This is a genomic window from Pseudomonas sp. GD03875 (assembly GCF_029840585.1).
Classification (GTDB): Bacteria; Pseudomonadota; Gammaproteobacteria; order Pseudomonadales; family Pseudomonadaceae; genus Aquipseudomonas; species Aquipseudomonas paralcaligenes.
The window spans coordinates 111074-168744 of the sequence record NZ_JAOCCV010000001.1 but is presented as its reverse complement, the minus strand read 5'-3'; the positions used below and the strand labels follow the sequence as shown (position 1 = coordinate 168744).

The following is a 57671-nucleotide window of genomic DNA, read 5'->3' as shown; positions in this document are numbered from 1 at the left end:
GCGTATCCGCATCTGTTCATCTCCGCGCTTTTCGTGCATGACCTGTGGTCGGGCGCCGACAGCTTCGAGCGCTGGGCCATCCTGTGGCGGGCCGCCAGCCCGGATGACCGGCAGCGGATGGCCGGGCTGCTGCTGGGCAGCCTGCACTACGCGCAGCGCGGCTTCGACGAGCCGGTGCGCTTCGCGGAGTCCCGGTACGCCGAGGCTCCCGAAGCGTTCCAGCAGTACATCGCGAAGGAGCACCCCTACAACCTGTCCGACATCGCGGCCTTGCTGGGGGCCATCGACTCGCCCCTGCAGGCGCTGACGGCCGCTGTCGCCGTACGCTTCATCAAGCCCAGCCAGCGGCCCGGCAAGGCCATCTTCAAGGCCGTGCGCCGCGGCTTGAGCGCCTACCCGGGCTCGTTCTCCGCGCTCGAGCAGAAGGAGCAACTGCGCCTGCTGCCGCTGATGGATGAGGCCTGTGTCGAAGCCTGCCGGGATGCCCTGGTCCAGTTGCTGGGCAGCAGCTCCAAACCGGTCCGTGTCCCAGCCGCCGCGCTGATCGCCCGCTGCAGCCCTGAACTCATCGAGCGCTGCGCGCTGCTGGATACACCGCCCAAGCCGCGCAAGACCATCCTCACCGGCATGGCGCTGTCGCGCGCCTCCGGGATGGCCGGACTGATCGCCCGCCACCTGGACGACAAGGCCCACGACGACTACAGCCGCAGCCTGAGCCTGGACGCGCTGGAGCGGACCCGGTATCCGCTCCAGGGTCTGGACCCCTGGCTCGACCTGGACCTGGCGGCCCTGCAGGCGATAGCGCGCGACGCCACCATCGCACCCGCCGTCGACCTGTACTGGGACGACCGGGTCGCGCAACTCACCGAGGCGCTCGGCGAGGCGCTGGGGCGTTACGCGCTATCGCTGCTGGCCGAGTCCGGCGAAGGCGGGCTGCCGCGCAGGGTGCGGCAGATCACGCGCCTGATGCCCGCCGGCCGGTGCAGCGACCTGGCACTGCACGCCGTCGAGTTCTGGATACTGCGCGAAGACTCGACCGAGTTCGACTGGCTGCTGCCTCTGCTGGATCTGTATGGGGACGAGCGGGCGGTCAACGCCCTGGTCAAGGCCATCAAGGGCTGGAAGAAACAGCGCAAGGCCAAGGCCGCCCTGGGGCTGCGCACGCTCTGCCGGATTCCGGGTGTCTACGGCGCTTCCCAGGTGCGCGAGCTGTGGGAGAACGGCAAGTTCGCCGAGGCGCTCAAGGACACCACCCGGCAGATTCTGGTCGAGGCCGCCCAGCAGCAGGACATGGACCTGGACGAGTTCCTCGAACTGCTGGTGCCCGATTTCGGCATGCAGCGCGACGGCCTCAGGCTGGACGTCGGCAGTACCGTCTACACCGTGCGCATCGCGGCGGACCTGAGCCTGGCGGTGGTGGCCGAGAACGGCAAGGCCGGCAAGAGCCTGCCCAAGGCCAAGGCCGGCGAGGACCCGGCCAAGCGCGACCTGGCGGAGGCGCAGTTCAAGGCCTTGTCGAAGAACCTCAAGCCCGTGCTCAAGCAGCAGGGCAAGCGGCTGGTCGGTCACTTCCAGTTGGGCACCAGCTGGACGGCGCAGACCTGGCGCCGGTTGTTCGTCGAGCAGCCGCTGATGAGCTGTATCGGCCAGGCCGTGGTGTGGGCCGCGGAAGACGCGGACGGCCAGCCCCTGGTCCGTTTCCGCCCGGACGCCACCGGTGTCCTGATCGGCCTCGACGACGCGCCGGTGGAGCTGCCCGCCGATGCGCAGGTGCATATCGCCCATCCGCTGGAACTGGATGTCGCCGAGCGCGAAGCCTGGGCGCAGCACATGGCCGACTACGAGCTGACCTCGCCGATCGGCCAATGGGAGGCGGCCGTCTGCCCGCCGACCGAACAGGAACTGGGCGCCGAGCAGATCGACCGGGCCAAGGGCGTCAACGTGACCCGCGCCCAGATCGGCGGCCTGCTGGATCGCTGGGGCTACACCAAGGGGCATACCGGCGACGGCGCCATGATCGATGACCACTACGCCTATCTCGACAACCAGCGCTGGATGATCTGCCTCGATCACGATGGCTTCAGCGTCATCTTCGAGGCCGAGGAGTCGGTGGAGGTGGGCTCGTTCACGGTCAGCCGCAAGGACGACGACGGCCCCTACGTGCCGCAGCGGCTCAAGGACCTGCCGCCGACCCTGCTCAATACGCTGCTGGCCCAGGCCGAGACCCTGCTGCGGCTGGAGTCGGCCTGATGCCTTCGCGCCGCGAACCGATGAGGCGCGGGCCGAATGACCGGCCGCGACCGGTGCGAGCCCCTGAGAAACAGCACTTCGAAATCTACCCGGGACGGTGATTCATGACGGACGACATCGACTTTATCCATCATCTGGCGCAGGCCAAGGACGAGACGGACTTTCTGCAGCGGCTGGCCAGCGCCTACCAGCTGCACTCCATCGGCGCGGGTCTCGACTTCGCCGGCGTGGAGCGCTACTGGCGGGCGCAGGCGGACCTGCCTGACGAGTGGCGCCGGGCTCTGGCGCAGAACGCCTATCTGCACAACCAGGGCGCCTCCAACTTCTACATCGGCGACCGCGTCAAGGCGTTCTATGGCTGGGCGCTGGCCGACCGGCCTGCCGAGACGTGGCTGGACCGCTGGGAGCGCGTCATCCAGCTGTTCAGCCCCTTCGCCAGCAGCGGGAGCCTGGGCCGGACCTGGCTGCCCAGCGCGAGCGGAGCCGGGCAGCGCGCCTGGGAGCGCGTGGCGGGCACGTTGATGAAGACATGGGCCCGGGATATCGCCACTGGCGAGGGCGGCTGGTTGGCGGTTCAGCAGTGGCTGCTGGCGGCGCAAGCCGATCCCGCGTGCCTGAGCGATGCGCTGGTCGAGTGGCAGGAGCTTCCTCTGTTTGTCGTGGAAAGACTGATCGGGCTTCGGATGTTCATGACGATCATCCGGGAACAGCTCCAACTCGACGAGGTGACTCCGGAGCGCTGGATCGATCTGCTGCTGGTCAATGCAGGAAGCATTTCACGCAGTCCCGATGACTCCGATTTCCCTTATGGCGTGGCCCGAAACGTCAGGCACCAGTTCCACCTGCCGCTGCTGAAACTCCTGGTCGAGAGCCCACGCCTGAGGGAGATTCTGGGAGCGGACTCGGCGAGGGACTTCCCCGCCAGTGAAATCTTCGGTGATCTCAACCTGGCGGTTCTGGTCGCCGAGCCTCTGGATGGGTTCAGGCAGCTCCTGGAGGGCACCTCGAAAGAGGTACTGGCCGGTATGTGGGGCAATGGCGAATTCCACGCCCGTTGCCCGGAGGCGGCATTGATGTTCCACCAGCGCAAGTTCGAGCTGGGGGCGGGATTCAGCACGGACCTGGACTCGCCGAAGGCCCTGGAATGGTATGGCGAGGTCATTGCCCAGATCCCGTCGGATAGCCGGGATTTTGCCGAGATACTGGAGAAGCTGGCGGATCACCTCGACGAGGCCGCTCTGCACGACCTCATCGTGCGGGTGCTCGCCAACGATCCGCAGGCCCGGCCGTGCTTCAGGCTGCTCGATAAGGTTGCGGATGCGGACCGGCTCCGCTCCTACCTGAAGTCACCCAATGCCTCGTTGCCGGGCATGGCTGCGGTGCGTTTGCTCGAGCTGGCCACTGTCCTCAGAAATGCTGACGACGAGGACGGCTGGGGCCGGGATGCCTGGGTGCCGGAGCCAGGCAACTGGGAGGTGCTGACCCAGGTCAGCCGGGATTATCCCGCGCTCTTTATCGACTGCCTGGACGCAGGCGACCTCTGGCGGGGTCGCGATCGCATCGAGCGCTGGGCGTTGCTCTGGAGTGCCGCAGGCGATGCCGACGACCGCCTGAAAATAATAGAGAAATGCTTTGCCTATGATGGCTTGGGCAGTGACACCGAGCACCAAGGGCTGGTGGCTTTTGTCGAGACGCTGTTCGACGAGGCCCCGCAGCTTTTCCATCGATACGTCGAAGAGGCATATGACGATTCCCTGAAGCGCGTGGTCGTGGCACTCGGGGGCCACCAGACGCCGCTGTTGCAACTGCTTCCCTCGATGGCCGGCCGCTTCCTGACGCTCGGCTCGCGCCCCCGTCCGGCGGTCGTGCAAGCCGTGCGGCGCGCCCTGCTGGCCCATCCCTCGGCATTCGCCGATCTCGACGAGAAGGCGCAGATCACCTTGCTGCCCCTGTTCGACGATGCGTGCCTCGAAGCCTGTGCCGATGCCTTGAGCCGGGTCTTTGCCAGCAACTCGAAGACGCTGCGGGCGCCCGCGGTATCCCTGGTCGCCCGCTGCGCTCCCCAGGTGTTGCTGCGCAGCGGTCTGCTCGACGCCGCGCCGAAGGCCCGCAAGCCGGTGCTGATCGGCATGGCCCTGTCTCCGGACCCGGGCATGGCGGAGTCGATCGTGCGGCACATCGCCGACAAGGCCCACGACGAGTACAGCCGCAGCGTCAGCCTCGATGCGCTGGAGCGCGCCGGGTATCCGCTGCAGGGGCTCGACCCCTGGGCCGGCATCGACCTGGCGGGCCTGCAGGCCCAGGCGCGGGGCGCCAAGGTCCCCTCGGTGGTCGGCAAATGCTGGAACGACGCCTTTGCCAGCCTGCTGACGCCCCTCGGCGAGCCGCTCGGGCAGTTCCTGCTGGCCATCCTCGCCGAAGGCGGCGAAGTGCTGCCGCGGCGTGCCCGGCAGATCCTGGCATTCCTGCCGGCGGGGTGGCGCAGCGACCTGGCGCTGCTCGGCGTCGAGCAGTGGATCGCCGCCGATGGCGCGACCGCCCAGGACTGGCTGCTGCTGCCGCTGGAGCCCTACGGCGACGAGCGCGCGGCCAATGCCCTGGTCAAGGCCGTCAAGGACTGGAAGAAGGTACGCAAGCAGAAGGCCAGTGCCGCCATCCGCCTGCTGTGCCGGCTGCCCGGCAACTATGGGGTGTCCCAGGTGCGCGAGTTGTGGGAGAGCGGCAAGTTCTCCGATTCGATCATGCAGAATGCCCGCCTGGCGCTCACCGAGGTGGCGCAGAAGCAGGACATGACCCTGGAGGAGTTCCTCGAACAGCTGGTGCCCGATTTCGGACTGCAGCGCGACGGCCTGAGGCTGGATGTGGGGCCGACCGTCTACACCGTGCGCATCCGCCCCGACCTGAGCCTGGCGGTGCTGGACGAGAAGGGCAAGGCCGGCAAGAGCCTGCCCAAGGCCAAGGCCGGCGAGGACCCGGACAAGCGCAGCCTGGCGGAGAACCAGTACAAGGCGCTGACCAAGAACCTCAAGTCGGTGCTCAAGCAGCAGGCCAGGCGCCTGACCCGTGCCTTGCAGCTCGGCACCTCCTGGCCGGCCGAGACCTGGCGCCGCCTGTTCGCCGAGCATCCGTTGATGGCCTGCATCGCCCAGGGCGTGGTGTGGGCCGCCGAGTCGGCGGATGGCCAGCCATGGGCGCGTTTCCGGCCGGACGATACCGGCGCATTGATCGACCTGGAGGACCGGGACTTCGCCCTGGCGGACGGCGCGCGGGTGCATATCGCCCATCCCCTGGAACTGGAGGAGGCCGAGCGCGCGGCCTGGGTGCAGCACTTCGCCGACTACGCTCTGGTGTCGCCGATCGGCCAATGGGAGGTCGTGGTGGTTCGACCTTCCGCCGAGGAGCTGCAGGCCAGTGAACTCGCCCGCGCCAAGGGCGCGTGCCTGTCGCGCGGCAAGCTGGGCAGCCTGCTGGAGCGCTGGGGCTACCTCAAGGGAGAGGCCGGCGATGGCGCGATGGTCAACGAGCACTACTGGTCCCTGGACGGCGAGCGCTGGCTGATGAGCCTCGACCATAGCGGAATCAGTGTGTTCTTCGATCCGGACGAGGAAGTGGAAGTCGGGACCTTCACGGTGAGCAAGCGGGAAGAGGAGGGCTATGTCCGCCAGCGCATGGAGGACCTGCCGCCCGCCTTGCTCAACACCTTGCTGGCCCAGGCCGAAACGCTGTTGCAACTGGAATCGGCCTGATGGTCGCGCCGCATGCCACCACGAGGAGAGGCGAATGAGCGGGAACGATCCGAAAAGTGACGCGGCCCAGCGCCTGCCCGCCGAGCAGGCGCACGCCGCCGAGCTGCAGCGCCTGGCCGAGGCTGATGGCGGCCCGCGCCCGCCCGGCTGGCGCCTGTCGCCGGCCATGGTGCGCACCTTCATCCTCGGCAGCGGTGGCGACGAGATCGGCGGTACCCCGGTGCTGCGCAAGGTGTTCGGCAACGACGACGTGGTCGAACGCGCCATCGTCACCCTGATCGGCCAGCGCGGGCTGATGCTGGTGGGCGAGCCCGGCACGGCCAAGTCGCTGCTGTCGGAGCTGCTGGCGGCGGCCATCTGCGGCGACAGTACCCTCGCCGTGCAGGGCAGCGCCGGGGTGGTCGAGGAGAACATCCGCTACGGCTGGAACTACGCCCTCCTGCTGCGCTCCGGGCCGGGTCCCGAGGCGCTGGTGCCCGGGCCGCTGCACCGGGCCATGAACCGTGGCGCCCTGCTGCGTTTCGAGGAAATCACCCGCTGCCCGACCGAGGTGCAGGACAACCTCATCCCCATCCTTTCCGAGCGCCTGCTGCAGGTGCCGGAGATGAAGGAGAGCGACGGTGCCTACCTGCTGGCGCAGCCCGGCTTCAACGTGATCGCCACCGCCAACCTCAAGGACCGGGGCGTCAACGACATGTCCTCGGCGCTCAAGCGCCGCTTCAATTTCGAAACCATGCGCCCGCTGGCGCGCCTGCAGGAGCAGAAGGAGCTGCTGCAGCGCGAGGTCAACCGCCAGTTGCGCGAGCAGGGCATCGCCACCGGGTTGAGCGGCGATGTGGCGCAGTTGCTGGCGACCGCCTTCCAGGAGCTGCGCGCCGGCAGCGTGCAGGGCACGGCGGTCGAGTCGCCGACGACGGTGCTGTCGACGGCCGAGGCCATCGCGGTAGCCTTCAGCGCGGCGGTGCAGTGCCACTACTTCGGCCTGCCCGAGGTGCGGCCGCGCGACCTGTCGCGCTTCATGCTGGGCACGGTGATCAAGGACGACGAACAGGATGCCCGGCGCTTCCGCGACTACCTGCGCGTGGTGCGGCGGCTGCGCAGCGCCAGCCCGGAGTGGCAGGACTTTGCCGACGCCCGGGATGACTGAGGACTGGGACTGCGCGCGGCTGCCCTCGGCCTATGCCGCCCATCCCGAGCTGATCTGGGCGCCGATCCGCCATCACAGCCCGCATTGCGCCTGGCAGGTGCGCCGGCTGATCGAGGCCGTGCGCCCGGACGTGGTGCTCATCGAGGGGCCCAGCGAGGCCAACGACCTGCTGTCCCATCTGCTGGACGAACAGACCCGGCCGCCGGTGGCGCTGTTCATCCATGCCCGGTCGCCCGGCAGGCAGGCCGCCCAGGCGCGCTGCTTCGTGCCGATGGCCGCCATGTCGCCGGAGTGGGTCGCGCTGCGCGAGGCCAACCGCCTGGGCATCGAGACCCGTTTCATCGATCTGCCGTACATGGCCCGCCAGGCGCTGCTGGACCCGGACGCCGAGGCGGACGACGAGCTGGAGCCGCCGCTCAACGACGATCGCCGGATGGCCCGGGGCGATGCCATGGCCACCCTGCTGGCGGTCAGCGGCTGCGTGGATTTCGACACCTGGTGGGAGCGCCATTTCGAGAGCGGCGTCGCCTACCCGACGGCGGAGGACTTCTTTGTCCGCCTGCTGCACCTGGGCCACTACCTGCGCGAGGGCGACGGGGTCGATGCCCTGACCCTGGCGCGCGAAGCGCACATGGCGGTGGCGATCAACCGGGCGCGGGCGGAGGGCAAGCGCTGCCTGGTCGTGTGCGGCGCGTTCCATTGCCTGGGCATCCTGGCGCAGCTGGAGGCGCCCGGCGCGTTTCCCGAAGTGGCGGCGGATGCGGCCGGTGTGCACCTGGTGAACTACTCGCTGCAACGGCTCAACGCGACCCGCCACTATGCCGCCGGCATCCCGGATTGCGCGTACCAGGCGCGGGTCTGGTCGGTGCTGTCGCGGCGGCGGGAGAATGCCGGCGAGGTGCATCAGGAGGTGCACGCCGGCCTGGCCCTGGAGCTGGTCGAGCACCTGCGCCAGCAGCGTCTGGGCGCGGCCTTTCCGGACGCGGTGGAGGCGGTGGTGATGGCCAAGCGGCTGGCGGCTCTGCGCGGGCACGGGGTAGGACGGCTGGAACTGCGCGAGGCGCTGCTCAGCAGCGTGCTCAAGCAGGCCCGGGACGGCAGCGAACAGACGCTGCTGGCCGGGATCGAGCGCTTTCTCGCCGGCAACGAGAGTGGCCGCCTGCCGGCGGGCTTGCCGGTGCCGCCGCTGATGGCCGACTTCCGCCAGCACTGTCGTCGCCTGCGCCTGCCATCTTCCGCCGGCGCGCCGCTCGAGCGGGCGCTGGATATCTACCGCAGCGCCAGGCATCGCGAGCAGTCGCATATGCTGCATCGCCTGGAGTTCCTCGGGGTGCCCTACGCGACCCTGCTCGCCGGCCCGCGCTTCGCCCAGGGGCAGGACCTGCAGCGGGTGCGCGAGGTGTGGTCGATTCGCTGGCAGCCGGAAACGGAGGCCGTGCTGACCGAGCGCAGCCACTATGGCGGCCGCCTGCTGGACGCGGCGACCGCCTGCTGCCGCGAACGCATGGAGCAGGCTCGGCGCCAGCGCAGGGAGCCGGCGAGCCTGCTGATCGAAGCCCTGGCGATGGGGCTGCACGACCTGCTCGGCGCCCTGTTGCATCAGGTCGAGCACTGGCTGGAAAGGGAGGGCGATCTGCTCGAACTGTGCCGTGGCCTGCTGCGCCTGGATGCCGCCCGCCACGCGCGCTCGGCGCTGGGTGGGCAGGGGCTGGAAGCGCTCGACGGGCTGCTCGCCCTGTGTTTCCAGCGCATCTGCCTGTGCCTGCCCTGGCAGGGCGGGTTGTCCCAGGAAAACCATGACGAGCTGGCCGATGCCCTGGTGGACATGCTCAACCTGGTTACCCTGGACACCCCGGGCTGCGAACCGGAGTCCTTCTTCGAGGCTTTGCAACTGATGCTGACGATGCACCCTTCGGCACTGCTCAGAGGGCTGATCCATGGCGTGCTGCTGGAAGGGCGGCGGATGGATGTGGAGGCCGTGACCGATGCCCTGGGCGCGACGGCAGGTGAGGCCTTCGTCGACGTCGAGGCCCCGGGGCGGTTCGTCGCCGGACTCCTGCGCGTCGCCCGCCACCGCCTGCTGCAGGAGGAGCGGTTGCAGGCATGTATGGGCGATATGTTGTTGTCCTGGGACGAGGAGACCTTTCTCCAGGCCCTGCCGGGTCTGCGCCTGGCCTTCACCCAGCTGTCGCCGCGCCAGTTGAGCGAGCTGGCGGGCGACGTCATGCCGGGCGTCGCTGCGCGCCTGCCGGCAGCGTCGCGGCACTGGTCGAGCGACGACCTGCAGCGCGCGGCGCAGCTGCGGTCGGACCTGGGCGCGGCGCGCCTGCTCTGGGATGGAGGGCGCGATGACTGATGCCGAACTGCGCCGGCGCTGGCGTCTGGTGCTGGGGAGGGACAGCGAGCCCGCCGGCGGCGAGCTGAGCGAGGTCGATGGCGCCCGCGATGCGGCGCTGGACTACCTGTACCAGCGCGAATACGCCCAGCGCACCCACGGGCCGCGGGACCAAGAGCGCGGTGCCGGCAGCGAAGGCTCCCGGCTGACCGCGGTACGCTGGCTGGAGGGTGTGCGCCGCCTGTTCCCGCAGGGCACGGTGGAGGCCCTGCAGCGCCAGGCGATCGAGCGCTACGGCCTGACCGCGTTGCTGACCGACCCCGAGGTGCTGCGCCGGGCCACGCCGAACATCGAGCTGGTGCAGACACTGCTGACCTTCCGCCACTGGCTGCCGGAAGCCCTGATGGGCGAGGTCAGGCAGATCATCCGCCAGGTCTGCGACGACCTGGCCGAGCGGCTGGCGCGCAACGTGCGCAACCGGATCGAAGGGCGGCGGATACGCCATGCCCAGGGCGGCCGGCCCAGCCACGCGGTGCTGGACTGGTCGATGACGCTGCGCCGCAACCTGCGCCACTACGACCTGGAAAACCAGGTGCTGCTGTTGCAGCGCCTCTACTACAACCCGCAGCGCCAGCGCCGACTGCCCTGGGAGATCATCCTGGTGGTCGACCAGAGCGGATCGATGAGCAGCTCGGTGATCCATGCCGCGGTGGTCGCCGGCATCTTCAGCCGCCTGCGCAGCCTGCAGACGCGGATGCTGCTGTTCGATACCCAGGTGGTGGATGTCGGCGACCGTCTCGACGACCCGGTGGAAACGCTGCTGGCGGTGCAGCTGGGCGGCGGCACCGACATCGGCCTGGCCCTCGCCCACGCGGAAACCCTGGTGACCCGGCCGAGCCGCTGCATGCTGGTGCTGATCAGCGACTTCTGCGAGGGGGCCGACCCGGCCCGGATGCTCGGCTGCGTGACGCGCCTGGCCGAGTCCGGGGTCAGCCTGCTCGGCCTGGCCGCGCTGGACGAGCAGGCGCAGCCGGCCTACGACCAGGCGATGGCGGGCGAGCTGGTCGCGCGCGGCATGGCGGTGGCGGCGATGACGCCCGAGCACCTGGCCGACTGGGTGGCCAGCTGCATGGCGGAGAAGGGGGCATGAGCCTGCACGCCTGGCTGCGCGGCCTCACCGAGGAGACCCTGGTGGGCTGGGCCAATCGCGGCCTGGTCCGGCGGGCGCGCAAGCTGCTGGAGGATCAGGCCCCCATCGGCTGGTTGCTGGAGGAGGCGCGCGCCGAGGCCGAACTGGAGGGCTACCGGCAACAGCTGGACGGTGTCGGTTTCGAACACCTGCGATGCAGCTGCCCCGCCTTCGGTGTCTGTCACCATCAACTGGGCCTGCTGCTCGGGCTGAGCGAGCGCCTGGCCGCCTGCGCTGAAACGGCTCCGCTTGCGCCGGAGCCGGAGGCGGGCGAGCCCTGGCTGATCGACGACGCCGGCGAGCGCGAGAGGCTGCTGGGGCGGGCTTCCATCACCAAGGCCCGGCGCTGGCGGGCCCAGGGTGCTGAGGCGCAATGGGTGATCGATGAGCGCCAGCTGTCGGCGACGTTGGCCGATCCCGAGGTGGCCACGGTGATGATCCCGCGCGCCGGTGGCCTGCCGGCCTCGCTGTGCTCCTGCCGGGAAAGCCGCTGCGCCCACCGTGCGCTGGTCGTGTTGCAGCTGGTCGAGCCGGACGAGCCGGAGGCCGAGGCGCTGAGCGACGCCCAGCGGCAGGCACTGGCGGCGCTCGATGGCTGGCTGGAGGAGCTGGCCGTGATCGGCATGAGCGGCGGTTCGAGCCTGTTCGTCGCGCGTGGGCAGGCCCTGGCCACCGAGTTGCTGCAGGCCGACCTGCCGCTGCCGGGGCGCCTGCTGGCGCGCCTGGCGGGCCTGCTCGACGACGAGCGCCAGGGCATGGCCGCCAGCCAGGTGCGGCAGGTGCGCCGCCAGCTGGCGGAGCTGCTTGCCCACCGCCATGCGCTGGCCCGGGTGCCGTTGCCGCAGCCGCTATCACGGCTGGCCGGCCTGCACCGGCAGAAGTTCGCCGCCTGCGAGAACCTGCGCCTGCTGTGCCTGACCGCCGAATGCTGGGAGACCGCCGGCGGCTACCGCGGATACCGCCTGCACTTCGTCTCCCCCACGGATCGCCGTTGCTACAGCCTGTCCGAGTCCCGCTCGCTGGCCTTGCATCCCGGCTGGAGCGCCGAGGGCGCGCTGGCCCAGGCGATGCTCGCCGACCAGCCGGCGGTGAAGCTGCTGGGCATGGAGTGCCTGCTGGAACGGGGCTGGGTCAGCGAGGACGGACGGCTCTCCGCCCGTGCCGGAACGCGCCTGCGGGTGATCGAACCCTGGCCGAAGGAGGCGCTACCGGCACTGGTCGATGCGCCTGCTGCCCGCCTGCTGCGCATCGCCGAGCATCGCCAGGCCTGGCTCTACCGCAGCGATCCGCAGCCCTGGGGGCTGGTGTCCGCGCGCCTGCTCAAGGCACCGGTGTTCGAGCGCCTGGGGCAGCGCTGGCTGGGCGAGGCGGTCAGCGAGGACGGTTATCGCTTTCCCCTGGTGATGGCCGCCGGCGCCGGGTGCCCGCGCGCCGCCCGTATCCTGGCCGCGGCGGAGGGCGACGACGTTCTGCTGTTCGGCCGCTGGGTCGTCGAGGGCGATGCGCCCCTTTTCTCACCGGTCGCGCTGTTCGACGCCCGTGGCCGGCATCATCTGTTCAGTGAGGTCCGATGAACGATCCGTTGAGGGACTGGCTGGAAGACTGGGGGCAGTGGCTCGACGCCCTGCTGGCCACCGGCCTGGCCTGCCCGACCCGCGAGGCGAGGCAGCGCATCGCCCGCTGGAGCGAGGAGGCCGAGCTGCTCGGTTTCCTCGACCAGCGCCTGGCCGCGTTGCGCCTGCTCGAAGAAGGCGTCGCGATGGCGGAGCGGGCCCGCATCTTCTTCGCGCTGCTGCAGGAGCAGGACATGCTGGTGCGGCTGCATGAGGCCCGGCAGCTCAGGGACCGGGCCGAGGCGCTGGTCGGTCCTTCGGCGTAGATCGCTTAGAACCTGTTCAAAGTCTCGCGAGCTAGAGCCAAACGGTGGCGGAAATGACTGAGGAAGCGGAGTTTACGAGTGGTAAATGAGCATTCCGAGGCCGTTTCCAACGCCGTTTGGCCGACGCGCAGCAGACTTTGAACAGGTTCTTAGAACCGATCAGAGAGCGCACAGCGTATCCAGCGGCTCGCGTTTGCTTATCTCGCATGTATCCGCCGTCGCGCCGTTGCACCGGCTGCCGAGTACCAGCTGGTTGCCTTCCACCGCCATGCGCTGGCCGGAGATGTCCCGGCTCAGCAGCCGCTGGCAGGTGCGGGTGTCGTAGACCATCAGGTCGCCGCTGGAGCCGCTGGTCTCGTAGGTCAGCAGGCGCGTTTCGTCGAGGCTGAGGTACATCGGTTCGCGGGCCCAGATGCCGCCGTCCTCGATCAGGCAGCGGCGGCCGCTGGTCTTGTCCAGGAGAATGGCGGGCGGCTCGGGGAACGCGTCGGGTTCGGCGATGTTGGGATTTTCGTTTGTAAAGCGCACCTCGATGCGTTCGCCTGCGGCGGCAAATGTGCCCGGGGCGCTGGCATCGGCGGCGAGGTGCAGCGGCGCGAAGCCGCAGTCGGCGGCCTGGGCGCAGGTGGCGAGGAGCGAGGCGGCGAGTGCCGTGCCGAGGGCTTTCATGGCGGATGTCCTTTCCGTGGGGGTGGTGAATGATCGCGGGGCGGCCGCTGCGCAGCATAAGCCGCGTGGATGATCGGCGGCATGACCTGCGTCTTGTCCGCGACGGCTTCCGGCGGATGAGGCTAGAATCGCCCCGTCATTCTCCAGGGAAAAGGCCATGCCGTACCGTGTCTGGTCCGCCGTCGTCATGTTCGTTGCGGGCGCCACGGCGCATGCCGGCGAAATCTCCTACCTTCGCGACGTCCAACCGATCCTCACCCAGAAATGCGTGGCCTGCCACGCCTGTTACGACTCGCCCTGCCAGCTCAATCTGGGCAGCGGCGAAGGCGTGCTGCGTGGCGCCAGCAAGCTGCCCGTGTACGACGGCGCGCGCACCAGCGCCCAGGCCACCACCCGGCTGTACTTCGATGCCCGGGGCGAGGACGCCTGGCGCAAGAAGGGCTTCCATTCGGTGCTCGACCCGCAGGCCGGTCAGGCCGCGCTGGTGGCGCGCATGCTGGAGCTGGGACGCGGCAACCCGCTCGAAGCCAATGCCAAGTTGCCGGCCGATCTGGACATCTCCCTCGACCGGGAGAACCAGTGTCCGCTGCCCGGCGAGTTCGACGCCTATGCCCGGAAGTTCGCCCACGGCGGCATGCCGTTCGCCGTCGCCGGCCTGAGCGACGCCGAGTACGCCACCCTGCAGCAATGGCTGAAGGATGGCGCGCCGGTGGAGGAACTGGCCCTGCAGCCGTCCGCCGCCGAACTGGCCCAGGTGGCCGAGTGGGAGGCGTTCCTCAATGCGCCCGGCGCGCGGGAGAGCCTGGTCAACCGCTGGCTATTCGAACACCTGTTCCTCGCCCACCTGTACTTCGAGGGTGGTGAGCCGGGGCACTTCTTCCAGCTGGTGCGCTCGCGCACGCCCAGCGGCCAGCCGATCGACCCCATCGCCACCCGCCGTCCCAACGAGGACCCGGGCACCGAGGTGTTCTACCGCCTGTGGCCGATCCAGGGTGTGATCGTGCACAAGACCCACATCACCTACCCGCTCGGCGCGGCGAAGCTGAAGCGTGTCCGCGAGCTGTTCTACAGCGGCGACTGGACGGTGGACGCGGTGCCCGGCTACGGCGCCCAGCGCCGGGCTAACCCCTTCGAGACCTTCCAGGCGATTCCGGTCCAGGCCCGCTACCAGTTCATGCTGGATAACGCGGAATACTTCGTGCGCACCTTCATCCGCGGCCCGGTGTGCCGCGGCCAGATCGCCACCGACGTGATCCGCGACAACTTCTGGGCGGTGTTCCAGGACCCGCGGCAGGACCTCTACGTCACCGATGCCGAGTACCGCGCCAAGGCCACGCCGCTGCTGGCGATGCCGGGCCAGTTCGACGAGATCGGTGATCTGCTGGGGCTGTGGACGGCCTACCGGGACAAACGCAACGACTACGAGGACCTGCGCCGGGACGCCTATGCCGACGCGCCGGTGCCGAACTGGTCGAGCCTGTGGAGCGGCAACGACAACGCGCTGCTGTCGATCTTCCGCCACCACGACAGCGCCATGGTGCGCAAGGGCCTGATCGGCGAGATTCCGCAGACGATGTGGCTGCTGGACTACCCGCTGTTCGAGCGCACCTACTACCAGCTGGTGGTCAACTTCGACGTGTTCGGCAACGTCGCCCACCAGGCCCAGACGCGCCTGTACTTCGATCTGATCCGCAACGGCGCCGAGCTGAACTTCCTCCGCCTGCTGCCGCCTGACGCGCGCCAGACCTACCTGGACGACTGGTACCAGAACGCCGGTAAGCTGAAGATGTGGCTGGACTACGCCGAGGCCGACCTGGACACCGCGACCGGCCTGAACCTGCCGGAGCAGGGCGCCAAGGGCGCGTTCGCCCGTGCCCTGCTGACGCGCTACGCCGACCTCAACGCGCGGCCCGACCCGATCAACCGCTGCGAGGGCGCCGACTGCCACCGGCCGGGGCTGCCGGCCGACCTGGCCGACGCCGAGCAGGCGCTGAGCCGCCTCACTGGCCGCCCGGCCGGCGGGCTCAAGGCGATCGACCAGCTGCCCGAGGCGACCCTGCTGCGGGTGGAGCGGGCCGATGGCGGCCGCGAGGTCTACAGCCTGCTGCGCAACCGCGCGCACAGCAACGTCGCCTTCATGACCGGCGAATCCCTGCGCTACCAGCCGGGGCTGGACACCCTGACGGTCTACCCGGGTGTGCTGACCAGTTACCCCAACTTCATGTTCAGCCTGCCGGCCCGGGAAGTGCCCGAGTTCGTCGCCGCGCTGGAGCAGGCCCGCGACCCGGCGGCGTTCGAGAAGGTGGTGGAGCGCTGGGGCATCCGCCGCAGCCACCCGGAGTTCTGGCGCTACTTCCACGACCTGTCGGCCTACATCCACGAGACCGAGCCGGTGGAGGCGGGCGTGCTGGACATGAACCGCTACCAGAACCTCTAGGGAAACTCTGTACCGTCACTCCCGCGGAGGCGGGAGCCCAGGTGCCTCGGGGGACTGGGTTCCCGCCTGCGCGGGAATGACGAGTCTTTCAGGCTTTTCCTGGGGGGCTCTGGCCGATGCGCGCGGCGCACCCTACCGGGGGATGGTCCGGTCTGACGTAGGGTGCGCCGCGCGCACCGCCCCGGGCCCGATGGGCCTCAGGGCGTGTACACGTTGGCGATGGCGCCGGCCAGGTAGTCCAGCCGTTCCTCGGCCATGCCGGCCACGTTGGCCCGGCCGCTGTTGACCAGATACACGCTGAACTCCTGGCGCAGGCGCTGCACCTGCTCGGCGCTGAGGCCGGTGTAGGAGAACATGCCGCGCTGGGCGGCGATGTGGGCGAAGCGCCCGGCCAGGCCGTGGGGCACCAGCGCCGCCACCAGGCCGTTGCGCAGGTTGGCCACACGCAGGCGCATGGCTTCCACTTCCTCGGCCCACAGGCCGCGCAGCTCGGGGTCGCCGAGGATGGTGGCGACCACCGCGGCGCCGTGGGCCGGCGGCGTCGACCACAGGTTGCGGGCGAGGGCGGCCAGCTGGCTGCGGATGTCGATCAGCTTGCCGGCATCCTGCGCCCGCACGATCAGCGCGCCGGTGCGTTCGCGGTACAGGCCGAAGTTCTTCGAGCAGGAGCTGGTCACCAGCAGTTCGGGCAGCTCGGCGGCGAACAGGCGCACGGCCCAGGCGTCTTCGTCCAGGCCGTCGCCGAAGCCCTGGTAGGCGAAGTCGATCAGCGGCAGCAGCTCGCGCGCCTTGACCACGTCCAGCACGCGCTTCCAGTCGCGCGGGGCGAGGTCGAAACCGGTCGGGTTGTGGCAGCAGGCGTGCAGCAGCACCACGTCGCCGGCCGGCACCCGTTGCAGGGCGTCGAGTAGGGCTTCCACGTCCAGGCGGTTGTCGGCGCCGACGTAGGGGTAGTGCTCCACCCGCAGGCCGCAGGTGGCGAAGATGCTCTCGTGTATCGGCCAGGTCGGCGCGCTCAGCCAGATGCCGCGGCCCGGCAGGTTGGCGGCGATGAAGTCGCCGGCCAGGCGTAGCGCGCCGGTGCCGCCCGGGGTCTGGGTGGCGCCGACGGCGCCGTCGCGCAGCAGCGGGTTGTCCGCGCCCAGCACCAGTTGCAGCAGGTGGTCGCCGAACACCGGGTCGCCGTGGCCGCCGATATAGCTCTTGGTCGGTTCGTGCTCCACCAGGTGCCGCTCGGCCAGCTTCACGGCGTAGGGGATCGGGGTGATGCCGAGGGCGTCCTTGTACACGCCCACGCCCAGGTCCAGCTTGGCCGGGTTGGGGTCGGCGCGGTAGGCGTCGAGCAGTCCGAGTATGGGGTCGCCGGGCACCCGGCCGATGGCGGCGAAATGGCTCACTTGCGGCCCTCTGCGCTGGCGGCGAGCACGTCGGTGCGGGCGGCCATGATGAAGTCGTTGCGGTGCAGGCCCTTCATTTCGTGGCTCCACCAGGTGACGGTGACCTTGCCCCATTCGGTGAGCAGGGCGGGGTGGTGGCCGACTTCCTCGGCGATGGCGCCGACCGCGTTGGTGAAGGCCAGGGCGTGGCGGAAGTTCTTGAACAGGTAGACCCGCTCCAGCTCCATGTGGCCGTCGCGGGTCTCGATGTTCCAGTCCGGGATCTCGCGGATCAGCGTGGCCAGCTCCTCGTCCGAGACGTGGGGCGCGTCGGCGCGGCAGGCTTCGCATTGGGCTTGGGCAAGGCTCATCGTGTTCTCCGGAGTAGCTGTATGGGATGTAGGTGGGAGCGGCTGGGTGGATGCCAACCGGTCGCTCCCAGGGGTTGTCAGGCGGCTTTCGGCGGAAACTTCGGCGTGTACAGGCCGAGGGTCATGGCCTGGCTGACCAGGCCCATGATGTCCTCGTGGGCCAGTTCGAACAGGCGCTTGAGTTCCGGCAGGACGAAGTACAGCGGCTGCAGGATGTCGATGCGGTAGGGCGTGCGCATCGCCTCCAGCGGATCGAAGGCCTGGTGTTCCGGCGCGTCGGATAGAGAGTAGACCGTCTCCTTCGGCGAGGAGAGGATGCCGCCGCCGTAGATGCGCCGGCCCTGCGGGGTGTCGACCAGGCCGAACTCGATGGTCATCCAGTACAGACGCGCCAGGTACACGCGCTGCTCCTTGGTCGCGGCCAGGCCGAGCTTGCCGTAGGCGTGGGTGAATTCGGCGAACCAGGGGTTGGTGAGCAGCGGACAGTGGCCGAAGATCTCGTGGAAGATGTCCGGCTCCTGCAGGTAGTCCAGCTCCTCCGGGGTGCGGATGAAGGTGGCGACCGGGAAGCGCTTGCTGGCCAGCAGTTCGAAGAAGGTCTGGAAGGGGATCAGCGCCGGCACCTGGGCCACGCTCCAGCCGGTGGTGGCGCCGAGCACGCGGTTGATCTCGCCGAGCTGGGGAATCCGCTCGTGGGGCAGGTCGAGCTGTTCGAGGCCGTCGAAGTATTCCTGGCAGGCGCGGCCGTCGAGCAGCTTTAACTGCCGGGTGATCAGGGTGTTCCACACCTGGTGCTCGGTGTCCGAATAGTGGATGAAGCCAGCTTCGTCCGGTTGCCGGGCCACGTAGTGCGTGGTTTTCATCGCATCGCCTCCTCGTCTGCGGCGTGCCGCGGAGTGTTGTTGTATGGAGCATTGATACCCCGCGGGCATGGCGATGGCAGCCGGTGGCAGGGCGTCGCGGGAGGGCGTGGGACGTTGATGTTCGTAAAGAAAAGATTACGAATCGGCCGAGGCGGCATGTCATCGCCTTGCTGGTGAGTTGATCCGTCACATATTCTTGACGGAAATCAGCGGCCGTCTTGCGAAAAATCAGGCCGTGACCCAAGCACAACTACAAACAGGGTCGACCACCGTGCGAATCAAGATCCACTGCCAGAACCGCGTCGGCATCCTGCGCGACATCCTCGAACTGCTGGTCGACTACGGCATCAACGTCGCCCGTGGCGAGGTCGGCGGCGAGCAGGGCAACGCCATCTATCTGCACTGCCCGAACCTGATCAACCTGCAGTTCCAGGCGCTGCGCCCCAAGCTGGAGTCCATCTCCGGCGTGTTCGGGGTCAAGCGCGTCGGCCTGATGCCCAGCGAGCGGCGCCACCTGGAACTCAACGCGCTGCTCGGCGCGCTGGACTTCCCGGTGCTGTCCATCGACATGGGCGGCTCCATCGTCGCCGCCAACCGCAGCGCCGCGCAGTTGCTCGGTGTGCGGGTGGACGAGGTGCCGGGCATGGCCCTGTCGCGCTACATCGAGGACTTCGACCTGCCCGAACTGGTGCGCGCCAACAAGGCGCGGATCAATGGCCTGCGGGTCAAGGTGAAGGGCGACGTGTTCCTCGCCGACATCGCGCCGCTGCAGTCGGAACACGACGAGAGCGAGGCACTGGCCGGCGCGGTGCTCACCCTGCACCGCGCCGACCGGGTCGGCGAGCGCATCTACAACGTGCGCAAGCACGAGCTGCGCGGCTTCGACTCGATCTTCCAGAGCTCCAGGGTGATGGCGGCGGTGGTGCGCGAGGCCCGGCGCATGGCGCCGCTGGACGCGCCGCTGCTGATAGAGGGCGAGACCGGCACCGGCAAGGAACTGCTGGCCCGCGCCTGCCACCTGGCCAGCCCGCGCGGCCAGGCGCCGTTCATGGCGCTGAACTGCGCCGGGCTGCCGGAATCGATGGCCGAGACCGAGCTGTTCGGCTACGGCCCCGGCGCTTTCGAGGGCGCGCGGCCGGAGGGCAAGCTGGGCCTGCTGGAACTGACCGCCGGCGGCACCCTGTTCCTCGACGGCGTTGGCGAGATGAGTCCGCGCCTGCAGGCCAAGCTGCTGCGCTTCCTGCAGGACGGCTGCTTCCGCCGGGTGGGCAGCGACGAGGAGGTGTACCTGGACGTGCGGGTGATCTGCGCCACCCAGGTCGACCTGTCCGAATTGTGCAGCAAGGGCGAATTCCGCCAGGACCTGTACCACCGCCTCAACGTGCTCAGCCTGCATATCCCGCCGCTGCGCGAGTGCCTGGACGGCCTCGGCCCGCTCGCCGAGCACTTCCTCGACTCGGCCAGCCGGCAGATCGGCTGCCCGCTGCCCAGGCTGGCGCCCCAGGCCTTCGAGCGCATGGCCCACTACCACTGGCCGGGCAACGTGCGCCAGCTGGAGAACGTGCTGTTCCAGGCCGTGTCCCTGTGCGACGGTGGCACGGTCAAGGCCGAGCACATCCGCCTGCCGGACTACGGCGCGCCGCAGCCGCTGGGCGACTTCTCCATCGAGGGCGACCTGGACGCCATCCTCGGTCGCTTCGAGAAGGCGGTGCTGGAGCGCCTGTACGCCGAGCACCCGAGCAGCCGCCAGCTGGGCAAGCGCCTCGGGGTGTCGCACACCACCATTGCCAACAAGCTGCGCCAGCATGGCCTGGGCAAGGAGTAGGCCATGTCCCCGTTACGTGTTGCTGCACCGATCCCGCTTTTGTGGGAGCGGCTGGGCGGCATTCCGACTGGCCGCGAAATTCGCGGATAAATCCGCTCCCACAAGGTGCGCAACAACTAACGGGGACATAGCCAAGGAGTAGGGCGCCGGTCTACGACCTTGGTGCAATGGTCTGCCTGGCGCAGGCGGGGTAAAAAGTCGCTCGTCCGAATCCTGCGAATCGGACTGCGTTTCTGACATTCCTCCCCGGAATGAATTGGTGGCGGCCCTCCCGATGGGTCGCCTTTTTTTTGGCTTGCCGATAGCTAAAGGGCAGTCGTAGCCCGGATGAAATCCGGGGGCGGTCTTTATTAGTGCTCCGTTGTTCAGCCAATTACCGAGTGTTCTGACACTTATTGTTTCGCCCTCCCGGGCGAGTCACTTTCTCTTGTTTGGCCAAGAGAAAGTAACCAAAGAGAAGGCCACCCCGGCATCCGGCCCCGCCTGCGGCGGGGTTCCCTCCTTCCGGTGCCGCTCCGGGGGCACGGCATACACGGACCATCCATGGTCCGTTATGCCTCTCGCCGCATCCCTGCGGCTCGTCCCCCTGCGCGACACCTCCACTCGGCCTTCTGATGGGGACTCAGGCTCCGAGTTGCCTGATGGTTTTTCCTCGCCGCTGCGCAGATTGGGTTCCTGTTACCACCGCCATATGCACGTCGCAGAGCCCCGGCTTTACAGGTTCAAGACCATGGTCGTAGAGCGGTAAGACCATGGTCGAATGGCCCCACGAAAGGGCGGGGGATACAAAAGGCGGCATACAAAAACAACCGCCCGCCGAGGTACCCCAGAATGACTGCAGCTTCCCTCTACCCCGTCCGCCCCGAGGTGGCCGCCAACACGCTGACCGACGAAGCCACCTACAAGGCGATGTACCAGCAGTCGGTGATCAACCCGGACGGCTTCTGGCGCGAGCAGGCCAAGCGCATCGACTGGATCAAGCCCTTCACCAAGGTCAAGCAGACCTCCTTCGACGACCACCACGTCGACATCAAGTGGTTTGCCGACGGCACCCTGAACCTCTCGGCCAACTGCCTGGACCGCCACTTGGAAACCCGCGGCGACCAGGTCGCGATCATCTGGGAAGGCGACGATCCGTCCGAGCACCGCGAGATCACCTACCGCGAGCTGCACGAGCAGGTCTGCAAGTTCGCTAACGCCCTGCGCGGCCAGGACGTGCACCGCGGCGACGTGGTGACCATCTACATGCCGATGATCCCGGAAGCCGCGGTGGCCATGCTCGCCTGCGCCCGCATCGGCGCCATCCACTCGGTGGTGTTCGGTGGCTTCTCGCCGGAGGCCCTGGCCGGGCGCATCATCGACTGCAAGTCCAAGGTGGTGATCACCGCCGACGAAGGCGTGCGCGGCGGCAAGAAGGTGCCACTGAAGAGCAACGTCGACGACGCGCTGACCAACCCCGAAACCCACAGCGTGCAGAAGATCATCGTGGTCAAGCGCACCGGTTCCGAGATCAAGTGGAACGGCCACCGCGACATCTGGTACGAGGACCTGATGAAGGTCGCCGGCAGCACCTGCGCGCCGAAGGAAATGGGCGCCGAGGAAGCGCTGTTCATCCTCTACACCTCCGGCTCCACCGGCAAGCCGAAGGGCGTGCTGCACACCACCGGCGGCTACCTGGTGTACGCCTCGCTGACCCACGAGCGGGTGTTCGACTACCGCCCGGGCGAAGTCTTCTGGTGCACCGCCGACATCGGCTGGGTTACCGGCCACACCTACCTGATCTACGGCCCGCTCTCCAACGGCGCCACCACCGTGATGTTCGAGGGCGTGCCCAACTACCCGGACGTGAGCCGCGTCGCCAGGATCATCGACAAGCACAAGGTCAACATCCTCTACACCGCGCCGACCGCCATCCGCGCCATGATGGCCGAGGGCAAGGCCGCGGTCGAAGGCGCCGACGGTTCCAGCCTGCGCCTGCTCGGCTCGGTCGGCGAGCCGATCAACCCGGAAGCCTGGCACTGGTACTACGAGAACGTCGGCCAGGGCCGCTGCCCGATCGTCGACACCTGGTGGCAGACCGAGACCGGCGCCTGCCTGATGACCCCGCTGCCGGGCGCCCACCCGATGAAGCCGGGCTCCGCCGCGCGGCCGTTCTTCGGCGTGCAGCCGGCCCTGGTCGACAACCTGGGCAACATCCTCGAGGGCGCCACCGAGGGCAACCTGGTGATCATCGACTCCTGGCCGGGCCAGGCGCGCAGCCTGTACGGCGACCACGACCGCTTCGTCGACACCTACTTCAACACCTTCAAGGGCATGTACTTCACCGGCGACGGCGCCCGTCGCGACGAAGACGGCTACTGGTGGATCACCGGCCGGGTGGATGACGTGCTCAACGTCTCCGGCCACCGCATGGGCACCGCCGAGGTGGAAAGCGCCATGGTCGCCCACCCGAAAGTGGCCGAGGCCGCGGTGGTCGGCGTGCCGCACGACATCAAGGGCCAGGGCATCTACGTCTACGTCACCCTGAACGCCGGCGAGGAGCCTTCCGAGCAGCTGCGCCAGGAACTGAAGAACTGGGTACGCAAGGAAATCGGCCCGATCGCCACGCCGGACGTGATCCAGTGGGCGCCGGGCCTGCCGAAGACCCGCTCGGGCAAGATCATGCGCCGTATCCTGCGCAAGATCGCAACCGCCGAATACGATTCCCTCGGCGACATCTCTACGCTGGCCGATCCCGGCGTGGTGCAGCACCTCATCGACACTCACCGCACCATGCAGGCCGCCTGACCCGGCGACCCCGCACAGGTCGGGGCCCCAGCCACAAGCCGGGGCCATGCGCCACCCCGCCAGGGCCTTGCCCTGGCGGGGTGTTGTTTTTTCGGGGGGCCAAGCAACGGCCGATGGCCCGGCGAGAAAGTGGCACTGGCGCACACAGGAGAGCCTTGGCGCCTGCTATCCAGTGATCTGAGCAAGCTTTCGAGAACAGGGCGGTGGCGCCGACGCGCTTCGAGGATGAGCATAGGCGCCAGCCGATCGCCCACATCGTTTCGCCGGGAGACCAACCCATGACCGCGAAGACTTCGAGCGTTTCACCGGCCCAATCGCTGCACCATCTGGCGTGCGGCGAGTGTGGCTGGACCATCAGCATCCTGGCCGAGACCTCGGCGCCCCTCCGTCAGTGCCCGTGGTGCGGCTGGGACGATCTGGACATCTCCTCGGTCGAGCGGCAGGGCGCCGGGCAGCACCTAAAGTGCACCGAGCATGGCGCGATCTCGGTCCAGGTCCTCGGTCCGGACATCGCGGCGGACGATTTCCCGGATGAACTGTTCTGTCCGTTCTGCAAGCGGTCCTAGCGCTTCAGGTCGGCCCCGGGTTACATCTGGCCGGAATCTGCTACGGTTTGGCTCCGCTCCCCGCGGAGCGCGGCGGCCGATGCGCGATGCATTGACATGGAACAGGGTCGCCGCCGGCTCCGCGCCGGAGAATGGCGCCAGGCACAGGAAAGGAGGCACCTCGCATGAGTGATGGTTTGGATGCGTTCGCGCGGTGGCAGGCGGGCTTCGGCCCGATCCGCCATCGCGAGGAAACCGTGGAGCGCCTGCAGGCGCAGATCGCGCGCCTGGTGGCCGAGGGTCGCGTCGCCGATGCCGGGACGGCCCATGCGCTGCTCGCGGCGGCGGACCGGCTGACCTGCATGGCGCTGAGCGTGGTGGCGCACATGACCTATGCGCGGCGCATCGACCTGTCCGGCGCCGACCTCGCCGCCGAGGACTTCAAGGCGACGCCGGAGGGCCACACCGGCGGCTCACTGAACATGGTGCCGGCCTTCGTCGGCTACCTGCTGGCCAACGCTCTGAGCGGCACCACCCGGGGCTGGCTGATGGGGCAGGGCCACTGCGTGGCGGCCATCGAGGCGATCAATGCGCTGACCGGTGACCTGTCGCCGGCCCAGCGCGGGCGCTACGACCGCAGCGAGGCGGGGCTGTCGCGCCTGATCACCGACTTCTACTCCTACGCCATCGACGGCAAGGGCCTGCCCGCCGTGCCGCTGGGCAGCCACGCCGGGCCGAACACCGCCGGCGCGGTCTCCGAAGGCGGCTACCTCGGCTTCGCCGGGCTGCAGTACGTGCACATGCCGCTGCCGGGCGAGAGCCTGGTGGCCTTCCTCAGCGACGGCGCGTTCGAGGAGCAGCGTGGCTCGGACTGGGCGCCGCGCTGGTGGCGTGCCGAGGACAGCGGCCTGGCCATTCCGGTGATGATCCTCAACGGCCGGCGCATCGAGCAGCGCACCCAGATAGTGCAGGAGGGCGGTGCGCCCTGGTTGGCCGAGGACCTGCGCCACAACGGCTTCGCCCCGGTGATCGTCGACGGCCGTGACCCGGCCGCCATCGCCTGGGCGATCCTCGATGCCGAGGAGCGCCTGCGTGCCTTCGCTAGCGACCCGCAGCGCTGCTATCCCGCGCCGCTGCCCTACGTGATCGCCGAGACCGAGAAGGGCTTCGGCTTCCCCGGCGCCGGCAGCAACGCCGCGCACAACCTGCCGCTGGCCGGCAACCCGCAGCGGGACGCCGACGTGCGCGAGGTGTTCAACGCGGGCGCTCGCGTCCTGTTCGTACCGCCCCGGGAACTCGACGAGGCGCTGGCGACCCTCGCCAACCACGGCGCTGGTGCTCGTCCGCGGGAGGGCGAGCATCCCCTGGCGCACCGTCGGCCGGCGCCGCCGCTGCTGCCCGAACCGGTCTGGGCCGCGCCGGGCGATGCCGGTAGCGCCATGAGTGCGCTGGACCGTTGGTTCGTCGCCCTGGTCGAGGCCAACCCGCAGTTGCGCGTGCGGGTGGGCAACCCGGACGAACTGGCCAGCAACAAGATGGGCGAGACCCTGGCGCTGCTGCGCCACCGGGTCAATGCGCCGGAGCCTGGCGTGCCGGAGTCGCTGCACGGCGCGGTGGTCACCGCGCTCAACGAAGAAGCGGTGGCCGCGGCGGCGCTGGGCAACAAGGGCGGCCTGAACCTGATCGTCAGCTACGAGGCGTTCGCGGTGAAGATGCTCGGCCTGCTGCGCCAGGAAATCATCTTCGCCCGCCGGCAGAAGGTACTCGGCCAGATGCCCGGCTGGCTGTCGGTGCCGCTGATCGTCACCTCGCACACCTGGGAGAACTCGAAGAACGAGCAGTCCCACCAGGACCCGACCATCGGCGAGGCGCTGCTGGGCGAGATGTCCGACACCTCGCGGGTGCTGTTCCCGGTGGACGGCAACACCGCCCAGGCGGCGCTCGGCGAACTGTGCGGCGGGCGCGGCCAGCTCGGCTGCCTGGTGGTGTCCAAGCGCGACACCGCCTGCCGCTTCGACGCGCGGGCCGCCCGCGAGCTGGTGGAGCGGGGCGCCGCGCACGTGGTCGGCGACCCGCGCCATGCCGAGGTGCAGTTCGTCGCCATCGGCGCCTACCAGCTGGAGGAGGCACTGGCGGCGCACGACCACCTGGCGCGCCGGGGCCACGCCTCCTGCGTCACCGTGGTGGTCGAGCCCGGCCGCCTGCGGATACCCCGTGACGAGATCGAGGCGGCCTTCGTGGTGGACGACGACGCTCTGCGCGCGCTGTTCCCCCGCGGCCTGCCCCGCGTGCTGCTGTGCCACACCCGGCCCGAACCGATGCTCGGCGTGCTGCGCCGGCTGGACGAAGGCCCGGACAGGACCCGCGCGCTCGGCTACATCAGCCGGGGCGGCACGCTCGACGTGGCAGGCATGCTGTTCGCCAACCGCTGCACCTGGGCGCACGCCGTCGAGGCCGCCGCGGCGGTCGCCGGCTGGCGGCGCGAGGCGCTGTTCGATACCGCGCAGCTACGCGCCCTGGATGGCGAAGGCGCCGCCGCCGACCTGCGGATGGACGCGCCCCGTTGAAGAAGCCCTTGTCCCCTGTTGTTCATCACTGTGGGAGCGGCCTCGGCCGCGAAGCTTCTGCCGGGTTGCCCCGGTTCGCGGCCAAGGCCGCTCCTACAGCGATCACATTGGCCTTGAAAGAACACCTGCGTTGCCAGGTCGTCGCTCAGGACGGCCTGGCTGGCATCGATTGAGGAAGACGACCATGCTCACTCTCACCAGCCTCGGCGGTGCCGGCACCGTCACCGGTTCCAAGCACCTGCTCACCCACGGCGACACCCGCCTGCTCGTCGACTGCGGCCTGTTCCAGGGCCTGAAGAACCTGCGCGAGCTGAACTGGCAGCGCCTGCCGGTGAACGCCGGCGACATCGATGCGGTGGTGCTGACCCATGCCCACCTGGACCATTGTGGCTACCTGCCGCGGCTGATGCTCGACGGCTTTTCCGGGCGCATCCATTCGACGCCGGCCACCCGAGACGTGGCCGAGCTGATCCTGCGCGACAGCGCCTTCCTGCAGGAGAAGGACGCCGAGCTGGCCAACCGCAAGGGCTTCTCCAAGCACAAGCCGGCGCTGCCGCTGTACGGCGTCGCCGACGCCGAGCGCACCCTCAAGCTGTTCAAGCCGGCGCCGCTGCATCAGGAGGTCGAGCTGCCCGGCGGCGCGCGCCTGCTGCTGCGCCGCGCCGGCCACATCCTCGGCGCGGCCACCGCGCAGATCGACATCGGCGGCCGGCGCGTGGTGTTCTCCGGCGACCTGGGCCGCTACGACGACCCGGTGATGCTCGACCCCGAGGACGTGCCGGAGGCCGACTACGTGGTGATCGAGTCCACCTACGGCAACCGCCACCACGATCCCGCCGACCCGCTCGACGCCCTGGAAGAGGTGATCAAGCGCACCGCCCAGCGCGGCGGCACCGTGGTGATTCCCGCGTTCGCCGTCGGCCGCGCCCAGTCACTGATCCACAGCCTCTGGCAACTGCGCCGCAGCGGTCGCCTGCACAACCTGCCGGTCTACCTCGACAGCCCCATGGCGACCAGCGCCAGCGAGCTGCTGCACCGCTACCCGAAGGACCACCGCTTGTCGGCGCAGGAATACGAGGCCGCCTGCGACTCGGCCACCTACGTGCGCGACGTGGAGGAATCCAAGGCCCTGTCGGCCAACCGCTACCCGAAGGTGATCATCTCGGCCAGCGGCATGGCCACCGGCGGGCGGGTGCTGCACCACATCGCCGCCTTCGCCCCGGACCACCGCAACACCCTGCTGTTCTCCGGCTACCAGGCCGCCGGCACACGCGGCCGCAAGCTGCTGGAAGGCGCGCGGGAGACCAAGGTGTACGGCCAGTGGCTGCCGGTGAACGCCGAGGTTGCCGAGCTGCCGATGATGTCGGCCCACGCCGACAGCGACGAACTGATGCGCTGGCTGTCCGGCTTCCGCCGGGCGCCGCGCAAGGTCTTCATCGTGCATGGCGAGGCGGATGCCTCGGAGGCGCTGCGCGAGCGCATCCAGCGCGAGCTGGGCTGGAGCGCCTGCGTGCCGCTGCAGAACCAGGCGTTCGAGTTGTAGGCACGGGTTGAGAGCAGGGAAGGAGTAGGGGTGGGAGCGACCTTGGTCGCGATGAGTGCCCGCAAAAACATCGCGACCAAGGTCGCTCCCACAAAGATTGTTCCCTGGGTTGCTTCCACCAGGTGGAGTGGGCGCCGGTAACAAACCTGCCCACTTTCGGGGTGGAGGAGAAACACCTCGCCCGTTCGTGGTGCGTGGCCAGGACGGCGAGGGCGGCTGAAACCCGGTGGCAGGAGGGGAGTGGGGAATGCTGGCCCGCTTATTGCTTTGTAACGGGGTTTGCATTTCTGTCTCGCTGGTCATCTTTTGGATGGCCTGTCAATATGCGCGCCGCGCCTGTCCTGGGCTTCTGTAATTTGTTGTCGCTTTGAAGAAATATCGACCTACCCCTGGTCGATAGAATGCCGCCCACTTGGCCAAACCCTCTCGCCGGGCATCCATGCCGGCAAAGACGGGGACACTTTCTACAATTCACCCACGGCCATGGCGAATTCATTCTGCCCATGCGGTACCCCATTCGAAGGAGCACAAGATGAAGAAGATCGTACTTCTCGGCGCGCTGGCGCTGACCGCTTTCAGTGCGCTGGTTCAGGCAGATGAGAAACCCCTGCGCATTGGCATCGAGGCGGCCTACCCGCCCTTCGCCTACAAGACCCCGGACGGCAAGATCACCGGCTTCGACTACGACATCGGCAACGCCCTGTGCGCCGAGATGAAGGTCGAGTGCAAGTGGATCGAGCAGGAGTTCGACGGCCTGATCCCGGCGCTGAAGGTGCGCAAGTTCGACGCCATCCTGTCGTCCATGTCCATCACCGAGGAGCGCAAGCGCTCCGTCGACTTCACCGGCAAGTACTACGCCACCCCGGCGCGCCTGGCGATGAAGGCCGGCAGCGAGTACACCGACGTGGCCGGCCTCAAGGGCAAGAAGATCGGCGTGCAGCGCTCCTCCATCTACGACCGCTACGCCAGCGACGTCTTCGCCCCGGCCGGCGCCGAGATCGTGCGCTACAGCTCGCAGAACGAAATCTTCCTCGACCTGGCCTCCGGCCGCCTCGACGCCACCCTGGCCGACGTGGTCAACATCGACGACGGCTTCCTCAAGACCGACGCCGGCAAGGGCTTCGCCCTGGTGGGCCCGGACTTCACCGACGAGAAATACTTCGGCGAAGGCCAGGGCATCGCCGTGCGCAAGGGCGACAAGGCCCTGGCCGACAAGATCAGCGCCGCCATCCTGGCGATCCGCGCCAACGGCAAGTACCAGGAAGTGCAGGACAAGTACTTCCAGTTCAACGTCTACGGCGAGTAACGCCGCTCAATCTTCCCGGCGGGCGCCTCTCCCATCCGTGGGAGCGGCGTCCCGTTAGCCCGGACACCATCCGGGCTACGCTTGCCGGGAGGGCGTCGCGTCAGCGACGAGCAGTCGCCTCCGCCCTCGCTCCGAGCAGGAGCGCTCCTGCTGTCTGCAGAGGATAGATTTCATGTTCAACGGCTACGGCTCGACCATTCTCGAGGGCGCCTGGCTCACCGTGCAGCTGGCCCTGCTGTCGATGGCGGTGGCCGTCACGCTCGGCCTGATCGGCGCGGCGTTCCGCCTGTCCCCGGTGAAATGGCTGGCCCTGATGGGCGAGACCTACGCCACCGTGATCCGCGGCATTCCCGACCTGGTGCTGATCCTGCTGATCTTCTACGGCGGCCAGGACCTGGTGAACCGCCTCGCGCCGCTGGTCGGCTTCGACGACTACATCGACATCAACCCCTTCGTCGCCGGTGTCGGCACTTTGGGCTTCATTTACGGCGCCTACCTGTCCGAGACCTTCCGTGGCGCCTTCATGGCGATCCCGAAAGGGCAGGGCGAGGCCGGCATGGCCTACGGCATGAGTTCGCTGCGGGTGTTCCTGCGCATCCTGGTGCCGCAGATGATCCGCCTGGCGATCCCCGGTGTGACCAACAACTGGCTGGTGCTGGTCAAGGCCACGGCGCTGATCTCCCTGGTCGGCCTGCAGGACATGATGGCCCGCGCCAAGAGCGCCGGCGACGCGACCCGCGAGCCGTTCACCTACATCCTGCTGGCGGCGGCCATCTACCTGGTCATGACCAGCGTGTCGCTGCTGGTGCTGCGCTACCTCGAACGTCGCTACTCGGTCGGCGTGAAAGCCGCCGAAATCTGAGGGAGTTGCCATGCTTTTCGACTACAACGTGGTACTCGACAGCCTGCCGCTGTACTTCGGCGGCGTGCTGGTCACCCTCAAGCTGCTGGCGGTCGCCCTGGCGTTCGGCCTGGCGCTGGCCGTGCCGCTGGCGCTGATGCGGGTGTCCAGGCAGCCGGCGATCAACTTCCCGGCCTGGCTCTACACCTACGTCATCCGCGGCACGCCGATGCTGGTGCAGCTGTACCTGCTGTACTACGGCCTGGCCCAGTTCGAGGCGGTGCGCGAGAGCTTCATGTGGCCGTACCTGTCCAACGCCACCTTCTGCGCCTGCCTGGCGTTCGCCATCAACACCAGCGCCTACAGCGCGGAAATCCTCGCCGGCAGCCTCAAGGCCACGCCCCACGGCGAGATCGAGGCGGCCAAGGCCATGGGCATGTCGCGCGCCAAGCTGTACCGCCGCATCCTCCTGCCGTCTGCCCTGCGCCGCGCGCTGCCGCAGTACAGCAACGAGGTGATCATGATGCTGCACACCACCAGCCTGGCCTCGGTAGTGACCCTGATCGACATCACCGGCGCGGCCAAGACCGTGAGCTCGCAGTACTACCTGCCGTTCGAGGCCTACATCACCGCCGGCGTCTTCTACCTCTGCCTGACCTTCATCCTGGTGCGCCTGTTCAAGCTGGCCGAGCGCCGCTGGCTGGTCTACCTCGCGCCGCGCAAGGCCTGAGCCGCGCGTCCCCCGTATTCGATATCGAGAGCCGAGACCATGTACAAACTCGAAATCCAGGACCTGCACAAGCGCTACGGCGACCACGAAGTGCTGAAAGGCGTGTCGCTGGCGGCCAAGGCCGGCGACGTGATCAGCATCATCGGCTCCAGCGGCTCGGGCAAGAGCACCTTCCTGCGCTGCATCAACATGCTCGAGCAGCCCCACGCCGGCAAGATCCTGCTCAACGGCGAAGAACTCAAGCTGGTGAAGAACAAGGAAGGCGCGCTCAAGGCGGCCGACGCCAAGCAGCTGCAGCGCATGCGCTCGCGCCTGTCCATGGTGTTCCAGCACTTCAACCTGTGGTCGCACATGAGCGCCCTGGACAACGTCATCGAGGCGCCGGTGCACGTGCTCGGCGTGCCGAAGAAAGAGGCCATCGAGAAGGCCGAGCACTACCTGGCCAAGGTCGGCGTGGCGCACCGCAAGGGCGCCTACCCGGCGCACATGTCCGGCGGCGAGCAGCAGCGCGTGGCCATCGCCCGTGCCCTGGCGATGGAGCCGGAAGTCATGCTGTTCGACGAGCCGACCTCGGCGCTCGACCCCGAGCTGGTCGGCGAAGTGCTCAAGGTGATGAAGGACCTGGCCGTGGAAGGCCGCACCATGGTTGTGGTGACCCACGAGATGGGCTTCGCCCGCGAGGTCTCCAACCAGCTGATCTTCCTGCACAAGGGCCTGGTGGAAGAAACCGGCTGCCCGAAGGAGGTGCTGGCCAACCCGCAGTCCGAGCGCCTCAAGCAGTTCCTTTCCGGCAGCCTGAAGTAGGCACTAGACTCCTCCCATGACGTCCACTGCCCACTGCATCGGTTTCCTCATCTGGCCGGAAACCAGGCCTATGACCCTGGCCCTGGCCGAAGAAGCCCTGCGCGTGGCGCAGCGCGTCCACCCGGAGGTCGTCTACGAACTGCGCTTCCTGCAGGCTGAAGCGCCGGTCCAAGGCGCCTGGCAGATGCCCGGCGAACCCTGGGCCGGGCGGCTGGAGGGCTGCCACAAGCTGTTCCTGCTGGCCGACGAACCGCCGGCCCAGGTCGCTCCGGGGCTGGCCTCGGCGCTCAAGCAGCTGGCCCGTGGCGGCCTCGCCATCGGCGGCCTGTCCGCCGGCGTCTACCCTCTGGCCCAGCTCGGCCTGCTCGACGGCTACCGCGCCGCCGTGCACTGGCGCTGGCAGGACGACTTCACCGAGCGCTTCCCCAAGGTCATCGCCACCAGCCACCTGTTCGACTGGGACCGGGACCGCCTGACCGCCTGCGGCGGCCTGGCCGTGCTCGACCTGCTGCTGGCCGTGCTGGCCCGCGACCACGGCGCCGAACTGGCCGGCGCGGTGAGCGAGGAGCTGGTGGTCGAGCGCATCCGCGAGGGTGGCGAGCGCCAGCGCATTCCGCTGCAGAATCGCATCGGCTCCAGCCATCCCAAGCTGACCCAGGCGGTGCTGCTGATGGAGGCCAACATCGAGGAGCCGCTGACCACCGACGAGATCGCCCAGCACGTGTGCGTGTCGCGGCGCCAGCTGGAACGCATCTTCAAGCAGTACCTCAATCGCGTGCCCAGCCAGTACTACCTGGAACTGCGCCTGAACAAGGCGCGCCAGCTGCTGATGCAGACCAGCAAGTCGATCATCCAGATCGGCCTGTCGTGCGGGTTCTCTTCCGGGCCGCACTTCTCCAGCGCCTACCGCAACTTCTTCGGCGCCACGCCGCGGGAAGACCGCAACCAGCGGCGCAGCGCCAGTCCGTTCGAGATCGCGCCGGCTGCCGCCGAGCGCGGCTGAGGCTCCGTGTCGCATGCCGGCCGCTGGCGCCGGCTTGTAGTCTCGGCTCTGTTTGTTCGATACAGGAGGTATCGTCATGCCGGCGAGGCGCAAGTGGTTGGTAGCGGCCGCGGTGGCTTTCTCGGCTGTGGGAGTATTCGGTGTGGCGCGCTTGTTTGGTGGCGCCATGGGATTGCCTGCCAATGCTGGAGATACGCTGCCGCGCGTGGATGTATCGCAGCTGGCAGCTGGAGATTTCATGCTGGTGGACTCGCCTTCGCAGCGTCCTGAGTTCGAGCGCTACCTGATCTTGCGCCGACACGATGGCCAGCTTGCTGCGTTCCTTTTGTATCGGCGCGATGGTCTTACGATCATGCCGGACTATCAGTGGTACCGTTTCGCCTATGCATGCCATGCCTTCGGTCCCGCGCCCAGTCCTGGTGCTTTCCCGGCCGATGCGGTGATTCGTTGTTATGACGAAGAGGTTCCAGAGTTTTGGCGTGAACTGTGGCGCTGGAATCTAGAGGGGCACGCCTTGAGGCCCGAGTCCTACATACCCGACATGTGGGGGTGGGCTATCGCAGAAGAAGCGGGTGGTTTCGCAGTGCTGGGCAAGCCTGCGGATGTTCGTCAGTAATTCGGGAGAATGCTGTCCGCCTGTTCCGGTTCCCTCCCTGTTGCGACACCGAGCCAATCCGCAGCTCGCCAATTTGCCCCGATCCCCTCGCACAGTGTTTAAACTGCGCAATTCCGGACCTTTCTGTCGCATTGCCGAAAGCCCCGGAAAATCACGGGTGGCCGCTGTAAGAAGTTGTCGCATGGCGACAATGCGGGCCCGTGGGCAGTCCCTACAATCCTTTCATCACCTGTGTGCCTTCTTCAGGAGAGCCCCGATGTCCGTTCAGCACGAGCCGGTGCAACGCGCCGATTTCGACCAGTACCTGGTGCCCAACTATGCTCCAGCCGCCTTCATTCCGGTGCGCGGCCAGGGCTCGCGAGTCTGGGACCAGAGCGGTCGCGAGCTGATCGACTTCGCCGGCGGCATCGCCGTCAATTCCCTCGGCCACTGCCACCCGGCGCTGGTCAAGGCGCTGACCGAGCAGGCCAACACCCTGTGGCACATCTCCAACGTGTTCACCAACGAGCCGACCCTGCGCCTGGCCCACAAGCTGGTGGACGCCACCTTCGCCGAGCGCGTGTTCTTCTGCAACTCCGGCGCCGAGGCCAACGAGGCCGCGTTCAAGCTGGCCCGCCGCGTCGCCCATGATCGCTTCGGTCCGGAGAAGTACGAGATCATCGCCGCGCTCAACAGCTTCCACGGCCGCACCCTGTTCACCGTCAGCGTCGGCGGTCAGCCCAAGTATTCCGATGGCTTCGGGCCGAAGATCGAGGGCATCAGCCATATCCCGTACAACGACCTGGACGCCCTGAAGGCGGCCATCTCCGACAAGACCTGCGCCGTGGTGATCGAGCCGATCCAGGGCGAGGGCGGCGTGCTGCCGGCCGACCGGGCCTACCTGGAAGGCGCCCGCCAGCTGTGCGACCAGCACAACGCGCTGCTGATCTTCGACGAAGTGCAGAGCGGCATGGGTCGCACCGGTGAGCTGTTCGCCTACATGCATTACGGCGTCACCCCGGACATCCTCTCCAGCGCCAAGAGCCTGGGCGGCGGTTTCCCCATTGGCGCCATGCTGACCACCACCGAGCTGGCCAAGCACCTGGCCGTCGGCACCCACGGCACCACCTACGGCGGCAACCCGCTGGCCTGCGCGGTGGCCGAGGCGGTGCTGGACATCGTCAACACCCCGGAAGTGCTGAACGGCGTCAAGGCCAAGCACGCGCGCTTCAAGCAGCGCCTGCAGGCGATCGGCGAGCAGTACGGCCTGTTCAGCGAGATCCGCGGCCTCGGCCTGCTGCTCGGCTGCGCCCTGACCGACGCCTGGAAGGGCAAGGCCAAGAGCGTGCTGGACGCCGCCACCGCCGAGGGCGTGATGGTGCTGCAGGCCGGCCCGGACACCGTGCGCTTCGCCCCCAGCCTGGTGGTTGAAGACGCCGACATCGACGAAGGCCTGGACCGCTTCGAGCGGGCCGTGGCCAAGCTGGTCCAGGGCTGATCCGCCCGTGACCGGCAGCGGTGGCGCAGGGAGGCGCCGCCGTGCGCTCAGGAAGAGCCGTTCCATGCGTGATCGGATTGCGTTCCGATCTTTTCTCCAGAGGGCCGCGCGCCTTTTGGAGCTTTTATTCGAGAGACGCTCCGCCGTGGCGGAGTGCGGTTCCTGAAGGAGTGACGCCATGCTGGTGATGCGCCCTGCGCAGATGTCGGACCTTGCCGAGGTACAGCGTCTGGCCGCGGACAGCCCGGTGGGCGTCACCTCGCTGCCCGACGACGCCGGCCGCCTGGGCGACAAGATCGCCGCGTCCGAGGCCTCCTTCGCCGCCGAAGTCAGCTTCAACGGCGAGGAGAGCTACTTCTTCGTCCTCGAGGACGCGGCCAGCGGCAAGCTGGTCGGCTGCTCGGCCATCGTCGCCTCGGCGGGCTACTCGGAACCCTTCTACAGCTTCCGCAACGAGACCTTCGTGCACGCCTCGCGCGAGCTGAAGATCCACAACAAGATCCACGTCCTTTCGCTGTGCCACGACCTCACCGGCAACAGCCTGCTGACCAGCTTCTACGTGCAGCGCGACTTGGTCGACAGCCCCTTCGCCGAACTCAACTCCCGCGGCCGCCTGCTGTTCATGGCTGCTCATCCCGAGCGCTTCGCCGACGCGGTGGTGGTGGAGATCGTCGGCTACAGCGACGAGCAGGGCGACTCGCCGTTCTGGGACGCGGTCGGCCGCAACTTCTTCGACATGCGCTACACCGACGCCGAGCGCCTGTGCGGGCTGAAGAGCCGCACCTTCCTCGCCGAGCTGATGCCGCACTACCCGATCTACGTGCCGCTGCTGCCGGACAGCGCCCAGGAAGCCATGGGCCAGGTCTACAGCCGTGCCCAGGTGACCTTCGACATCCTGATGCGCGAAGGCTTCGAGACCGACCACTACATCGACATCTTCGACGGCGGCCCGACCCTGCACGCGCGCACTTCGGGCATCCGCTCCATCGCCCAGAGCCGGGTGGTGCCGGTGCGCATCGGCGAGCCGGGCAAGGGCGGGCGCCAGTACCTGGTGTGCAACGGCCAGCTGCAGGACTTCCGCGCCATCATCGCCGAGCTCGACTGGGTGCCCGGCAAGCCGGTGACCCTGAGCCCGGAAGCGGCCGAGGTCCTGGCGGTGGGCGAGGGCGCCAGCGTCCGGCTGGTGGCGGTTTGATGCTTTGACCCTTCTCCCGCCGGGAGAAGGTGGCCCGCAGGGCCGGATGAGGGTGTTTCCTTCATCCCCAGCCCCGAGCGGGGAAAGAATTCTGGAGGCAATATGATCGTTCGTCCCGTCCGTAGCGCCGACCTGCCGGCGCTGATCGACCTGGCCCGCAGCACCGGCACCGGCCTGACCACCCTGCCGGCCAACGAGGAGCGCCTGGCGCACCGGGTCGGTTGGGCGGAGAAGACCTTCAACGGCGAAGCCGAGCGGGCCGACGCCGACTACCTGTTCGTGCTCGAGGACGACGACGGCAAGGTCGTCGGCATCTCCGCCGTGGCCGGCGCCGTGGGCCTGCGCGAGCCCTGGTACAACTACCGGGTCGGCCTCACCGTCAGTGCCTCCCAGGAACTGAAGATCCACCGCGAGATCCCGACCCTGTTCCTGGCCAACGACCTGACCGGCAACTCCGAACTGTGCTCGCTGTTCCTCCACGCCGACCACCGCAGCGGGCTCAACGGCCGTCTGCTGTCCAAGGCGCGCTTCCTGTTCATCGCCGAGTTCCGCGAGCTGTTCGGCGACAAGGTGATCGCCGAGATGCGCGGCATGTCCGACGCCGGCGGCCGCTCGCCGTTCTGGGAAAGCCTGGGCCGGCACTTCTTCAAGATGGAATTCAGCCAGGCCGACTACCTCACCGGCGTCGGCAACAAGGCCTTCATCGCCGAGCTGATGCCCAAGTTCCCGCTCTACACCTGCTTCCTCTCCGAGGAGGCGCGCGGCGTCATCGGCCGCGTCCACCCGGACACCGAGCCGGCGCTGGCCATGCTCAAGGGCGAGGGCTTCAGCTACCAGGGCTACGTCGACATCTTCGACGCCGGCCCGGCCATCGAAGTGGAGACCGACAAGATCCGCGCGGTGCGCGACAGCCAGACCCTGGTGCTGGCCGTGGGCACCCCGGGCGAGGACGCCATCCCCTACCTGATCCACAACCGCAAGCGCCAGGACTGTCGCATCGCCGCCGCCCCGGCGCGGGTGGCCTCCGGCACCCTGGTGGTCGACCCGCAGACCGCCAAGCGCCTGCAGATGAGCGCCGGTAGCCAGGTGCGCGCCGTGCCGCTGTCGGCCAAGGAGAGCAAGCAATGACCACCCACTACATCGCCGGTCTCTGGCAGGCCGGGCAGGGCGAGGCCTTCGACTCGCTCAATCCGGTGACCCAGCAGGCCGTGTGGAGCGGCCAGGGCGCCGACGCCGCCCAGGTCGCCGCCGCCGTCGCCGCCGCCCGTGCCGCCTTCCCGGCCTGGGCGCGTTGTCCGCTGGACGAGCGCATCGCCATCCTCGAGCGCTTCGCCGCCACCCTGAAGAGCCATGCCGACGAGCTGGCCCGGGCCATCGGCGAGGAGACCGGCAAGCCGCTGTGGGAGTCCGCCACCGAGGTGACCAGCATGGTCAACAAGGTCGCCATCTCCATCCAGAGCTACCGCGAGCGTACCGGCGAGAAGAGCGGCCCGCTGGCGGATGCGACGGCGATTCTGCGCCACAAGCCGCATGGCGTGGTCGCCGTGTTCGGCCCCTACAACTTCCCCGGCCACCTGCCCAACGGCCATATCGTGCCGGCGCTGCTGGCCGGCAACGCGGTAGTGTTCAAGCCCAGCGAGCTGACCCCCAAGGTCGCCGAGCTGACGGTCAAGTGCTGGATCGAGGCCGGCTTGCCGGCCGGCGTACTCAACCTGGTGCAGGGCGCCCGCGAGACCGGCGTGGCCCTGGCCGGCCATGCCGACATCGACGGCCTGTTCTTCACCGGCTCCAGCCGCACCGGCAACCTGCTGCACGCCCAGTTCGCCGGCCGCCCGGACAAGATCCTGGCGCTGGAGATGGGTGGCAACAACCCGCTGGTGGTGGATGAGGTCAAGGATCTGGACGCCGCCGTCTACACCATCATCCAGTCCGCCTTCATCTCCGCCGGCCAGCGCTGCACCTGCGCGCGCCGCCTGCTGGTGCAGCGCGGCGAGTGGGGCGACGCCCTGCTGGCGCGTCTGGTGGCGGTGGCCTCGACCCTCAAGGTCGGCGCCTTCGACGAACAGCCAGCGCCGTTCATGGGCTCGGTGATCTCCCTGGCCGCCGCCGAGCACCTGCTCAAGGCCCAGCGCCACCTGCTCGACAAGGGCGCCACGGTGCTGCTGGAAATGATCCAGCCGGTGCCCAACGCCGCGCTGCTGACCGCGGGCATCCTCGACGTGAGCGAGGTCGCCGAGCGCGTCGACGAGGAATTCTTCGGCCCTCTGCTGCAGGTGATCCGCTACGACGACTTCGAGGGCGCCATCCGCGAGGCCAACAATACCCAGTACGGCCTGGCCGCCGGCCTGCTGTCCGATTCGCCCGAGCGCTACGAACAGTTCCTGATCGAGAGCCGCGCCGGCATCGTCAACTGGAACAAGCAGCTGACCGGCGCCGCCAGCAGCGCGCCGTTCGGCGGCGTGGGCGCCTCCGGCAACCATCGCGCCAGCGCCTACTACGCGGCCGACTACTGCGCTTATCCGGTCGCCTCGCTGGAAAGCGAAACCCTGAGCCTGCCCGCCACCCTGACCCCGGGAGTGAGTCTGTGATGTCCGCCTATGAAATGAACGTCGACGGTCTGGTCGGCCCGACCCACAACTACGGCGGCCTGTCCTACGGCAACGTGGCGTCGCAGAGCAACAGCCAGGCGGTCTCCAGCCCGAAGGAAGCGGCCCGGCAGGGGCTGGGCAAGATGAAGGCGCTGATGGACATGGGCTTCAAGCAGGGCGTGTTCGCCCCGCAGGAGCGCCAGGACGTCGCCGCCCTGCGCAGCCTGGGCTTTACCGGCACCGACGCCGAAGTGATCGCCAAGGCAGCCAGGGAATCCATGCCGTTGCTGGCCGCCGTCAGCTCCGCGTCCAGCATGTGGACGGCCAACTCCTGCACCGTCAGCCCCAGCGCCGACACCGCGGACGGCCGTGTGCACTTCACCGCCGCCAATCTCAACTGCAAGTTCCACCGCTCCATCGAGCACCCGACCACCAGCCGCGTGCTACGCGCCATGTTCAATGATGAGCAGCACTTCGCCCATCACGCCGCGCTACCGGCCGTGGGCCAGTTCGGCGACGAGGGTGCGGCCAACCACACCCGCTTCTGCAAGGGTTATGGCGAAGCCGGCGTGGAATTCTTCGTGTTCGGCCGCAGCGCCTTCGACAGCCGCTTCCCGGCACCCCAGCGCTACCCGGCGCGGCAGACCCTGGAAGCCTGCCAGGCGGTGGCCCGCCTGCACGGCCTGTCCGACGACGGCGTGGTCTACGCCCAGCAGAATCCGGATGTGATCGACCAGGGCGTGTTCCACAACGACGTGATCTCGGTGGGCAATGGCGAGGTGCTGTTCTATCACCAGGATGCCTTCCTCGACACCGACAAGGTGCTGGCCGAGCTGGGCGACAAGCTGGCCCGCCGCGGCGGCAACTTCCAGCCGGTGAGAGTGCCGCGCGACGCCGTGAGCGTCGACGACGCGGTACGCTCCTACCTGTTCAACAGCCAGCTGCTGACCCGCGAAGACGGCGGCATGCTGCTGATCGTGCCGGAGGAGTGCCGCAACAACACCAACGTGTGGAACTACCTGAGCGAGCTGACCCGCGGCAACGGCCCGATCCGCGAGGTCAAGGTATTCGACCTTAAGCAGAGCATGCAGAACGGCGGCGGCCCGGCCTGCCTGCGCCTGCGCGTGGCGCTCAACGAGCGGGAACTGGCGGCGGTCAACCCGGGCGTGGTGATGACGCCGACGCTGTTCGACACCCTCAACGCCTGGGTCGACAAGCACTACCGCGACCGCCTGACCGAGAGCGACCTGGCCGACCCGCAACTGCTGATCGAATGCCGCACGGCATTGGATGAACTGACCCGGATCCTTAAACTGGGCTCCGTCTACCCCTTCCAACTCGCCTGAGAGTCCTGAACATGTCCGAAGCCCTGCAACTCATCCTCGAAGATACCGACGGCACCCAGCTGGAAACCTCCTGCACCCGCTTCGCCGTGGTCTGGCAGGGCCGGGAAGTGTGGATCCAGGCGGTCGGCGACCAACTGCTGATCGGCGTGGACGTGGAGGAGGGCGACACCGAGTACGCCAACCTGCTGCTGCGCCCGCAGGCCACCAACCTGGTCGGCCTGCAGCTGGAAATGGAACCGGCCGACCTGGCCGGCGATGACGACGAAGACCACGTCCACGGCCCCGACTGCAACCACTGAGAGCCTGTTTACGATCTGCTGCGCGTCGGCCAGGTGTCGTTAAAAACAGGCTCGGAAAGCAGCTTGCTGCTAACGCGCTAAAGCGCGGCCCGAAGGGCGAACGCAGTGAGTCATGCTCATCTATCACTTATAAACTGCGCTTCCTCGCCTGTTTTTGCCTAACCTGGCTCTAGCTCGCGAGATCGTAAACAGGCTCTGAGGTAGTTATATGCTCGCCCTCGGCAAACTGCTCGAACTGACCCTGGCCGGCCGCGAGCCGACCGAGAAGATTCAGCTGACCCGCGAGGGCGCACGCTTGCACTGGCTGGGCGAGGGCGCGCTGGAGGTGACCCCGCCGGCCAGCGAGGACAGCGGCCTCGACCTGCTGCTGTCGGCCGGTATCCACGGCAACGAGACGGCGCCGATCGAACTGCTCGACCGTCTGGTGCAGGCGGTGGCGTCCGGGCAGCTGCTGCCCAGGGCGCGCATCCTGTTCCTGTTCGGCAACCCCGAGGCCATGCGCCGGGGCGAGCGCTACGTGGAGCAGGACATCAACCGCCTGTTCGACGGTCGCCACGAGCAGAGCAGCGGCTTCGAGGCCCTGCGCGCCAACGAGCTGGAGCGCCATGCGGCGGTCTTCTTCGGCAAGGAAGGGCGCACCCGTCTGCACTACGACCTGCACACCGCGATCCGTGGTTCGAAGATCGAGCAGTTCGCCCTCTATCCCTACGTCGAGGGCCGCGAGCACTCGCGCGCCGAGCTGGCCCGCCTGAGCGCCGCCGGCATCGACGCCGTGCTGCTGCAGCGCAAGACCGGCATCACCTTTAGCTCCTATACCTACGCACGGCTGGGCGCCGAGGCCTTCACCCTGGAGCTGGGCAAGGCGCGACCGTTCGGCCAGAACCAGCTGGTCAACCTCGACCTGCTGGAGAAGCGCCTGCGCGAACTGATCGAGAACTGCGAGCCGCAAACCGACTCGCTGGGCGACATGCAGCTGTTCGCCGTGTCCCGCGAGGTGATCAAGCACAGCGACGCCTTCAAGCTGCACCTGCCGGCCGACATCGAGAACTTCACCGAACTGGAGCCGGGCTTCCTGCTGGCCGAGGACATCGCCGGCACCCGCTGGCTGGTGGAGGAGCAGGGCGCGCGTATCATCTTCCCCAACCCCAGGGTCAAGAACGGCCTGCGCGCCGGCATCCTGATCGTCCCCACCGAGCTCTGATCCAGCCCCTTCCCTCGGGAGAGGGGCGGGGCGGCCCGAGTAGGGTGAGGGTGTCCCTGGCCTCTCTCTCCCGTGACCAGCTGGGTACTCGATAGTCGCTTTCTATCCAAATTCCCCGCAAACGGGCTGTCCAGCCCGCGCCGGGCCTATATAATGCGGCCCTTTGCCGGCTTTGCCGTGGCCGCCGTTTGCCTGGATGAAATAGATGAAAAGCGCAGAAATCCGTGAAGCCTTCCTCCGCTTCTTCGAAGAGAAGGGGCACACCCGCGTCGCCTCCAGTTCGCTGATCCCGGCGAACGACCCCACGCTGCTGTTCACCAACGCCGGCATGAACCAGTTCAAGGACTGCTTCCTAGGCCTGGAAAAGCGCGCCTACACCCGCGCCACCACCAGCCAGAAATGCGTGCGCGCCGGCGGCAAGCACAACGACCTGGAAAACGTCGGCTACACCGCGCGCCACCACACCTTCTTCGAGATGCTGGGCAACTTCAGCTTCGGCGACTACTTCAAGCGCGACGCGATCCACTACGCCTGGGAATTCCTGACCAGCGACAAGTGGCTGAACCTGCCGAAGGACAAGCTCTGGGTCACCGTCTACGCCACCGACGACGAGGCCTACGACATCTGGACCAACGAAGTCGGCGTGCCGGCCGCGCGCATGGTGCGCATCGGCGACAACAAGGGCGCGCCCTACGCCTCCGACAACTTCTGGGCGATGGGCGACACCGGCCCGTGCGGTCCGTGCACCGAGATCTTCTTCGACCACGGCGAGCACATCTGGGGCGGCCCGCCCGGCTCCCCGGACGAGGATGGCGACCGCTACATCGAGATCTGGAACAACGTGTTCATGCAGTTCAACCGCACCGCGGACGGCGTGCTACACCCGCTGCCGGCGCCGAGCGTGGACACCGGCATGGGCCTGGAACGCATCAGCGCCGTGCTGCAGCACGTCAACTCGAACTACGAGATCGACCTGTTCCAGAGCCTGCTCGACGCCGCGGCCAAGGCCATCGGCTGCGCCAACCAGGCCCAGGCCTCGCTGAAAGTGGTGGCCGACCACATCCGTTCCTGCGGTTTCCTGATCGCCGACGGTGTGACGCCGTCCAACGAAGGCCGTGGCTACGTGCTGCGCCGCATCATCCGCCGCGCCTGCCGCCACGGTAACAAGCTGGGGGCCAAGGGCAGCTTCTTCTACCAGATCGTCGCGGCCCTGGTGGCCGAGATGGGCGAGGCCTTCCCCGAGCTGAAACAGCAGCAGGCGCACATCGAGCGCGTGCTCAAGACCGAGGAAGAGCAGTTCGCCAAGACCCTGGAGCAGGGCCTGAAGATTCTCGAGCAGGACCTGTCCGGCCTGCAGGGCACCGTGATTCCCGGCGATATCGTGTTCAAGCTGTACGACACCTACGGCTTCCCGGTGGACCTGACCGGCGACATCGCCCGCGAGCGCGAGCTGACCCTCGACGAGGAAGGCTTCGAGCGCGAGATGGAGGCCCAGCGCGAGCGTGCCCGCTCCGCCAGCGCCTTCGGCATGGACTACAACAGCCTGGTCAAGGTCGACAGCGATACCCTCTTCCTCGGCTACGCCGGCACCAGCGGCAGCGGCAAGGTCGTCGCCCTGTTCAAGGCGGGTGGCTCGGTCGACAGCCTGGGCGAGGGCGAGGAGGGCGTGATCGTCCTCGACCAGACGCCGTTCTACGCCGAGTCCGGCGGCCAGGTCGGCGACAGCGGCTACCTCTCCGCCGCCGGCGTGCGCTTCGATGTGCGTGACACCACCAAGGTCGGCGGCGCCTTCCTGCACCACGGCATCGTCGCCCAGGGCGGCCTCAAGGTCGGTGCCGAGCTGCAGGCCGAGGTCGACGCCTCGGTGCGCCAGGCCACCGCGCTGAACCACTCCGCCACCCACCTGCTGCACGCCGCGCTGCGCCAGGTGCTCGGCGAGCACGTGCAGCAGAAGGGCTCGCTGGTCGACAGCCAGCGCCTGCGCTTCGACTTCAGCCACTTCGAGGCGATCAAGCCCGAGCAGCTGAAGCAGCTGGAAGACATCGTCAACGCCGAGATCCGCCGCAACTCCGCGGTCGAGACCGAGGAAACCGACATCGACACCGCCAAGGCCAAGGGCGCCATGGCGCTGTTCGGCGAGAAATATGGCGACCAGGTGCGCGTGCTGAGCATGGGCGGCGGCTTCTCCGTCGAGCTGTGCGGCGGCACCCACGTGGCGCGCACCGGCGACATCGGCCTGTTCAAGATCACCAGCGAAGGCGGCGTGGCCGCCGGCGTGCGTCGCATCGAGGCAGTGACCGGCGCCCATGCGCTGGCCTGGCTGAACGGCGCCGAGGAGCAGCTCAAGGAAGCGGCCGCGCTGGTCAAGGGCAGCCGCGACAACGTGCTGGACAAGCTGTCCGCCCTGATCGAGCGCAATCGCCAGCTGGAAAAGGAGCTGGAGCAGCTCAAGGCCAAGGCTGCCAGCGCCGCCGGCAACGACCTGGCCGGTTCGGCCGTGGACGTGAAAGGCATCAAGGTGCTGGCCTCGCGTCTCGACGGCCTGGACGGCAAGGCCCTGCTGGCCATGGTCGACCAGCTCAAGAACAAGCTCGGCAGCGCGGTGATCCTGCTCGGCGGCGTGCAGGACGACAAGGTCGTGCTGGTCGCTGGCGTCACCCAGGATCTGACCGCCAAGCTCAAGGCCGGCGACCTGATGCGCCAGGCCGCGGCGGCGGTGGGCGGCAAGGGCGGTGGCCGCCCGGACATGGCCCAGGGCGGCGGCGTGGATGCCGGCAAGCTGGACGAGGCGCTGGCACTGGCGGCGACCTTCGTCGAGCAAGGCGCCTAGAGACGTTGAAACCAGGGCCCGCAGTGCGTCCGGCAGGCCTTGGCAGTGTGACCCGATGCGGGTTTAATGGGCGCCCTTCGAGGAATCAGGCGGCTTTTTGACATGGCGTTGATCGTACAGAAGTTTGGGGGCACCTCAGTCGGTACCGTGGAGCGTATCCAGCAGGTGGCCGACAAGGTGAAGAAATTCCGCGAGAAGGGCGACGACATCGTCGTGGTGGTCTCCGCCATGAGCGGCGAGACCAACCGCCTGATCGACCTGGCCAGGCAGATCAGCGACGGTCAGCCGGTCCCGCGCGAGCTGGATGTGATGGTCTCCACCGGCGAGCAGGTGACCATCGCCCTGCTGGCCATGGCCCTGATCAAGCGTGGCGTGCCGGCGGTGTCCTACACCGGCAACCAGGTGCGCATCCTCACCGACAACGCCCACACCAAGGCCCGCATCCTGCAGATCGACGACCAGAAGATCCGCGCCGACCTCAAGGCCGGCCGGGTGGTCGTGGTCGCCGGCTTCCAGGGCGTGGACGAGGAGGGCAACATCACCACCCTCGGCCGTGGTGGCTCCGACACCACGGGCGTGGCCCTGGCCGCGGCGCTGAAGGCCGACGAGTGCCAGATCTACACCGACGTCGACGGCGTCTACACCACCGATCCGCGCGTGGTGCCCAGGGCGCAGCGCCTGGACAAGATCACCTTCGAGGAAATGCTGGAAATGGCCAGCCTCGGCTCCAAGGTGCTGCAGATCCGCTCGGTGGAGTTCGCCGGCAAGTACAACGTCCCGCTGCGCGTGCTGCACAGCTTCCAGGAGGGTCCGGGCACCCTCATTACCCTTGATGAAGAGGAATCCATGGAACAGCCGATCATCTCCGGCATCGCCTTCAATCGCGACGAGGCCAAGCTGACCATCCGTGGCGTACCGGATATCCCCGGCGTGGCCTTCAAGATCCTCGGCCCGATCAGCGCCGCCAACATCGAAGTCGACATGATCGTGCAGAACGTGGCCCACGATAACACCACCGACTTCACCTTCACCGTGCACCGCAACGACTACCAGAACGCCATGGGCGTGCTGGAGAACACCGCGCGCGAATTGGGCGCCCGTGAAGTGATCGGTGACACCGACATCGCCAAGGTCTCCATCGTCGGCGTCGGCATGCGCTCCCACGCGGGCGTCGCCAGCCGCATGTTCGAGGCGCTGGCCAAGGAAACCATCAACATCCAGATGATCTCCACCTCCGAGATCAAGGTCTCCGTGGTCATCGAGGAGAAATACCTGGAGCTGGCCGTGCGCGCGCTGCACACCGCCTTCGAGCTGGATGCCCCGGCCCGACAGGCCGAGTGATGTTCTATTCGAAAGGCGCGGTCATCCGCGCCTTTCTCGTTTTTGGCCGGTTTGGCAGGGGACTTTTCTTTTGCTCTTGCTGGTCAATACTTGGGTGAAGGCGCCGCGCTTGATATACGTGGAGCCGTCACCATTTTATTTCTTGCAGACTGTTGTCCCGTAATTCAATCCGTAAGGAGAAAGGAATGCTGATTCTGACTCGCCGGGTCGGAGAGACCCTGATGGTGGGTGATGATGTCACTGTCACCGTGTTGGGTGTGAAAGGTAACCAGGTGCGCATCGGCGTCAACGCTCCGAAGGAAGTCGCCGTGCACCGTGAGGAGATTTACCAGCGTATCCAGAAAGAGAAGGGCGACGAACCAAGCCACTAATTTTTCTCGAAATTTTGTCTTTGCAAACGGGGAAAACATGGTTATCATGCGCCCCGTGTTGCGGAGAGGTGGCCGAGTGGCCGAAGGCGCTCCCCTGCTAAGGGAGTACACCTCAAAAGGGTGTCGGGGGTTCGAATCCCCCCTTCTCCGCCATATTCACAACTCCGGTTGTGTTTGCGCTAGGTTCGGTAAGTCATTGAGCTTATTCGGAAAAGTGCTTGACCGTAAGGTGAGGCTCTTTATAATGCGCAACCCACGCACTCATAGCTCAGCTGGATAGAGTACCCGGCTACGAACCGGGCGGTCGGAGGTTCGAATCCTCCTGAGTGCGCCATCTTGAAATGGCTTGCAGCGATGCAAGCCATTTTGCTTCAACCAGCGGTGATCTGGTCTAAAAGCGCCATACGCACTCATAGCTCAGCTGGATAGAGTACCCGGCTACGAACCGGGCGGTCGGAGGTTCGAATCCTCCTGAGTGCGCCATATCCCGGAAGGCCCGCAGAGATGCGGGCCTTCTGCTTTTCAGCGTTTGCCTTTTTCCTTCACGCAGCCATGCTCGTCGAACGTCACCTGGCGGCGATTCCCTTGCCTGTCGGCGTAGTGGTAGCGGGTCTGGCCGTCGGTGCTGGTGACCTTGTCCGGCGTGCCCAGGGCGCTTTCCACGTCCCGGCGGCTCATGCCGCCGCGCACCTCCTGGCGAATGACTGCGCTGCGCCGCTCGCTGGAGCTGAGCCTGTTGCCGCAGCCGTCCTGCCGGGTGCCGACCACTACCAGTTGTGGTTCGTCCTCTTTCTCGTCTTTTGTCTTGGCGCGAGCCTTCCCGGTCTTGGCCAGCGGTACAGCCTTGCCCTTACCAGGCGTGGGGTTGCGGGCTTCCTGCAGGTCCTGGCTGGCGCTCTCCGGGCAGCCGTGCAGGGTGTAGGTGACATGGCCCGTGGCGTCTTCACAACGGAGCACGGTGGTGGCCTGGGTGTCGATGGCGGGGTAGAGCAGGGATGCGCAGATTCCGGCGCGGATGACTCGCAGCATGATTCGTCCTCCATGACGATTTCATTCTCCAGCCTAGCCGGAATTTTTCCTGGCGCCAGCGTGTCCTCTCATGGGATGGATGCGTCGGAAAGGGCAGGGGCAAGCGAGCCGAGGGATGCCGCAAGTGCTTGTTCTAGCCCTGATTTTGTCGCGTCGGCGCGGGCGGGAGTGCTATCATTGAAGTGTCAGCCCCGCCGGGGCTCGTGGATCGCCACCATGGACTTACCCAGTAGTTACCCAAACTGTTCTTCGCCCAATCGCGTTTTGACTGATTGATCCCCGCGGCGCGCCCTGCTGCTGGGGTGGAGCGTGCCGTATGACTGAAGTAGAAGCCAAGAAGCCGCAAGAGAGCCTGCAGGACCGCCTCGCCCAGGTGGTCGAACTGCTGCATCGCCACCGCCTGGTGGAGAGCCTGACCCATCGCCAGGAAGGTCAGCATCAGGACTTGGTGGAAAGCCTGGTTCACCGGCAGAACCTCGTCGAACTTCAGCGCAAGCTCGATGAGCTGCACTCCGCTGACGTCGCCCACATTCTCGAAGCCCTTCCTCTCGGCGACCGCCTGACGGTCTGGCAGCTGGTCAAGGCCGAGCGCGACGGCGACATTCTCCTCGAAGTATCCGACGCTGTTCGCGAATCGCTGATCGCGGACATGGACAATCACGAGATCCTGGCCGCCGCCAGGGATCTCGATGCCGACGAGCTGGCTGACCTGGCGCCCGAGCTGCCGCGCGACGTGGTGCTCGAGCTCATGGAATCCCTTGATGCCCAGCAGCGTGAGCGGGTGCGTTCGGCCTTGTCCTACGAGGACGACCAGGTCGGTGCGCTGATGGACTTCGAGATGGTGACCATTCGCGAGGATGTCAGTCTCGAGGTGGTGCTGCGCTATCTGCGTCGCCTGAAGGAGCTGCCGGGGCACACCGACAAGCTGTTCGTGGTCGACTACGACGGCATCCTCAAGGGGGTGCTGCCGATCAAGCGACTGCTGGTCAACGACCCGGACAAGCAGGTCGGCGAGGTGATGGCCAGCGACCCGGTGAGCTTCCATCCGGACGAAGATGCCCACGATGCAGCCCAGGCCTTCGAGCGCTACGACCTGATCTCGGCTCCGGTTGTGGAAAGGGACGGCAAGCTGATCGGTCGTCTGACCATCGACGAGATGGTCGACCTGATCCGTGAGGAGAGCGAAAGCGAAGTGCTCAACATGGCCGGTCTGCGCGAGGAAGAGGATATCTTCGCGTCGGTGTGGAAATCGGTCGGCAACCGCTGGGCGTGGCTGGCGGTCAACCTGGTCACCGCCTTCCTGGCGTCGCGGGTGATCGGTCTGTTCGAGGGCTCGATCGAAAAGCTGGTGGCCCTGGCTGCGTTGATGCCGATCGTGGCTGGCATCGGCGGTAACTCCGGCAACCAGACCATCACCATGATCGTGCGTGCCCTGGCTCTGGACCAGGTCAGTACCGGCAACACGTCACGTCTGCTGCGCAAGGAGCTGGGCGTGGCGCTGATCAACGGTGTGTTGTGGGGCGGTGTGATCGGCGTGGTCGCCTTCTGGCTTTATGACAGTTGGTCGCTGGGGCTGGTGATGACGGGCGCCATGACGCTCAACCTGCTGCTCGCCGCACTCATGGGGGTGCTGATTCCCATGACGCTGATCCGTCTGGGGCGGGACCCGGCGATGGGGGCCAGTGTGATGATTACCGCCATGACCGACAGCGGCGGCTTTTTCATCTTCCTCGGCCTGGCGACCCTGTTCCTCCTCTAACGGGGCGCCGAAAACAAAAATGCCAGTCGGCATGGCCGACTGGCATTTTTTGTTGCTCGTCGCTGGAGGCTCAGGCTTCCTGGGCGGCAAGCTCCGTGTCGTGGGCAATCAGTGCCACGAGGGCATTCTGTTGTCGGTGGGAGAGTTGGCGAAAGCGCTGGAGCAGTTCGCGTTCATGCAGGGAAAGCTCGGGGCTGTCCAGGCGCAGATTGAGTTCGTCGCCCAGCGCACCTTCCTGAACCAGGCTCTGTTCCAGGCGGGCGATGATTTCCGAGTTCATGCTGCGGTGATGGTTACGCGCCACGTCGGCGATGCGTTCACGCATTCCGTCAGGGAGGCGGACTACGAATTTGTCAGCTGTGCGGCTGGAATAGATGGCCTGTTTCATAGGGGCGTATATATAAACCGGTTAGTTCAGGAGGGCGATGCTGGCATTCAGCTACTGACTGTCGCTCGTTTGACCGCAGCAGCTGTTGCTCGTTCAGTGAGGCGGCAGCATCGGGTTATTTGCTGGTTGTCCTGCTAATTGGCGCCAATTATACGTCGTTTATTTTGGTTCGGGTGAAGGCGCATTGCCAGCACCGGCCGTCAGAAATGTGTTCGGTTAGGCAAAACGCGACAAAGGGCGAACAGCTGGGCAAGTGTGCGCGTCTGGGGTGGGTGCTGGGAAAGGGGCGTGGTGTGCGGTAGAGCGGGTGTAAATCACATGACAAACATGCGGATGCCAGTTAGCATACGGCGCGCTGCACGAGGAAGTTGTCCAGATAATTCAAATGGATAGCTGAGGTCGGCGGTTCTATCGGCAGCATGTGTCCCCTTAGTTCAATGGATAGAATAAACCCCTCCTAAGGGTTAGATGCTGGTTCGACTCCAGCAGGGGGCGCCACTTCGCGGGCTTGCCGACACGGTGCGGCATCTTCGATGCCCGATATCCTTACTCTGGAATTCTCTTTCGATTCGCCTTCAGGCCATGGAGGCGGTCGTCGCGGTGTGCATGATGGCGCGGTTGCGACCTTCCTTCTTGGCCTGGTAGAGGCACTGGTCCGCACGCTGCAGCCAGTGACCCCAGGGCTCCTCGGCATTCAGCAGGGCTCCCCCGATGGAGACAGTCACCGGGCCGCCGGGACCGCACAGGCCTTCGTGCACGGTCTTCAGCAGGTTCTGTGCCGCTGCCTCGAGGCCTTGTGCATCGGTGTCCGGAAGCAGCAGGAGAAACTCCTCGCCGCCGAAGCGGAACAGCCGGTCTTCCTGGCGGGAGCAGTCCTTGATCAGCTTCACGTAGTCGATCAGCACCTGGTCGCCGGCCTGGTGGCCATACAGGTCGTTGATCTGCTTGAAGTGGTCCAGGTCCATGACCAGCACCCCGTAGCTGCGTCCATGCCGGCGCTTGCTGGATACCGCGATCTTCAGTTCCTCGTTCATCGCTCGCCGGTTGCGTGCGCCAGTCAGCGGGTCCTGGATGGCCAGCAGTTGCAGTTGTTCGCGCTGGGTGCGGGTGCGGTAGGCGAAGATGAAGGTCAGTACGCCGGCCATGGCATTGGTCACCAGGAAGGAAACCATCTGGTAGTGGCTTTCGAACACGCTGCCGGGCGTCCACAGGGCGTGCCCCACCAGTCCCGCGAGCACCAGCAGGCTGGCGGCTATCGCCTTGCCTGGTGACACCATGAAGAAGTTGAAGAGGATCAGCGGGTAGATCCAGAAGAGGCCGTTGACCCCCAGGTTGATGGCGATCAGCGTGGCTCCGACGGAGAAGACTCCCGCCAGGTAGAGGCCGGGTTTTTCCGTATCACCGGTGCGCCAGGCGTAGATGACGGCGATCAGGGTGGATAGCACGATCACCGTGTCGGCAATGCCCACCATGAGGTTGCCGTGCAGCAGGCGGTAGAACGCATAGGGTGTGATGCCACCCACCCCGATGATGCCCATCAGCGTGATGATGGACAGCTGAAAGTCGTTGCGCAGTCGCTTGAACATCAGCGCGGCTCTCTACCTCATGGCATGTTGTCATTGTTATGAGCCAAGAATGCAGGGCTTTGTTCGTATCGGCAAGGATGTTCGGGCAAAGTGCCATTATCTGCCGATTACTGGAAGGGTCTACTTCCTGCTGATGACGATGTGTCGGCTGGGGGCGGACCAGGATTGGCCGCTGACGCCCTTGGCGATCTGCTGGATTTCACCGCCCGAGTTGAGGAAGGCGGCTACTTGGGCTTCGAGGGATTCGCGGGTTTCCACTGCCGGTTGCGGCTTGGGTTGCTGGACTTTCTTGACGCGCATGGTTTCCCCCTCGAGGAATGTCGGAGCTATACGAAGGCATAGCAAAAGTGACAGGGATAAAAAAACCGGCCCGTGGGCCGGTTTTTTCGGCAGAGCTGAGGGTCAGATGACCTGAACCTCGTCAGCCTGCATGCCTTTCTGGCCTTGTACAGCGATGAAGGAAACCTGTTGGCCTTCCTTCAGGCTCTTGAAGCCGGCGCTCTGGATGGAGCGGTAGTGCACGAACAGGTCGGCGCCGCTTTCCGGAGTGATGAAGCCGAAACCCTTCTCGTCGTTGAACCACTTGACGGTGCCGGTTTGACGTGCGGACATGGAATATCTCCTTGAACAAAGTGAACATAGCGCTGGAACAGCCCAGGCGATGACTGAGTGCAAAGAGTAAAGAAACCGAGGTAGGTCGGACCGAGATCTAAACCGGTCGATTTGCGGTGACACATGCAACACAGTCCCGCCACCCTACAGGGAAAACGTCCATTTATCTAATCTTTTCTGCCTTTTCCGTTAAATGGTTGGGGGCAGGCGCGCAGGTCCGCTTCTTCGACGAAGGGGTTGCTCCAGCCCATGACGCAGGCGATGCGCTGGTTGCGCTGGCGCTCCCAGGGCTTGGCCGGATAGTGCCGGTTCCACACGTCGAACAGCTGGTGTTCCTGCCGTGACAGACGCAGGCCGTAGCGCTGGCTCATGTAGAAGTAGGTGCGGGCGATCATGCCGCGTACTTCCGGGCGGGGCATGGCCTTGCCGGCCTTGAAGTCGACCACCATCGGGCAGGCGCCGTACTGGTGAGGCTTCTGCGGCAGCCAGGCGAAGGGGAAGTTGCTGCGGTCGCCATTGATCTCGCCGATGCTGGGCACCAGGTTGAACAGGTCGGCCTCGGCGCGGCGGAAGGTGTCGTCGTTGCGTGTGCAATGCTGTCTCCCGCCCTGCTGCCAGCAGCGTCGCTGGTGGCCTATGACCCAGGCCGGTACCAGGTGCTCCCATTCGATGCGTGCGGCGCGCTGCGGATTCTTGCGGGGCGTGTAGCCGCAGCTTTTCAGGTCGATCCGGTTGCCGGTGTAGCGACAGCCGCAATAGAACTCCACCGACTGCGGGGCGTAGAGTTGCCAGGCGATCTTCTTCGCCTCGGCGAAGGTGCGTGGCGGTGCGGCGAGGGCGGGCAGGGCGATACAGCAGAGCAACAGCAGGGCACAGCGCCAGGGCATGGAGATAGCATCCCGAAAAAGCGCCGCATGATAGCGGCGCCGCTCCGCTTGCCAATCGTGGCGCGGTGCTGGCCAGGCTCCGCAGCCTGTGCCTTGGGGCGTAGCATCGGCTGATCGAAGAGGTGGAGGTTTCCCATGCGGATCGTCGTACTGCTGCTGACCGGCGCCCTGAGCGGAGCGGTGCTGGCCGCCGAGCCGATATACCGGCCGATCCCCATCGAATACGTCAGCCCCGGCGCCAGTGGCAGCGTCAGCACCTACAGCCGCAGCCAGAGCTATCCGCTCTACGGTGGCCACGCGGTGCCGGGGCTGGGCTACGGCCGCAGCCAGGTGGAGATACGTGGCGGTTCCGCCGTGCTTCAGAGCGGCGGCATCCGTCAGAGCGTCGAGTACCCGGGCGGGCTGGAGGTGCAGCGCTATCCGGGGCAGCGCGGCTACGAGATACGCCGCGAACGCTGATGACTGCTTAACACTTCGAGCGCTTCGGGCTGACAGCGCCGGCCCGGCCCAGCATCATGCGCGGCAATGCATTTCGGAGGGTGAGCGACTGTCATGTCGATGCAGTTCCTAGGGTTCGCGGCGCAGAGCGTGACGGGGCGGGTGCGCGGGCACAACGAGGATGCCTTGCTCTGTCTCCCCGAGTTCGGCCTGTGGGCGGTGGCCGACGGCATGGGTGGGCACCAGTTCGGCGAGGTGGCCAGCGCGCTGGCGCTGGACACCCTGCGCGCGGCCGTCGCCGCCGGCGACGATCTCGAGGCCGCGATCCACGCCGCCAACCAGGCGGTCCTCGACGCAGGCAGGGACAACGGTGGCCGGCGCATGGGCAGCACCGTCGTCGCCGCCCGCTTCGCCGGTGCCGACTTCGAGGTGGCCTGGATCGGCGACAGCCGCGCCTACCTCGTCACTCTGGACGGGATCGCCCGCCTGACCCGCGACCACAGCTGGGTGCAGGCGATGATCGACGCCGGCGAGCTGAGCGTCGAGGAGGCCCGCCAGCACCCGCGGCGCAATATCGTCACCCAGTGCCTGGGGCTGAGCGAGGAGTTCCTCGAGGTCGGCAGGGTGCAAGGTCGCCTGGCGCCCGGTGAATTGCTGCTGCTGTGCAGCGATGGTCTGACCGGCGAGTTGAACGACGGGCAGATCGAGGAGGTCTGTGCTGGTGCGGCGACCCTCGACGAGCTGGTCGAGCAACTGATAGGGCTGGCCAACCGGCTGGGCGGCAAGGACAATATCTCCTGCATCGTCCTGGGCCACAGCCTGCCCGAATCGACGAAGATCGACGCCAAGCCGCGCAATTTCCTCAGCCGGTGGCTCCACTCCCGCAAGCACTGAACGATCGACATCATGGCCACCACTCTGCTTGAGATTCCCGGCTACCGGGTGCATGGACAACTGGGCAAGGGCGGCATGGCCGAGATTTTCCTGGCCACCCAGGAGTCGCTGAGCCGCAAGGTGGCGATCAAGGTGCTGCGCCGCGCCGAGGACGAAGCCTTCAGCCAGCGCTTCGTCAGAGAGGCGCACATGGTCGCCTCGCTCAACCACCCCTCCATCATCACCATCCACGACATCGACCGACTCGCCGACGGCCGCCACTACCTGGCCATGGAGTTCCTGCCGGGCGGCGACCTGGCGCGGCACAAGGGCGAGCTGTTCGCCCCCGAGCGCGCGCTGGAGATCGCCAGGCAGATCGCCAGCGGCCTGGCCGTGGTCCACGACAAGGGCATGGTGCACCGCGACGTGAAGCCGGCCAACGTGCTGTTCCGCGCCGACGGAACCGCCGTGCTCACCGACTTCGGCGTGGCCAAGGACCTGGACATCGACAGCGAGCTGACCCAGTTCGGCGTCGCCGTCGGCAGCCCGGCCTACAGCAGCCCGGAGCAGGCCCAGTGCCAGCCGCTGGATGCGCGCAGCGACATCTACAGCCTGGGCGTGATCCTTCTGGAGATGCTGACCGGCAGCAACCCCTTCCGTGGCGGCAACTACACCCAGACGGTGGTCAACCACGTGCAGATGGAGCCGCCGCTGCCGGACAGTCTTGGCGCCTTCCGTGGCGTGCTGGCGCGCATGCTGACGAAGAGCCCGGACCAGCGCTTCGCCGACTGCCGCGCCCTGCTGGCCGCGCTGGACGAGGTGGAGCTGAGCGATCTGGAACAGACCCAGATACGCCCCGCGGCGCCGATCGCCGTGGCGCCCGCGCCGCGCCGCCGCCGTTCGGCCATGCCGCTGCTGGTGACCCTGAGCGTGCTGGTGCTGATCGGCACCCTGACCTTCGCCGGCCTCTACCTCAAGGAGCGCCGGGAGCTCCAGGCGTTGCTGGACGAGGCTGAGCAGCGCTTCGCCAGCGGTCATCTGGTCGAGCCGGAGGGGGACAGCGCCGAGCACTACTTCAACCGGGTGCTGGCGCTCGACGAGCAGAACGGCGAGGCGCTGAATGGCCTGCTGCGCATCCGCGAGTCGCGCATCGGTGCGCTGCTGGTCCAGGCCGACCAGCGCCTGGCCGAGGGCCTGCTGACCGAGCCCGCCGAGGACAACGCCGACTTCTACTATCGCCAGGCTCTGGCCATCGACCCGCAGCATGCCGGGGCGCTCGAGGGCCTGCAGCGGCTGCTGGCGGCGCGCATCGCCCGCTCCCTGGCGCTGGCGGAGCAGAGCATCGCCGACAAGCGCCTGCTGCTGCCGGAGGGCGACAGCGCGGTGCACTACTTCCGCCAGGTGCTCGGCTGGTCGCCGGACAACGCCGAGGCCCTGGCCGGGCTCAACCGGGTGGCCCTGCGCTACCGCGAACTGGCCGGCAGCGCCTACCGGCGCAGCGACTTCCCCGGCGCGCTGGCGATGATCGAGCGGGGCCTGGAGGCCGAGCCGCAGAACACCGAGCTGCTGCGCATGCGCGGCGAGCACCAGCGGCTGCTCGACGAGGCCCGCGTCGCCAGCACCCGCGCCGCGGCCACCAAGGTCGAGCGCGAACGCGACAGCAACCCGATCAAACGTGTCTGGAATAACCTCTTCGGTCAGTAGGAACGCATCCATGCTCAAACTGCATTTCAAGGACAGCCGCCAGGCCCCCGTCTGGCTGGTCGAGGAGCGTTTCACCCTGGGCCGCGACCGGCGCAACGACCTGGTGCTGGAAGACCCCGGCATCAGCGCCTTCCACGCCGAGATCCGCCAGGAGGGCGGCCTCTATTACATCAGCGACTGCGAGAGCGAGCAGGGCACCTTCGTCAATGACGAGCGCGTCGCCAGCCGCTACCAGCTGCGCTCGGACGACCGGGTGCGCCTGGGCGACGTCGAGCTGCTGCTGGTCGACCCGGGCAAGGCCGGCGCCCGCGCCGAGGTCGGCCAGCGCTGGTTCCTGCAGGTGATCCAGGGCGAGCACGAGGGGCGCAAGTTCCACATCAGCGGCTCGATGACCTTCGGCCGCTCGGTGAAGTGCGAACTGTGCTTCAGCGATGCCCAGCTGTCGCGCCGCCACTGCGAGTTCTTCCTGCGTGACGACGGCCTGGAGGTCAAGGACCTGGCCTCCGCCAACGGGCTGACGGTCAACGGCGAGAAAACCAGCGGCGCGGTGCTCAAGCCCGGCGACCAGGTGCGCATGGGCTCGGTAGTGCTGCTGGTGATCGGCCCCAGGGTCGAGGCCCGGGAGGCGGAAGAGGAGGTCGGCGAGGACGCCACTGTGTTCGTGCGCGCCGTCGATCTGCCCCGGCCCATGCCCCGGTCGACCCCCAGGAGCGCCCAGGGGACCGTCAACCCGCTGCACGCTGCCGCTCGCGCCCAGGCCGCGCCGTCTCCGGTCGTGGCCAGGAGCGGCGGCGCGGCGCTGGGCATCGGCCTGGTGCTCCTAGTGTTGGCGGTGGGTGGAGGGCTGGCTGCCGCCTTCCTGCTCTGAGAGCCTGTTTACGATCTTCTGGCTGTCGGCCTACGGCGTTAAAAACGGCTCCGTTACGTGTTGTAGCGCCCTTTCTGGATCCCCGCCTGCGCGGGGATGACGAGGTAGGGGGTGGAGTTTCTTCGAAACCGTCATTCCCGCGTAGGCGGGAATCCAGGGCAGGCAGCTGCAGCGCTCAGATAGAGGGCCTTGTCTGAATCTGATCCAGAAGACAGTGAACAGGCTCTGAATCCGGCCCGGGTCACTACCGCTCGGCATTCTTCATCAAACTGTCATCGAACTGTGGCAGCGGGAACCCTCGAACGTCAGCAAACTTGCGTCCTACTGGGGTTCTGCGTTCTGGGTGTTTCCAATGCGTGCGTGGTTTCTATTCGCCGCACTCTTGTGTGGCTGGCCGTCCTTTGCGGCCGCGAAATGCGATGTGCAGGTGCCGACCGCCACGGCGGACGTGGGCGACGTGCGCCTGGTCTACCAGAGCATCGGTCGCGACAGCGATCCGGCCCTGCTGCTGGTGATGGGCCTGGGCGGGCAACTGATCCACTGGCCGGACGAGGTGGTCGAGCGCCTCTGCCAGCAGGGTTTCCGGGTGATCCGCTTCGATAACCGCGACGTCGGCCTGTCGACCTGGCGCCATGAGCCGCCGACCGCCAATCTGGGCTACGAGGTCTTGCGCTTCCAGCTCGGCCTGGGAGCCACCGCGCCCTATTCGCTGCGCGACATGGCGGGTGACGCCCTCGGCCTGATGGACGAGCTGGGCGTGCGCCGCTTCCACGTGCTCGGCGCCAGTATGGGCGGGATGATCGCCCAGTACATGGCCGACCTCGCGCCGCAGCGGGTGGAGAGCCTGACCTTGGTGATGACCAGCTCCGGTGCGCCGGGCCTGCCGCCGCCCAGCGCCGAACTGCTGACGCAACTGGCGCGGCGCGAGGCGCCGAGCCGGCAGGCGGCCATCGAGCAGCAGGCCGATCTGCTGGCCGCCCTCGGCAGCCCCGGCCAGCCGGTGGAGCGCACCCAGTTGCTGCACGAGGCCGAGCGCAGCTACGACCGTGCCTTCAATCCGCAGGGTGTGCAGCGGCAGATCCTAGCGATCCTCGCCGAGCCGAGTCGGGTGGAGATGCTCAACCGCCTGCGGGTGCCGACCCTGGTGGTGCATGGCACCGCCGACCCACTGCTGCCGGTGATGCACGGGGTGCATGTGGCCGCGCATATCCGCGGCAGCCAGCTGCGCCTGATCCCGGGACTGGCGCACCGCTTCCAGAGCGCCTTCCGCGAACCGTTGCTGGCCGCCGTGCTGCCGCACCTGCAGGCGCATCGCCTGGACGACACCCAACTGGCCCACCTGGAGCCGCACAGCCCGGCGGCGTCGAGCCTCTAGAGAGAGGCGGCCTGAATGACCGGCTGCGGCGCCGGCTGGCTACCGTGCAGGTAGTCGCGCAGGCGCGCCTGCTGGCCGGGTGTCATGAACAGGCCGAGCTTGGTGCGACGCCAGAGGATGTCCTCGGCCTCCTGCGCCCATTCCTCGCGGCGCAGATAGTCCACTTCGCGGGTGTAGAGGCCGGCGCCCAGGTGCTCGCCCAGGTCGCCCTGCTGGCGCACGCCTTCCAGCAGGCGCCAGGCGCGGCTGCCGTAGGTGGCGGTCCAGCGCCGGGCCAGGTCGCGGTCGAGCCAGCCGAGGCGCGCGACCAGCTTCTCCGCCAGCGCCTCGCGACTGGTCATGTCCTCGCCGCCGGGCAGCGGCGCCTGGGCGGTCCAGGCCGGGCCGAGGCGGGGGAAGGTCGGCGCCAGCAGGGCCATGGCCGACTCGGCGAGCTTGCGGTAGGTGGTCAGCTTGCCGCCGAACACCGACAGCAGTGGCGCCTCGCCGGGGGCGCCGGCCAGCGACAGGGTGTAGTCGCGGGTGATCGCCGAGGGCATGTCGGATTCGTCGTCGCACAGCGGGCGCACGCCGGAGTAGCTGTGCAGGATGTCGGCGCGGCCCAGCTGGCGCTTGAAGTGGGCGTTGACCACGGCCAGCAGGTAGTCGGTCTCCTCGTCGCTGATCGTCACCCGC

Annotated in this window: 46 protein-coding genes and 4 tRNA genes (2 of these 50 running past the window's edge); 39 read left to right on the top strand and 11 right to left on the bottom strand. The window is 67.4% G+C overall.

Annotation, left to right across the window (positions count from 1 at the left end; translation table 11 throughout):
• The 7 genes from N5D30_RS00795 to N5D30_RS00765 form a co-directional block, all read left to right on the top strand.
• Positions 1-2250 carry the 3' portion of a DUF4132 domain-containing protein gene (locus tag N5D30_RS00795; protein WP_279907239.1) on the top strand. The gene continues 1401 nt to the left of window position 1, outside the view, so only the last 2250 of its 3651 coding nucleotides appear in the window; its start codon lies off the left edge, out of view; its stop codon occupies positions 2248-2250.
• A 104-nt stretch (positions 2251-2354) separates the two neighbouring features.
• On the top strand, positions 2355-5996 hold the full coding sequence (locus tag N5D30_RS00790) for a DUF4132 domain-containing protein (protein WP_279907238.1): 3642 nt from the start codon (positions 2355-2357) through the stop codon (positions 5994-5996).
• Positions 5997-6030: 34 nt separating this feature from the next.
• A complete protein-coding gene (locus N5D30_RS00785; protein ID WP_279907237.1) occupies positions 6031-7143 on the top strand; it encodes an AAA family ATPase in 1113 nt (370 codons plus the stop codon).
• The gene (locus N5D30_RS00780) at positions 7136-9499 is read left to right on the top strand and encodes a DUF5682 family protein (RefSeq protein WP_279907236.1); all 2364 of its coding nucleotides are present in this window, start codon (positions 7136-7138) and stop codon (positions 9497-9499) included. The genes N5D30_RS00785 and N5D30_RS00780 overlap by 8 nt, the downstream gene beginning before the upstream one ends.
• Complete coding sequence (locus N5D30_RS00775) at positions 9492-10628, top strand: VWA domain-containing protein (RefSeq protein WP_279907235.1); 1137 nt, start codon at positions 9492-9494, stop codon at positions 10626-10628. The genes N5D30_RS00780 and N5D30_RS00775 overlap by 8 nt, the downstream gene beginning before the upstream one ends.
• Positions 10625-12241 carry a hypothetical protein gene (locus N5D30_RS00770; RefSeq protein ID WP_279907234.1) on the top strand — a complete coding sequence of 539 codons (1617 nt, stop codon included), beginning with the start codon at positions 10625-10627 and terminating at the stop codon, positions 12239-12241. Before N5D30_RS00775 ends, N5D30_RS00770 begins: the two co-directional genes overlap by 4 nt.
• On the top strand, positions 12238-12546 hold the full coding sequence (locus tag N5D30_RS00765) for a hypothetical protein (protein ID WP_279907233.1): 309 nt from the start codon (positions 12238-12240) through the stop codon (positions 12544-12546). The genes N5D30_RS00770 and N5D30_RS00765 overlap by 4 nt, the downstream gene beginning before the upstream one ends.
• A gap of 159 nt (positions 12547-12705) precedes the next feature.
• On the opposite strand, the gene N5D30_RS00760 is transcribed toward N5D30_RS00765, so the two are convergent.
• The gene (locus tag N5D30_RS00760) at positions 12706-13215 is read right to left on the bottom strand and encodes a hypothetical protein (protein WP_279907232.1); all 510 of its coding nucleotides are present in this window, start codon (positions 13213-13215) and stop codon (positions 12706-12708) included.
• A 157-nt stretch (positions 13216-13372) separates the two neighbouring features.
• Between N5D30_RS00760 and N5D30_RS00755 the strand changes: the two genes are divergently transcribed.
• Positions 13373-15652, top strand: a complete 2280-nt coding sequence (locus N5D30_RS00755) for a fatty acid cis/trans isomerase (protein ID WP_279907231.1) — start codon at positions 13373-13375, stop codon at positions 15650-15652.
• A 197-nt stretch (positions 15653-15849) separates the two neighbouring features.
• Here N5D30_RS00755 and N5D30_RS00750 read toward each other — a convergent pair whose 3' ends face one another.
• The 3 genes from N5D30_RS00750 to phhA all read right to left on the bottom strand — a co-directional run bounded on the left by N5D30_RS00750 (position 15850) and on the right by phhA (position 18331).
• Positions 15850-17049 carry an aspartate/tyrosine/aromatic aminotransferase gene (locus tag N5D30_RS00750; protein WP_279907230.1) on the bottom strand — a complete coding sequence of 400 codons (1200 nt, stop codon included), beginning with the start codon at positions 17047-17049 and terminating at the stop codon, positions 15850-15852.
• Positions 17046-17399, bottom strand: coding sequence for a 4a-hydroxytetrahydrobiopterin dehydratase (locus tag N5D30_RS00745; protein WP_192397398.1), 354 nt, complete (start codon positions 17397-17399; stop codon positions 17046-17048). Before N5D30_RS00745 ends, N5D30_RS00750 begins: the two co-directional genes overlap by 4 nt.
• A 77-nt stretch (positions 17400-17476) precedes the next feature.
• Positions 17477-18331 (bottom strand): phenylalanine 4-monooxygenase, encoded by an 855-nt coding sequence (phhA, locus tag N5D30_RS00740; protein WP_279907229.1) that lies wholly within the window; start codon positions 18329-18331, stop codon positions 17477-17479.
• A gap of 202 nt (positions 18332-18533) precedes the next feature.
• On the opposite strand from phhA, the gene N5D30_RS00735 reads away from it, so the two are divergent.
• From N5D30_RS00735 to N5D30_RS00620, 24 genes are all read left to right on the top strand, one after another.
• Complete coding sequence (locus tag N5D30_RS00735; RefSeq protein ID WP_279907228.1) at positions 18534-20087, top strand: sigma-54-dependent transcriptional regulator; 1554 nt, start codon at positions 18534-18536, stop codon at positions 20085-20087.
• A gap of 831 nt (positions 20088-20918) precedes the next feature.
• The gene (gene acs / locus N5D30_RS00730; RefSeq protein ID WP_279907227.1) at positions 20919-22874 is read left to right on the top strand and encodes an acetate--CoA ligase; all 1956 of its coding nucleotides are present in this window, start codon (positions 20919-20921) and stop codon (positions 22872-22874) included.
• A 278-nt stretch (positions 22875-23152) separates the two neighbouring features.
• The gene (locus tag N5D30_RS00725; RefSeq protein WP_279907226.1) at positions 23153-23440 is read left to right on the top strand and encodes a hypothetical protein; all 288 of its coding nucleotides are present in this window, start codon (positions 23153-23155) and stop codon (positions 23438-23440) included.
• A 164-nt stretch (positions 23441-23604) separates the two neighbouring features.
• Positions 23605-25986 (top strand): xylulose 5-phosphate 3-epimerase, encoded by a 2382-nt coding sequence (locus N5D30_RS00720; protein ID WP_279907225.1) that lies wholly within the window; start codon positions 23605-23607, stop codon positions 25984-25986.
• 184 nt (positions 25987-26170) lie between these two features.
• Positions 26171-27529: an MBL fold metallo-hydrolase gene (locus N5D30_RS00715; protein WP_279907224.1), complete on the top strand. Its 1359-nt coding sequence runs from the start codon at positions 26171-26173 to the stop codon at positions 27527-27529.
• 532 nt (positions 27530-28061) lie between these two features.
• A complete protein-coding gene (locus tag N5D30_RS00710; RefSeq protein WP_279904843.1) occupies positions 28062-28835 on the top strand; it encodes an ABC transporter substrate-binding protein in 774 nt (257 codons plus the stop codon).
• Between the two features lie 172 nt (positions 28836-29007).
• Positions 29008-29697 carry an ABC transporter permease gene (locus N5D30_RS00705; protein WP_220815032.1) on the top strand — a complete coding sequence of 230 codons (690 nt, stop codon included), beginning with the start codon at positions 29008-29010 and terminating at the stop codon, positions 29695-29697.
• A 10-nt stretch (positions 29698-29707) separates the two neighbouring features.
• The gene (locus N5D30_RS00700; RefSeq protein ID WP_279904842.1) at positions 29708-30406 is read left to right on the top strand and encodes an ABC transporter permease; all 699 of its coding nucleotides are present in this window, start codon (positions 29708-29710) and stop codon (positions 30404-30406) included.
• Between the two features lie 39 nt (positions 30407-30445).
• Entirely contained in the window at positions 30446-31210 is a 765-nt protein-coding gene (locus N5D30_RS00695; protein ID WP_220815030.1) for an ABC transporter ATP-binding protein, read from the top strand.
• Between the two features lie 16 nt (positions 31211-31226).
• Positions 31227-32213, top strand: a complete 987-nt coding sequence (gene argR / locus N5D30_RS00690; RefSeq protein ID WP_279907223.1) for a transcriptional regulator ArgR — start codon at positions 31227-31229, stop codon at positions 32211-32213.
• Positions 32214-32289: 76 nt separating this feature from the next.
• A complete protein-coding gene (locus N5D30_RS00685) occupies positions 32290-32829 on the top strand; it encodes a hypothetical protein (protein WP_279907222.1) in 540 nt (179 codons plus the stop codon).
• Between the two features lie 256 nt (positions 32830-33085).
• Positions 33086-34306 carry an aspartate aminotransferase family protein gene (locus N5D30_RS00680; RefSeq protein WP_220815028.1) on the top strand — a complete coding sequence of 407 codons (1221 nt, stop codon included), beginning with the start codon at positions 33086-33088 and terminating at the stop codon, positions 34304-34306.
• Positions 34307-34484: 178 nt separating this feature from the next.
• Positions 34485-35501 (top strand): arginine/ornithine succinyltransferase subunit alpha, encoded by a 1017-nt coding sequence (aruF, locus tag N5D30_RS00675; protein ID WP_220815027.1) that lies wholly within the window; start codon positions 34485-34487, stop codon positions 35499-35501.
• A 102-nt stretch (positions 35502-35603) separates the two neighbouring features.
• Entirely contained in the window at positions 35604-36629 is a 1026-nt protein-coding gene (astA, locus tag N5D30_RS00670) for an arginine N-succinyltransferase (protein ID WP_279904840.1), read from the top strand.
• A complete protein-coding gene (gene astD / locus N5D30_RS00665) occupies positions 36626-38089 on the top strand; it encodes a succinylglutamate-semialdehyde dehydrogenase (protein WP_279907221.1) in 1464 nt (487 codons plus the stop codon). The genes astA and astD overlap by 4 nt, the downstream gene beginning before the upstream one ends.
• A complete protein-coding gene (astB, locus tag N5D30_RS00660; protein WP_279907220.1) occupies positions 38089-39435 on the top strand; it encodes an N-succinylarginine dihydrolase in 1347 nt (448 codons plus the stop codon). The genes astD and astB overlap by 1 nt, the downstream gene beginning before the upstream one ends.
• A gap of 11 nt (positions 39436-39446) precedes the next feature.
• Positions 39447-39734 (top strand): topoisomerase II, encoded by a 288-nt coding sequence (locus N5D30_RS00655; RefSeq protein ID WP_220815023.1) that lies wholly within the window; start codon positions 39447-39449, stop codon positions 39732-39734.
• A gap of 208 nt (positions 39735-39942) precedes the next feature.
• Complete coding sequence (gene astE / locus N5D30_RS00650; protein ID WP_279907219.1) at positions 39943-40935, top strand: succinylglutamate desuccinylase; 993 nt, start codon at positions 39943-39945, stop codon at positions 40933-40935.
• Between the two features lie 205 nt (positions 40936-41140).
• A complete protein-coding gene (gene alaS, locus N5D30_RS00645; RefSeq protein WP_279907218.1) occupies positions 41141-43765 on the top strand; it encodes an alanine--tRNA ligase in 2625 nt (874 codons plus the stop codon).
• Between the two features lie 102 nt (positions 43766-43867).
• Positions 43868-45106, top strand: a complete 1239-nt coding sequence (locus tag N5D30_RS00640) for an aspartate kinase (RefSeq protein WP_220815020.1) — start codon at positions 43868-43870, stop codon at positions 45104-45106.
• A gap of 185 nt (positions 45107-45291) precedes the next feature.
• Positions 45292-45477 (top strand): carbon storage regulator CsrA, encoded by a 186-nt coding sequence (gene csrA, locus N5D30_RS00635; protein WP_003244478.1) that lies wholly within the window; start codon positions 45292-45294, stop codon positions 45475-45477.
• A gap of 62 nt (positions 45478-45539) precedes the next feature.
• Positions 45540-45630 (top strand) — tRNA-Ser (locus tag N5D30_RS00630).
• Positions 45631-45734: 104 nt separating this feature from the next.
• Positions 45735-45811 (top strand) — tRNA-Arg (locus tag N5D30_RS00625).
• A 72-nt stretch (positions 45812-45883) separates the two neighbouring features.
• Positions 45884-45960: transfer RNA gene (locus N5D30_RS00620), tRNA-Arg, on the top strand.
• Between the two features lie 39 nt (positions 45961-45999).
• On the opposite strand, the gene N5D30_RS00615 is transcribed toward N5D30_RS00620, so the two are convergent.
• Positions 46000-46506 carry a hypothetical protein gene (locus tag N5D30_RS00615; RefSeq protein ID WP_279907217.1) on the bottom strand — a complete coding sequence of 169 codons (507 nt, stop codon included), beginning with the start codon at positions 46504-46506 and terminating at the stop codon, positions 46000-46002.
• A 316-nt stretch (positions 46507-46822) separates the two neighbouring features.
• Here N5D30_RS00615 and mgtE point away from each other — a divergent pair, with 316 nt between their 5' ends.
• The gene (gene mgtE, locus N5D30_RS00610; RefSeq protein WP_220815018.1) at positions 46823-48265 is read left to right on the top strand and encodes a magnesium transporter; all 1443 of its coding nucleotides are present in this window, start codon (positions 46823-46825) and stop codon (positions 48263-48265) included.
• A gap of 70 nt (positions 48266-48335) precedes the next feature.
• Here the strand turns inward: mgtE and N5D30_RS00605 are convergent, their stop codons facing one another.
• Positions 48336-48653, bottom strand: a complete 318-nt coding sequence (locus N5D30_RS00605) for an Arc family DNA-binding protein (RefSeq protein WP_220815017.1) — start codon at positions 48651-48653, stop codon at positions 48336-48338.
• Between the two features lie 423 nt (positions 48654-49076).
• Between N5D30_RS00605 and N5D30_RS00600 the strand changes: the two genes are divergently transcribed.
• A tRNA-Arg gene (locus N5D30_RS00600) sits at positions 49077-49151 on the top strand.
• Between the two features lie 77 nt (positions 49152-49228).
• Here N5D30_RS00600 and N5D30_RS00595 read toward each other — a convergent pair.
• The 4 genes from N5D30_RS00595 to N5D30_RS00580 form a co-directional block, all read right to left on the bottom strand.
• Entirely contained in the window at positions 49229-50239 is a 1011-nt protein-coding gene (locus N5D30_RS00595; protein WP_279907216.1) for a GGDEF domain-containing protein, read from the bottom strand.
• Between the two features lie 120 nt (positions 50240-50359).
• A complete protein-coding gene (locus tag N5D30_RS00590; RefSeq protein WP_220815015.1) occupies positions 50360-50539 on the bottom strand; it encodes a hypothetical protein in 180 nt (59 codons plus the stop codon).
• Positions 50540-50641: 102 nt separating this feature from the next.
• Positions 50642-50851, bottom strand: coding sequence for a cold-shock protein (locus N5D30_RS00585; RefSeq protein WP_192317070.1), 210 nt, complete (start codon positions 50849-50851; stop codon positions 50642-50644).
• Between the two features lie 167 nt (positions 50852-51018).
• A complete protein-coding gene (locus tag N5D30_RS00580) occupies positions 51019-51738 on the bottom strand; it encodes an endonuclease I family protein (protein WP_279907215.1) in 720 nt (239 codons plus the stop codon).
• A gap of 135 nt (positions 51739-51873) precedes the next feature.
• Between N5D30_RS00580 and N5D30_RS00575 the strand changes: the two genes are divergently transcribed.
• The 5 genes from N5D30_RS00575 (at position 51874) to N5D30_RS00555 (ending at position 56996) form a co-directional block, all read left to right on the top strand.
• Positions 51874-52197: a hypothetical protein gene (locus N5D30_RS00575; RefSeq protein ID WP_279907213.1), complete on the top strand. Its 324-nt coding sequence runs from the start codon at positions 51874-51876 to the stop codon at positions 52195-52197.
• A gap of 93 nt (positions 52198-52290) precedes the next feature.
• Entirely contained in the window at positions 52291-53070 is a 780-nt protein-coding gene (locus N5D30_RS00570; RefSeq protein ID WP_279907212.1) for a protein phosphatase 2C domain-containing protein, read from the top strand.
• A gap of 12 nt (positions 53071-53082) precedes the next feature.
• Complete coding sequence (locus N5D30_RS00565) at positions 53083-54753, top strand: serine/threonine-protein kinase (protein WP_279907211.1); 1671 nt, start codon at positions 53083-53085, stop codon at positions 54751-54753.
• 10 nt (positions 54754-54763) lie between these two features.
• Complete coding sequence (locus tag N5D30_RS00560) at positions 54764-55621, top strand: FHA domain-containing protein (RefSeq protein ID WP_279907210.1); 858 nt, start codon at positions 54764-54766, stop codon at positions 55619-55621.
• 352 nt (positions 55622-55973) lie between these two features.
• A complete protein-coding gene (locus tag N5D30_RS00555) occupies positions 55974-56996 on the top strand; it encodes an alpha/beta hydrolase (protein WP_279907209.1) in 1023 nt (340 codons plus the stop codon).
• Here N5D30_RS00555 and glpD read toward each other — a convergent pair.
• Positions 56993-57671, bottom strand: the 3' end of a protein-coding gene (glpD, locus tag N5D30_RS00550) for a glycerol-3-phosphate dehydrogenase (protein ID WP_279907208.1). It continues 863 nt past the right edge of the window; 679 of the gene's 1542 nt are visible here — the last part of the coding sequence; its start codon lies off the right edge, out of view; its stop codon occupies positions 56993-56995. The two genes, N5D30_RS00555 and glpD, sit on opposite strands and share 4 nt — an antisense overlap.

What these genes read in the sequence shown, in the direction of transcription:
- N5D30_RS00590 (WP_220815015.1), bottom strand. Translation starts at nt 50,539, where the DNA reads ATGCGCGTCAAGAAAGTCCAGCAACCCAAGCCGCAACCGGCAGTGGAA.
- N5D30_RS00615 (WP_279907217.1), bottom strand. Translation starts at nt 46,506, where the DNA reads ATGCTGCGAGTCATCCGCGCCGGAATCTGCGCATCCCTGCTCTACCCC.
- astD (WP_279907221.1), top strand. Translation starts at nt 36,626, where the DNA reads ATGACCACCCACTACATCGCCGGTCTCTGGCAGGCCGGGCAGGGCGAG.
- N5D30_RS00780 (WP_279907236.1), top strand. Translation starts at nt 7,136, where the DNA reads ATGACTGAGGACTGGGACTGCGCGCGGCTGCCCTCGGCCTATGCCGCC.
- N5D30_RS00715 (WP_279907224.1), top strand. Translation starts at nt 26,171, where the DNA reads ATGCTCACTCTCACCAGCCTCGGCGGTGCCGGCACCGTCACCGGTTCC.
- N5D30_RS00755 (WP_279907231.1), top strand. Translation starts at nt 13,373, where the DNA reads ATGCCGTACCGTGTCTGGTCCGCCGTCGTCATGTTCGTTGCGGGCGCC.
- N5D30_RS00565 (WP_279907211.1), top strand. Translation starts at nt 53,083, where the DNA reads ATGGCCACCACTCTGCTTGAGATTCCCGGCTACCGGGTGCATGGACAA.
- N5D30_RS00770 (WP_279907234.1), top strand. Translation starts at nt 10,625, where the DNA reads ATGAGCCTGCACGCCTGGCTGCGCGGCCTCACCGAGGAGACCCTGGTG.
- N5D30_RS00580 (WP_279907215.1), bottom strand. Translation starts at nt 51,738, where the DNA reads ATGCCCTGGCGCTGTGCCCTGCTGTTGCTCTGCTGTATCGCCCTGCCC.
- mgtE (WP_220815018.1), top strand. Translation starts at nt 46,823, where the DNA reads ATGACTGAAGTAGAAGCCAAGAAGCCGCAAGAGAGCCTGCAGGACCGC.
- N5D30_RS00560 (WP_279907210.1), top strand. Translation starts at nt 54,764, where the DNA reads ATGCTCAAACTGCATTTCAAGGACAGCCGCCAGGCCCCCGTCTGGCTG.
- N5D30_RS00555 (WP_279907209.1), top strand. Translation starts at nt 55,974, where the DNA reads ATGCGTGCGTGGTTTCTATTCGCCGCACTCTTGTGTGGCTGGCCGTCC.
- N5D30_RS00710 (WP_279904843.1), top strand. Translation starts at nt 28,062, where the DNA reads ATGAAGAAGATCGTACTTCTCGGCGCGCTGGCGCTGACCGCTTTCAGT.
- N5D30_RS00725 (WP_279907226.1), top strand. Translation starts at nt 23,153, where the DNA reads ATGACCGCGAAGACTTCGAGCGTTTCACCGGCCCAATCGCTGCACCAT.
- argR (WP_279907223.1), top strand. Translation starts at nt 31,227, where the DNA reads ATGACGTCCACTGCCCACTGCATCGGTTTCCTCATCTGGCCGGAAACC.
- N5D30_RS00640 (WP_220815020.1), top strand. Translation starts at nt 43,868, where the DNA reads ATGGCGTTGATCGTACAGAAGTTTGGGGGCACCTCAGTCGGTACCGTG.
- N5D30_RS00775 (WP_279907235.1), top strand. Translation starts at nt 9,492, where the DNA reads ATGACTGATGCCGAACTGCGCCGGCGCTGGCGTCTGGTGCTGGGGAGG.
- N5D30_RS00765 (WP_279907233.1), top strand. Translation starts at nt 12,238, where the DNA reads ATGAACGATCCGTTGAGGGACTGGCTGGAAGACTGGGGGCAGTGGCTC.
- phhA (WP_279907229.1), bottom strand. Translation starts at nt 18,331, where the DNA reads ATGCCCGCGGGGTATCAATGCTCCATACAACAACACTCCGCGGCACGC.
- N5D30_RS00705 (WP_220815032.1), top strand. Translation starts at nt 29,008, where the DNA reads ATGTTCAACGGCTACGGCTCGACCATTCTCGAGGGCGCCTGGCTCACC.
- N5D30_RS00700 (WP_279904842.1), top strand. Translation starts at nt 29,708, where the DNA reads ATGCTTTTCGACTACAACGTGGTACTCGACAGCCTGCCGCTGTACTTC.
- N5D30_RS00605 (WP_220815017.1), bottom strand. Translation starts at nt 48,653, where the DNA reads ATGAAACAGGCCATCTATTCCAGCCGCACAGCTGACAAATTCGTAGTC.
- N5D30_RS00575 (WP_279907213.1), top strand. Translation starts at nt 51,874, where the DNA reads ATGCGGATCGTCGTACTGCTGCTGACCGGCGCCCTGAGCGGAGCGGTG.
- N5D30_RS00585 (WP_192317070.1), bottom strand. Translation starts at nt 50,851, where the DNA reads ATGTCCGCACGTCAAACCGGCACCGTCAAGTGGTTCAACGACGAGAAG.
- alaS (WP_279907218.1), top strand. Translation starts at nt 41,141, where the DNA reads ATGAAAAGCGCAGAAATCCGTGAAGCCTTCCTCCGCTTCTTCGAAGAG.
- astB (WP_279907220.1), top strand. Translation starts at nt 38,089, where the DNA reads ATGTCCGCCTATGAAATGAACGTCGACGGTCTGGTCGGCCCGACCCAC.
- N5D30_RS00695 (WP_220815030.1), top strand. Translation starts at nt 30,446, where the DNA reads ATGTACAAACTCGAAATCCAGGACCTGCACAAGCGCTACGGCGACCAC.
- N5D30_RS00570 (WP_279907212.1), top strand. Translation starts at nt 52,291, where the DNA reads ATGTCGATGCAGTTCCTAGGGTTCGCGGCGCAGAGCGTGACGGGGCGG.
- N5D30_RS00685 (WP_279907222.1), top strand. Translation starts at nt 32,290, where the DNA reads ATGCCGGCGAGGCGCAAGTGGTTGGTAGCGGCCGCGGTGGCTTTCTCG.
- N5D30_RS00760 (WP_279907232.1), bottom strand. Translation starts at nt 13,215, where the DNA reads ATGAAAGCCCTCGGCACGGCACTCGCCGCCTCGCTCCTCGCCACCTGC.
- N5D30_RS00720 (WP_279907225.1), top strand. Translation starts at nt 23,605, where the DNA reads ATGAGTGATGGTTTGGATGCGTTCGCGCGGTGGCAGGCGGGCTTCGGC.
- N5D30_RS00680 (WP_220815028.1), top strand. Translation starts at nt 33,086, where the DNA reads ATGTCCGTTCAGCACGAGCCGGTGCAACGCGCCGATTTCGACCAGTAC.
- N5D30_RS00785 (WP_279907237.1), top strand. Translation starts at nt 6,031, where the DNA reads ATGAGCGGGAACGATCCGAAAAGTGACGCGGCCCAGCGCCTGCCCGCC.
- csrA (WP_003244478.1), top strand. Translation starts at nt 45,292, where the DNA reads ATGCTGATTCTGACTCGCCGGGTCGGAGAGACCCTGATGGTGGGTGAT.
- N5D30_RS00745 (WP_192397398.1), bottom strand. Translation starts at nt 17,399, where the DNA reads ATGAGCCTTGCCCAAGCCCAATGCGAAGCCTGCCGCGCCGACGCGCCC.
- acs (WP_279907227.1), top strand. Translation starts at nt 20,919, where the DNA reads ATGACTGCAGCTTCCCTCTACCCCGTCCGCCCCGAGGTGGCCGCCAAC.
- astA (WP_279904840.1), top strand. Translation starts at nt 35,604, where the DNA reads ATGATCGTTCGTCCCGTCCGTAGCGCCGACCTGCCGGCGCTGATCGAC.
- aruF (WP_220815027.1), top strand. Translation starts at nt 34,485, where the DNA reads ATGCTGGTGATGCGCCCTGCGCAGATGTCGGACCTTGCCGAGGTACAG.
- astE (WP_279907219.1), top strand. Translation starts at nt 39,943, where the DNA reads ATGCTCGCCCTCGGCAAACTGCTCGAACTGACCCTGGCCGGCCGCGAG.
- N5D30_RS00595 (WP_279907216.1), bottom strand. Translation starts at nt 50,239, where the DNA reads ATGTTCAAGCGACTGCGCAACGACTTTCAGCTGTCCATCATCACGCTG.
- N5D30_RS00790 (WP_279907238.1), top strand. Translation starts at nt 2,355, where the DNA reads ATGACGGACGACATCGACTTTATCCATCATCTGGCGCAGGCCAAGGAC.
- N5D30_RS00655 (WP_220815023.1), top strand. Translation starts at nt 39,447, where the DNA reads ATGTCCGAAGCCCTGCAACTCATCCTCGAAGATACCGACGGCACCCAG.